This is a genomic window from Rathayibacter sp. AY1E8 (assembly GCF_002931415.1).
In the GTDB taxonomy this organism is placed as follows: Bacteria; Actinomycetota; Actinomycetes; order Actinomycetales; family Microbacteriaceae; genus Rathayibacter.
Map to the genome: position 1 here is coordinate 1 of NZ_PSVI01000030.1, position 45,802 is coordinate 45,802.

Genomic DNA, 45,802 nt, shown 5'->3' on the forward strand with positions numbered 1-45,802 from the left:
GACCGCGAGGTCGGGGCGCCCGCCCGTCACGGCCGTCACCGTCGCGGCGGACGCGCCCAGCAGGCGCACCCGTCCGGCGCCGTGCGCGCGCACCCGCGCAGCCGCCCGCTTCCGACCCGCCGCGTCAGCCGTCCCAGCCGCCGGGGAGGTCGCGGACCACCCGCCAGCGCGGGTCGAGCTGCGTCGCCGCCCCTCCGTTCCACGCACGGCTGTGGAACCACGGCGCGATCACGTCGGCTCCGCCGTGCACGTGGTCGCCGAGATGCGCGCCCCAGTACGAGAAGGTCGAGTTCGTCAGCACGAGGCGGCGGGACGCGGCCAGCAGGGCGAGCTGCTGCGGCACCGGCGTCCCCGCCCCCGGGAAGCGCACCTCGAGGCCCTCGAGGACGCGGGCCAGCTTCACCCTGCACCAGTCGAGGTCGTCCGACACGATCAGGACGCTGCGCACGGGCTCCCGCTCGCGGGCCAGGGCGAGCGCCGCGTCGACGTACTCGACCACGTCGAAGGAGTAGCGGCCGCGGAAGGCCGGGACGCTGTAGTAGTCGCCGCGCCGGATGTTCACGGTGAGGTCCGCCTCCGGTCGCGCCGCCGCCACCAGAGCACTGAAGGGGCCGCCTGGCGGGAGCAGCATCGTCGCGACGAAGTCCGCCAGCTCGTCCGTCGTGAACTCCACGCCGAGCTCCTGGTGGACGCTCCCGAGCTCGCGGGGGCTGAAGAACGACATCTCCACCGGGGGCACCACGAGCTCCTCGAGGACCCGCGGGAAGACCTCAGCCCACTCCGCGGTCCGCCGCGTCGCGCGCACCGCGGTCGGCACCCCGCGGCTCCGACGGGCGTGGGCCTGCAGCCAGAAGTAGGCGAGGTTCCCGATCCCGAACGACTCGCCGGGCAGCAGCACCGTCGTGCCCTTTCGGCGGAGGGGCGCCAGCAGTGCCGAGCGGACGTCGCCGAGCGTCACCACCGCGGGCCTCCCCCGCTCACGAGAGCTCTCCGAGCGCCACGAGCTGGGCGAAGCCGGGGTGCGCGGCCCGCACCTCCTCGAAGGTGCCGGCCCCCTCGATCCGGCCGCCGTCGAGGAAGAGCAGCCGGTCGGCGCCGCGCACGGTCGAGAGCCGGTGGGCGACCACGAGGACGGTCATGCTGCCGTGCAGCTCGGCGACGGCCCGCGAGATCTCGTGCTCCGTGCGGTTGTCGAGCGCCGAGGTCGCCTCGTCGAGGACGAGGACCGAGGGGCGCCGGTACAGCGCCCGGGCGAGGCCGAGCCGCTGGCGCTGGCCGCCGGAGAGGCGGACGCCGCGCTCGCCCACGCGGGTGTCCAGACCCTGCGGCAGCCCGCCGACGAACTCCTCGAGCTGCGCCGTCCGCAGCACCTCGCGCACGCGCTCGTGGTCGACCTCGGCCGCCGGCACCCCGAAGGCGACGTTCGCGGCGACGGTCGCGTCCAGGAGGAACACGTCCTGCGGCACCACGCCGAGCCCCGCGTACCAGGCCGCCGGGTCCTCGTCGATCGGCCGCCCGCCGCAGAGGATCCGACCGCTCGTGGGCGGGAGCAGGCCGAGGACCAGGTCGAGGAGGGTGCTCTTGCCGGCGCCGCTGGATCCGACGAAGGCGGTCGTGGCGTTCCGCTGGATCACCAGCGAGACGTCCCGCACCACGTCCACGTCGGAGTCGGCGTAGCGGTACGTGACGTGCTCGAGCGCGATGTCGCCGGAGTAGCGGCCGCCCGGCCCGGGCGTCTCGTCGTGCGCCCCCTCGGAGGCGAGCTCCTCGGCCGCCTCGGAGACGATCCGCAGCCCCGCCTGCCCGCTGCGCACGATCGCGAACGTGGCCGAGACGCGGTTGAGCGTCGGCAGGGCGCGGAGGGAGGCGGCCGCGAAGACGCCCAGGACGGAGAGCGCCTCGGCGCCGGAGCCGGTGGCGACGAGGATCCCCGAGACGCCCACGACGGCGACGACGAAGCCGATCTCGAGCAGGTACTTCGGCAGCTCCGAGACGAGCGAGAGGGAGCGCAGAGCCTGGGCGCTGCGGCGCTTGGCCCCGCTGAAGCCGGCGACCAGGCTCGCCGCGCTCGACGTGAGGCGCGCCTCGCGGAACCCGTCGAGCGAGGGGAGCAGGAACTGCCACGACTCCAGCGCCGCCTCCGCCATCTCCTCGCCGATCCGGCCCTGCCGCCGCCGCAGGAGGGCCTGGACGCCGCCGAGCAGCACCGCGAAGAAGACGGCCGCGAACAGGGTCGCGACCGGCGAGGCGACCAGCAGGATCGCCACGATCGCGACGAGCACCAGCAGGTCGGAGGCGATGCCGATCACGCCGAGCAGCACGCCGGCCGCCTGCGCGCTGGCGTCGTTGATGGTCCGGTACACCTCGGCGAGGCGCCGGGAGCGGTGGACGGCGTAGGGCGCGAGGACGTACCGCCGCAGCAGCTCCGTCGCAGCGTCGGCCGAGATCCGCGTGGTGCGGCCGAGCAGCCACCACCGGAAGACGATCGTCCCGGCGCTCTTGAGCACGAAGACGACCGCGACGAAGCCGGCGATGATCGGGAGGAGGGTCTGGACGTCCGTCGAGCCGAGGACGCCGGAGAGGACGCCGAGCGCGCCCGTGGTGGTGTCGGTCCCGGTGAGCAGCGCCATGAGCGGCACCATCGCGGCGACGCCCAGGGTGTCGAGGACCGCGAGCGCGAGGGAGCCCGCGACGGCGGCGGTGATCCACCCCGGAGAGGCGGCGCCGGCCAGCGAGAGGAGGGTGCGCAGCCCCGGTCGCAGGGACCCGCCGCTCACGCCGCCACCCCCTCGTACACGGCGGCGATCCCGCCGCACATGGCGGAGACGTCCCGCATGGCACGAGGAGCCGCGGCCCTCGACGCCTGCCGCTCCAGCGCCGCGGCCACCGCCTCCGGGTCGTCGGCGTCGACCAGCGAGTCCCGCTCGACGATCTCGGGGTTCCCGCCCACCGCGGAGGCGACCACGCCGATCCCGCGGGCGGCCGCATCGAGCAGCGTGTAGGAGCAGTTCTCCCAGACCGAGAGCTGGGCGACGACGTCCGCCGCGGCGAGCGCCGCCTCCGGATCGGCGAAGCCGGGGAAGGACACCGCGTCGCCGAGGCCGAGCCGCTCGGCCCGGGCGCGCAGGGCGCCGTCGAGCGGTCCCTCGCCGGCGACGGTCAGCGTGGCGCCGGGGACGCGCCGGCGCAGCACCGCGAAGGCTTCGAGCAGCGCGTCCAGGCGCTTCTCCGGCGCCAGGCGCGCGAGCGAGAGGACCCGGAGGGAGCCCGGCTCCCCCGGCTCGCGGTCGCGGGGCGCGGCGTCGACTCCGTTGAGCACGACCTGCACCGGCAGGCTCGGCCGCCACTTCTCGATCATGGTGCGGCGGGTGGCCTCCGAGACGGCGATCGCGCCGTCGAAGGACCGCAGCCGCGCGTGGTGCGCCGCCGCGGTCGTCCGCGCCCGCAGGGCGGTGCGGTGGTAGACGTCGGGCCCGGCGATGCCGTGCTCCGTCGTGACGCGGCGGACCCCGCGGGGCAGCGGGGTCGCCGCGGTCACGAGGTCGGCGTGGGCGAGGTGGGAGTGGACGATCGCCGGGCGGAGAGCCGCCGCGGTCGCGCGCAGGGTCGCCACGGAGGCGGCGGAACCGGCGGACACTCCGAAGCGCCCGGTCGTCACGGCCGAGCCCTGCTCCCGCAGCCGCTCGGCGAGCGCTCCCTCCGGGCAGAGCACGACGAGCCGATGGCCGGGGATCCCGTGCCGGGCGGCGTCGAGGACGTGGCGGGCCACCCCGCCGAACTCGCCGACCGGCACCGCCCAGAGCGCGAGCGGGGTCACAGCCACTCCTCCAGCCGCTCGAGCGCGGTCCAGAAGCCCTCGCCGCTGTTGACGTGCCCCTGCCAGATCTCGGGGATGAACGGCACCCCGGGCGCCAGCTCGTCGAGCGACGCCGCGAAGTCCGGCCAGTCGATCTCGCCCTCGCCGATCTGCACCCCCTCGCCGTCGACACCCGTCGCATCGACGAGGTGCAGGTGCGCGCTGAGCGGAGCGAGCAGCGCCACCGCCTCCGAGAAGGCGAGCCCGAGGTGGTTCGCCGCGAGCTTGGTGTGCGAGGCGTCGAGGCAGAGCGGCGTGCCGGTCGCGGCCGCGAACTCGGCGGTGTCGCGCGGGTCCACGAAGAGGTTGTGGAACTGCTGCCCGCCCATGAGCCACGGGTAGGGCGGGAGGGTCTGCGCCAGCACGCGGACGCCGCTCGCGTCGATCCGCTCGAGGGCGTCGGCGACGCGCTCGTAGAGGGGAGCGCGCTGATCCGGAGCCACGTGCGCGTGCCGGGTGAAGCCGCCCATCGTGACGACCATCATCGGGTCCTCCTCCTGGCGGAACCAGCGCGCGAGGCTCCGGGTGGTCTCGACGGTGCGCTGCACCTCCGCGATCGAGCGCTCCCACACGTCGTCGTCGAAGGAGGCGAGGTCGACGAGGAAGTCGCCCGCGAACAGGTCCGGCAGGTGGGTGGTGAAGCCGGAGTCGAGGCGGCGGGTGAACACGTCGTCCGGCTCGATCTCCAGGTCGCGGTACGAGAAGTGGAACTCGAGGAAGTCGGCGTTCGACTCCGCGGCGAGCGCCGCGTGGTCGTGGTACCGCACCGGCAGGCCCCAGGGGCGGCGGAACCGGAACGGCCGGCCGGACGGCGTGCTCTCGCGCAGGTCGCCGGCGAAGAAGAACCCGCCCTCCTCGACGTCGCGGTGGAGGGCGCGGCCGAGCAGCTGCGGCAGCTCGTTGGGCTGGAGGCCCCGGCCGGGGCTGCGGACGACGACGTCGGCGGCGCGCACCACGTCCCCGATCGAGAGGTCGCGGGAGGCGACCAGCGACTTCGCGAGCGAGACGCGGTTCATCGACTCCCCCGTCGAGACCGATCGGGCGTCGCGCGTGCCGAGCGAGTCCTCGATGTCGCGGATCTCGCCGACCATGCGGCGGAACTCGTCCGGGAGCAGGGACACCGTGTGGTCGTTGCCCTCCATCCCCCGGTCGACCGTGAAGTGCTTCTCGACGATGCGGGCCCCGCGGGCGACCGCGGCGACCGGGACGTGCCAGCCCCGCTCGTGGCCGGAGTAGCCGACGACGCCGCCGCCGATCTCGGCGAGCCGGTCGAGGTAGGCGAGGTTGAGGTCGCGGTAGGGCGCCGGGTACGTCGACTGGGTGTGCAGCAGGGCGAAGGAGGTGCCGAGCGAGCGCAGCAGCGCGACCGACTCGAGGATCTCGGACTCGCGGGACATCCCGGTGCTGAGCAGCAGGGGCAGTCCCCGGGTGCCGGCGTCCTCGATCAGGCCGTGGTTGGTCAGGTCCGCCGAGGCGATCTTGAGGGCCGGGATCCCGTAGTCGACGAGCGCCTGCACGCTCGGGGCGTCCCACGGGGTGCAGAGGACGTCGATCCCGGCCTCGGCCGCGTGGTCGAAGACCCGGAGGAGCGGCTCGGCGGGCAGCGAGAAGCGGCGCAGGAGGTCGATCGTGTACTGGGCGCCGAGGTCCTCCCCCGCGGTGGCCCCGCCGGCGCGCCGGTAGAGGGAGTCGAGGTCGCGGAGCTGGAACTTCACCGCGTCGGCGCCCGCCTCGACCGCGAGGTCGACCAGCCGCCGCGCCAGATCGACCGAGCCGTTGTGGTTGTTGCCGATCTCCGCGATCAGGAAGGCCGGGTGGCCGTCGCCCACCTCGTGGCGGCCGATCCGCAGCGCCCGGTCGCCCTCGACCGCGATCGCGACGAGGTGCCCGCGGTCGTCGACGAGCGGGAGGTGGCTGATCCCGTCGCGGCCGAGCCGGGCGGCGATCGCGGTGGCCGGCTCGTCCGCTCCCGCCGTGCGGACGGCGGTGTTCGCGACGGCGAGGGCCGGGACGTCGAGGGAGGCCGTCGGGTTCGCGATGATCCAGCGGCGGAAGTCGCCGTCGGACACCGACCCGCGGAGGATCCCGTGCCCGTCGACGCAGAAGACGATCCGCTGCTTGTTCGCGTTGATCTTGGCCAGCGCGGTGAGCACCGGGTCCTCGGCGAAGACGATGAACGGGGCGAGGTGCCGGTCGATGATCATGCGCCGCCTCCCGCCGCGAGGCCGAGGAGGGTCTGCTCGACCACCGCGAGGTCCGCCTCGGTGTCGATGTCCCCGCCCTCCGCCTCGTCCATGACGAACAGGCCGAACCGGCCGCCGATCCGGTTGCGCTCGCGCTCGTAGACCTCGGTGCGGGTGAGGTAGAGGGACCCGGTCTCCCGGTAGAAGAAGTCGGCCTCGGCGAGGTCCTGGCGCCGCGGGCGGGCCGTGACGTCGTACTGCGGCACGGAGGCGCCCTCCTGCAGGCGCCAGAGGAACGGCGTCTGCGGGACGACGCCCACCAGCGAGTCGACCCCCGACGAGGCGAACTGCTCGAGCGCGCGGGCGAGGGTGCCCGGGAGGCGGATCGGCGAGGTCGCCTGGAGCAGCATCACCGCGTCCGGGCGGCGGCCCAGCGCGGCCCGGTGCTCTATCGCGTGGAGCACGACGGGCTCGGTCGCCGTCTCGTCGCGCGCCAGTTCGGCGGGCCGGAGGAACGGCACGTCCGCTCCCGCCCCCTCCGCGATCGCGGCCAGCTCGGGGTCGTCGGTCGACACGAGCACGTCGAGTCCGGCGGCGAGCGCCTGCTCGATGCTCCAGACCACCAGCGGGCGGCCCGCGACGGGGCGGGCGTTCTTGCGCGGGACGCCCTTCGAGCCCCCGCGGACGGGGATGACGCAGAGAACGGTCACGGGGTGCCTCCTTCGGCGATGGCGAGTGCCCGGCGGGCGACGGCGACGGCCGGCTCGACGGCCGGGACGGGCGGAGCCGCGGTCGGCGTCTGCCCGCCCCAGCGCGCGAGCCGGTACCGGCTCCAGAACTCGAGCACCCAGGCGGGCGGGTCCTCGCAGACGACCCACGCGGGGATCCCGGCGGCCGCGGCCTCGAGGACCCCGGTCGAGAAGATCGAGGCGACCGGCCGGGCCTGCGCGGCGAGGTCGCCGCCGCGGAGCACCCGGATGCCGCGGCGCTCCCACCGCGCGTGCTGCCAGCGCGAGCGGCGGTCGACCTCGGCGGGGTGGGGGCGGTAGTCGGCGCCCGCCTCGCGGCAGAAGCGGGAGGCGGTGGCCGCCGCCGTCCGCCGGGGCAGCTCCGCGCCGTGCAGCTGGCCGAGGAACAGGGGCCGCTCCTCGAGCCGCTCGGGGCGCGGGCGGCGCGACGCGGTCCAGAGCAGCTGGCTGCCGACGACCTCGGTCTCCACGTCGCTGCGGCCGGAGGTCCAGAAGGCCGCGTCCTCCTCCGAGAACGCCAGCAGCGTCGCTCCGGGCGGGAGCGGCGGGGCGGAGGGGGTGAGCAGGCCGTGCTGCACGACCAGGAAGCGGGCGCCGAGGATCGCGGACCAGCGGTGGGCGGCCGCTCCCGCCGCGAGGAAGTGGCCGGTGGCGATCACGGCGCGGAGGCTCCGCAGCTCGGCGGGCGGGTCCGCCTCCGAGTCGACCGGGTGCGCCCTCCAGCGGCCCGGCAGCAGCCCGGACAGCGCGTCGCCGGCTCCGGAGGGAGCGAGGACCGCCGCGGGAGCCCCGCCGAGAGGAGCGAGCGAGGCCGCGGTCGAGGCGAGGGCGCTCGCCGTCGACGCCTCCACCGCGAGCAGGACGGCGGGCCGGTCGCCGCGCACGTGCAGCACCAGGCGGGTCGGCTCGGAGCGCCGCAGCGCCGCCCGGGCGGTGCGCAGCGGGTCGCGGCCGCGCTGCCAGCGGCGCCAGGCCTCCAGGTCGGTCGGGTGCGTCAGCGCCACAGTGCCCTCACCTCCCGCATCCGGTGCACGAAGGTGTGCTCGGCGCCGGTGCGTCGCGCGCCCGCCTCGCGGATGCGCCGCGCCCAGGAGGGGTCCGCGCCCGCCCGCCGCACGTGCTCGACGAGCTGGTCCCGCTCCTCGAAGACGAGCACCTCGCTGCCCACCTCGTAGAACTCCGCCACCTCGGGGCGGTCGATCAGGGTCAGCGCCCCGACGCCCGGCGCCTCGAAGGCGCGCATCGAGAGCCCGCCGTGGCCCGCGCCGTGCAGCGCCAGGGTCGCGGTCGAGCCGGCCATCACTCCGTAGTAGCCCGCCCGCGGGACGTCGCGGCGGGCGGGGACGCCGGCCGAGCGCCAGCGGCCGGTGCGCGCCACGTCCCAGGGGTGCCGCGACCACTGCCGCCCGTACGCCTCGACCGCGACCCCGCCGGCCGCGAGCTCCCGCAGCACGCGCTCGCGCTCGGGGTAGCGGGCGCCGACGAAGGTCACCGCGGCGGAGGGGCGGGGGCGGAAGGAGAGGAGGGAGTCGAAGGCGTCGGGCAGGTGCCCGGCCGGAACCCCCGCGCGGGCGAGCTCGGCGACGTCGGCGGCGGAGTAGCTGACGATCGACACCGCCTCCCCGGCGAGGGAGCGCAGGCGGTCCACGGGGTGCCCCATGTTGCGGAGCTCGTCGTAGAGCCAGAGCACCACGGGGACGCCGGCGCGGCCGACCTCCTCCCACCAGGCGTCGCCGAGGGAGTCGCCCTTCACCACGAGGACGGCCCGGGGCCGGACGGCGCGCAGCGCCGCGATCGCACGGTCGGTCTCGGCGCGCATCGACGAGCGCCGGAGCCGGCCCCCGGGGAGCCGGTGGCCGAGGGCGTCGCGCACGTGGCCCAGCCCGGTCGCGGCGTCGTAGCGGTGGACGACCACGTCGTCGCCCAGGTGGGCCAGCGCCGACTCGAGCGCCTCCCAGTAGCCGTGGAAGACCGGGCTCACCACGAGCACGGGCCCGCTCACCGGGACGCCGCCTCGGCGGCGGCGACGAGCCGGAGCTCGCGCCGGAGGACGGCCAGCGGGCGCACGTCGCTGCCGGCGGCGGCGCGCACCGCGTTGGCGGCGAGGTTCACGGCGGAGGCGGCGCGCAGGGCCGCGGCGAGGGCGGCGGGGCGTCCGCCCCACTTGCGGGCGTAGCGCAGGCGCGAGGCGACCAGCCAGACCAGCCGGCGCGCGGGGTCGGAGGAGCCGCCTCCCGTGTGCTCGGCGACGACGGAGCCGGCGAAGACCGAGGGCACGCCGCGCTCGCGCAGCCGGCGCTGGAGGTCGACCTCCTCGCAGTTCATGTGGAAGGACTCGTCGAACCCGCCGACCGAGCGGAACTCGGCCACCGGCAGCAGCATCACGGCGCCCACCACCCAGTCCACCGGCACCGTCGCGCCCGGGGCGCACCGGGTGTCGTGGCCGACGGCGGCGTGCAGCCGCGGGCGCCAGCGCGCGAGCGGAGTGAGCCACTCCACGACGTAGTGGCGCAGCCGCGGGAAGCGCCGGCCGACCCACTGCCGCTCCCCGCCCGCGTCGACGAGGTCCGGAGCGACGACCGCGGGCAGCCACGGCCGTCCCGCCTCGAGCAGGTCGCGGAGGAAGGAGGGTCCGACGACGAGGTCGCTGTTGAGCACCAGGAGCAGCGGGTGGCGCGCCCGGGCGGCGCCCGTGTTCACCGCGGCGCCGAAGCCGCCGTTCCGCTCGCGCCGCACGACCTCCACTCCGTCGATCCCGGCCGGGAACGGGACCGGGGAGGCGTCGTCGACGACGACGATCTCGAGGGCGGAGGGCGACTCCTGGCTGCGGAGCCGCTCGACGAGGGCGAGCGCGGGCGCGGGGTCGCCGTAGTGCGGGATCACGACGCTCACCCCCTCGGCGGTCACCTCGCGACCGTCTCGGCGGCGCGGTCCCGGCGGAGCGAGCGGCGGGTGCTCCGGACGGTGGCGGCCGGGGGCTCCGCGCCGACGGGCAGAGCGCCGAGAGCGGGGAGGATCACCCGGAGCAGGGCGTCGATGTCCTCGACGGCCGCCGCGGCGACGTCCGGTCCGCGCCCGAACGGGTCGGCGAAGTCGTCCTCGGCGCCGTAGGAGGCGGTGTCGTCGGCGAGCAGCCGCAGGAGCGGGACGCCGGGGGCGGCTCCCGCCAGCCGCGCCGCCCGGCGGACCGTGGTCGTGCGGCGCGCGGCGGCCGGGAAGTGGCGGGTGACCCACTCCCGCTGGCCCGCCTCGAACACGAGCACGGGGTCGGTGCCGGCGAGCATCCGGCCGTCGGCCTGGCGCGCGCGGTGCCCGGCCGTGGAGAGCCCGCGGGCCCGCAGCGCATCGCTGAGCTCGGGGTCGAGCCCGCGGCCGGCCTCCGCGTGCGTTCCCGCGCTCTCGACCCGCCAGTCGGAGCCGGCGCCGAGCAGGCGCGCCGCGATCAGCTCGGCCGAGGGCGACCGGGCCACGTTCGCATGGCAGAGCAGGAGCAGGCGCCCGCTCATCGAGCCGCCCGGCGGGACGTCTGCGGAGGCAGGGCCCGCGACTCCACCGGGGCGAGCTCGGACCGGCGCGGTGCCGCCGCCGCGCGCTTGCGCCCCGTCGCCGGCTGCGGCTCGGCGTAGTACGCGTTCTTGCGGTCGTAGTAGTAGTACCCGGTGTCGCCGTCACGGGCGGTGACCATGTTGAGCACGGTGCCGAGCACGCGGGCGCGGACCTGCTGGACGATCCGCCGGGCGGCGACGACCTCGGGCCGGCGCGTCTGGTTCGAGGCGACGACGAAGACGACGCCGTCGACGACGGTCGCGACGATGGAGGCGTCGGTGACGGGCAGCACGGGCGGCGCGTCGATGATGACGAAGTAGTCCTTCGAGAGGCGCGCGACCAGGGCGCGCATCGCCTCGGAGCCGAGCATCTCGGACGGGTTGGGCGGGATGTGCCCGGCCGGGAGGGCGTAGAGGCCCGCGGTACCGGTGGGGCGGATCGCGTCGTCCACAGGGATCTGGTGGCTGAGGACCTCGCTGAGGCCGATGGCGCCGTCGATGTCCAGCATCCGCGCCACGGAGGGCCGGCGGAGGTCCGCGTCGACCAGGAGGGTGCGCTGCCCGGACTCCGCGGTGACGCGGGCCAGTCCGGCGGCGATCGTGGACTTGCCCTCGGCCTGGTTGGCGCTGGTGATCACGACGCTGCGCGTCTCCTCGTCGACGCTGGAGAAGCGCAGGCCCGTCCGGAGCGAGCGGAACGCCTCCGCGGTGAGCGCGTCGGTGCCGCGGCGGCCGCCGGTCCGGCCCGGGCGTCCGGCCTTGGGGATGCGGCCGAGGACGCCGACGCCGAAGAGCTCGGTGAGGTCGTCGACGGTCCGCACGCGGATGTCGAGGGCCCGCCGGAGGAAGGCGAGACCGAAGCCGAGCACGAGCCCGCCCAGGGCGCCGAGCAGGATGTTCCGCACCCAGTCGGGGCTCGTCGGAGCGGCGGGCGGCTCCGCGTTCTCGAGCGGGACGACGGTGATCTGCGGTGTGCGGTCCGCGGTGGACTGCGTCTCGATGTCGGTGATGACGGCCGCCAGCGCCGCGAGCGCCCCGTTGGCCAGGGCTGCGGCGTTCTGCGCGGTCCCGGCCTCGGCGGTGACCTCGATCAGGGTGCTGCCCGGAGCGACCCTCGCGGTGAGGCGGCCGCTCAGGGCCTCTCCGCCGGGGTTCGCCTCCGGGTCGGCCTCGATCCGCTCGGAGACGGCGCTGCTCGAGATCAGCGGCAGGTAGGCGTTGGCCCGGGTCACTGCGGTCTGCGACCCGCTGATCGCATCGGCCGAGCTGCCGTCGCTCGCGGCGATCACGAATCCTGCCGAGCTCGACTCGTAGACCTTCGGAGTGAGGAACGAGAAGGCGGCCATCGCCAGGGCTCCGACGAGCACGGCGACCGCGAGGGTCCGCCAGTTCCGCCGGATGAATGCGATGAGATCGACGACAGTCACTGCGCACCTTTCTGCGTGCCGCGCATGCGCCGCACGACGATGCTGAGGTGTCGGTCACGCTAGCAATGGGGAGCGCCTTTCCCTAGGCGGTCCCCGACCCCTCGGGAGGCCCTTTCTGCGAGGATGACGACATGTCCGTGCCAGGGGGAGAGATCGTCGTCGAGAGGCGTTCCCCGCTCGTTCACGCGGCCTTTCCGATAGCACATTCCGCTCGGATACTCGATGCCGTCCTGATGGGCCTCCTGGTCTACCGGCTCCCCACTCCCTTCCTCCCGGGGAGCGTCCCGCTGGCCCAGACGGCGCTGGCCGCCCTGGTCCTCGTCAGCCTCTTCCGGCGGCCCACCCGCCGTCTCGGACGGGCCGCCTGGTACCCATGGCTGTGCCTCGCCCTGCTCGCCTTCGTCCTCGCCGGCTCGTCCTTCGACGGCCTCGACGCCCTGCGCCGGGCGGCGAACATCGCGCTCGTCATGCTCGCCGCGGGCTTCCTCGCGAGCGGGCGGATCGACGTGGTCTCGGGGCTCAAAGGACTCGCCGCGGCGCTGTCGCTGAACGCCGTGCTGTTCGTCGCGGGACTCGCCCCGGACAGCTACCAGGGCGCCCTGACCGGCTACCTGCAGGACAAGAACGTGGCCGGTCTCGTCTACGGAGCGGCGGCGCTGCTGGTCTCGGCGCTCAGCTCGCGGCTGTGGCTGCGGATCGGCGTGCTCGCGCTCGGAGCCGCTGCGGTCGTCGCCACCGACTCCCGCACGTCGATGGCGGCCTACGCCTGCGCGCTCGTGTGGCTCGTCGCGGCGCCGTACCTGCGCCTGCTCTTCCGCGCGCTCCTCGGCGGCGGCCTCGTCCTGCTGTTCCTCTGGGCCGAGCGGAACCTGGCGACGGCGGGCGACTACGGGGTGGAGCGGGCCGGCTCCGACGCCCTGCGCGCCCGCATCCTCGACGCCTCGGTCGACAAGGTGGCGCTCTCGCCGTGGACCGGCTCCGGACTCGGCGAGGCGACCGCGCGGGTCGACGGGATCGACTGGTTCTTCCACAACTCCTACCTGGCGCTGATGGCCGAGGGCGGCGTCGTGCTGCTCGTCGGCGTCGTCGGCACCGTGCTCGTGGCCGGCTTCGCGACGACGGCCGCCGGGGCCGGGAGCCGCCCGGGGCACGCGGTCGGCGCGGCGAGCATCCTGGTGCTGCTGTGCGCGACGCAGCTGGGCGAGGTGTTCTTCGCCCCGATCTCGTTCGTCGTGATCGGCGCGGGTCTCGCTCTGCTCGCGGAGCGGTCCGCTCGCGCCCGCGCTCTGCCGCCGGAGTAGCGCCTCCCACGTCCGCCCGATCCGGCGCGGATCCACGGGTCCGGGGCGCGGAGGTCCCGGTCGGCGGGCCCTTCCCGGCGCGACGGAGGTCGCCTGGTGGGGCCCCGGCCGACCGCCGCTCAGACGCGGCCGCGCTCGCGGACCGCGTCGCGGAGGACCGCGCGGACGCCCGCCCACATGTGCCGCGCGTTCAGCTCGGCCAGCACCCGCTCCCGGCCCGCGCGGGCGACCTCGGCCCGCTTCCCGTCGTCGCTCAGCACCGCCTCCAGCACCGCCGCGATCCCCGCCGGATCGTGCAGGGGCAGCGAGAAGGACGTCTCGCCGTCGCGGACGTAGCCGGTCATCGCGGCGCTCGCGGTGACCGCCGTGCAGGTCCCGCAGCCGGAGGCCTCCAGGAGGACGCTCTGGCCCGTCGGGTAGGCGAGGTCGTGGCTGGTGACGACGACGAGCTCGGCGTCGCGCAGGTTGTCGCGGTGCCGACCGACCGGGACGGGATCGTGCAGGACGACGTTGGCCGGCAGCGCCCGGGACGGCCGCCGTGCAGGAGTGGTCACGATGTCGAACCGCCGGTGCGGCAGGCGCTCGGCGGCGGCGACCAGCGAGTCGAAGTCGCGCCCGCGGTCGACCCCGACGGCGAGCACCTCGAACCGCTTCGGACGCGGAGGAACGGGCCGGTAGTAGTCGGAGTCGACCCCGAAGAGGACCGGTGCGATCCGCCGCTCGTCGACGCCGTGGCGGGCGAAGACCTCGCGCTGGTTCTCGCTGAGCACGACGAGCCGGTCCACGCCCTGGAGCGGCCGGACCACCTGTCGGCGCCGCTCCGGCGAGCCGGTGAGCAGCTCCTCCGCCCACCAGCAGGAGAGGACCACGAGCGGCGTGCGGCCGTACGGCCCGAGCCGCGCGCGCCGGAGCAGGGCGGGGAGGCCCGCCTCCGGCTCGAGCACGCAGAGCACCGCGTCGGCCGAGCGGACCGCCCGGAGTGCGCGCAGCTGCGTGTCCACGTTCAGCCCCGTGCGGTGCTCCACGACGTCGCGCAGCTTCACGTGCGCGGGCCGAGACGCGTGACCGGGGACGAGGAGCCGCGTCGAGTCGTCCCGGAGGAGGTCGGCCCGGTACGGCAGCCTCCCGCGGGCGAAGGGCTCGCCCGGAGCCAGGCGCAGGGTCGGGTGCTTGAGGAACAGTCCGAGCACTCTCAGGACTTCCGGTTCGGGGGTCATCGTCGTCCTTCTCTGAGTAGATGAGGAGATGCTCCCGGCGGCATACTCCGGAAAGCGGATCGATCCCGTGGCGGGAGGATCAGGAATCACCGGAGAGGGCCATTCGCGCCAGAAGTCCGTCGATAGCCGACTTCCCGGAGGACGGGGAGTAGGAATCGTTCCAGCGGGCACGATCACTCTCCCGCGACTCCGATAGTCCTCTCTTCTTCCGGGCTCTGATCAGCTCGGCCAGAGCCCGCGGATCCCCGGCTCGGAACGTGGCGTCGATCGACGGGCCGACGACCTCGGGGAGCGCACCGGCATCGCTCACCACCACGGGGACGCCGGCCGACATCGCCTCCGTCACGACCAGGCCGAACGACTCCGGCTGCACCGACGGCACCACCAGGAGGTCGATCCGCGAGAAGAGGTCGCCGGGCTCGATCCACCCCGGCCGGTCCACCAGAGCGGCGACCGGGGCGAGGGCCGCCTCCACCTCGCGACGCTCCCGCTCCGCCACGAACCGGGGCTCGCCCGCCAGCACCAGGCGATACGCGCCCGGTTCCCCGGCCTCCAGCAGCGCCAGCGCCTCGGTGAGGACCCGCACCCCCTTCGCGAGCGAGGGACGCCCGAGGAAGCCGAGGACGGTCGTCCCGTCCTCCCGCGGCCACGCCTCCGGCAGGTCGACGCGGCGGCTCCAGTTCGGCAGCACGGTCGACCCGGGGACGACCCCCGCCAGGTAGCGGGAGGGGACGAGGGTCGCCAGGGCGCCGCGGCGGGCGACGGGCGCGAGCAGCCGCTGCAGGCCGGACGGGCGCTGGTGCAGGTGCACGATCCGCCGCGGACGCCCTGCCGTCGCCACGGCCGGCACCAGACCGTTGCACCACAGCACGCCCTCGCGGGAGGAGGCGTCCCAGCGCCGCAGCGCGCGCATCCAGGCGGGTCTGCCCGTGGCCTCGAGCTCGACGACCCGGTGGCCGGCGGCGAGGGCGGCGGCGACGAGCGCACGCGGCTCCGAGGGGCCGACGACCACGACCGGGACCTCGAGCGCCTCGAGCGCCTCCGCGATGCTCAGCAGCATCACCTCGCCGCCGCCGATGTCGCCGTTGTTGGTCGCGAGCGCCACCGGAGGCCGCCCGGCGCCGCCCGCTCCCCCGTGGATCATCCGCCGCCCCGCCCGCCTCCGTGCGGCGCCCCCGCGGCCCGCGGGCCCATCCTCACCGAGACGAGCGCTCCGCTCCACCGCCCCCGGCCGGGCTCCGCGGGCCGCAGGAGCGCTGGAATACTGACCGGATGGAGGTCGTGGGCGTTCTCTGGGCCGACGAGGCCGTGCCGCTGGTGTCGGCGTTCGTCCACCGGCGGGCCGACGCGGCGGGCCTGCGCGCACTCGTGCTCAAGGGACCGACCGCCGCCGCCGACCGGCTCCGGCCGCCCCGCGCCTCCGGCGACGTCGACCTGCTGGTCGCCCCCGACGACCTGCCCCGGATCCTGGCCCTCCTGGCCGCCGACGGCTGGACCGAGCGGCCCTGGCCGGACGGACCGACGCTCGCGGCCAAGCACTCGCGCTCCTACCGGCACGCCGCGTGGCCGGTCGACATCGACGTGCACTGGCGCTGGCCGGGCTTCCTCGTGCCGCCGCGCGACGCCTTCGAGGCGCTGTGGAGCCGGCACCGGATCGTGGAGCTGGCCGGCCGTCCGGTCGCGACCGCCAGCGTCGCCGACTCGGCGCTCGTGCTGGCGCTGCACGCGCTCCGCGACGCCTGGCAGATCACCGACCCGCGCCTCACGCGGCCCTCCGACTACGACCTGCTCGTCGAGGCGGTGGGCGCCCGCGCGGAGCTGCACGCTCCGCTCCGGGCGGCGGCGGAGGAGCTCGGCGCCGTCCAGACCGCGCAGCCCTTCCTCGACGCGCTCGGCATCCGCGCGCGCGCCGGGGAGGTGCCCGTGGCCGAGCTGCGGGCGTGGCGGATCAACGCGAGCTCGCCCCACGCCTCCGCGGGGTGGGTGCAGGCCGTGCGCGCGGCCGGCTGGCGGCAGCGGCCGCTGCTCCTCGCCCGCGCCGTCTTCCCCGCTCCCCACGCCCTGCGTGCCGCCGACCCCGCCATCGGCCCGCGCCGGATCGACGTAGCGGCCGGCTGGTGGCGGCGGCTGCGCCGCGGCGCCCGCACGGCTCCGCTCGCGTGGGACCACCTCCGACGGACGGACAGGACCTGACATGACCCGCCGGCTGATCCGCGCCCCCTTCGGGCTCGGCGTGCGCTTCACCTTCGACGACACCGTCCCCGACCGCTTCGTGGCGGAGGTGGAGGAGTCGTGGAACGACGTGGACGACGACGCCGATCGCCCGGGCTCCGAGTACCGGGTGTCGCTGACCGAGCCGGTCGGGGAGCCCGGAGTGATCGCGCAGCCGACCGAGGACGCCCTCGCCGAGCACATCGGCGCCGCGCTCACCCTCGCGGCGGCCGACGCCTGCGAGGGCCGGCTGCTCAGCGTGCACGCCGCCGCGGTCGCCCTGCCCGACGGCCGCGTCGTCGCGTTCGTCGGGCGGCCCGGTGCCGGGAAGTCGACCCTCGTGAGCCTCGCCGCTCGGCGGTACGGGTACGTGACCGACGAGACGCTCGCCGTCCGCCGCGACGGGCGGGTGCTGCCGTTCCGGAAGCCCGTCGCCCTCCTCGACGGCGGCGACTGGAAGCGGCACCGCTCCCCCGCCGCGATGGGCCTGCAGCCGCTGCCGGACGCTCCGCTGCGCCTGGCCGCCCTGCTCCTGATCGCCCGCGACCCGTCCGGCCCGGCGGAGCCCCGGCTCGAGCCGATCGCCTTCGACGAGGCGCTCTCGGTGCTGCTGCCCGAGCTGAGCCACTTCGCACGGCTGCCCGCGGCGCTGCACCACCTCGCCGGGCTGCTCGATTCCGTCGGCGGGGCGCGGGTGCTCCGCTACCGCGAGGCGGAGACCGTGCTGCCGCTCCTGGAGCGGATCGGGGAGCCGTCGCCGGTCGTCGCCGACGCGCCGGAGGCCGATGCGGCGGCGCCCGGCCCGGGCCTGCTCGCGCGCGCCGCCGGCGTCGAGTGGGTCGAGCGCGACGGAGTGGTCAGCTGCCTCCTCGACGAGCGGGTCGAGACGCTGACCGGGATCGGCCCGGTGCTGTGGCGTGCTCTCGGGACGCCCGCGACGGTCGACGCGCTGACCGGGGCCGTCGTCGCCGAGCACGGCGCCCCGCCCGCGGGCGACCCCCGGGCGCACGTCGAGGCCGTGCTCGACGCGATGGTCGAGCACGGCCTCGTGGTCCGCGGCGCCTGACGGCGCCGAGCGCGCGGCTAGCCCGTGCGGACGTTCGGCCCGACGGAGCCGCGGGCGATGAACAGGTCGAGCAGGTTCACGAGCCCCACCGCGCGGATGTAGAGCGCCGCGACGTCGTAGCGGCCGACGGGGAGCGCCTCGAGGGCGGCGGGCCCGGTCGGGTTGGTGGAGCGGTTCTGCGCGTTGACGTCGATCTGGATGACATCCTGCAGCGCGGAGAAGACCGGAGTGATGACCTCGTTCTGCAGCGTCGCGAGCAGCGGCGTCAGGGCCGTGAGAGCGAGGTTCACCACGGTTTGAACAGCCCCCCCGAGACCACTTGAGACCAGCGGCGTACCGTTGATGAGGATGAGATTCTCGAGACGCGTCCTCAGCGAAGCGAGAAGAGCACTCGTGAAGGACGACGCCGCCGTCCCTGGAACCCGGAGGCTGTTGTCGACGAAGAGGGTCGAGTTCGGCGGAAGGCCGTTGACGTAGGGCGAGGTCGCGCCCTGGCCCGGTGCTCCGCCGAGCAGCGAGAAGAGATCGACCGTGATGGTCGCGGGGTTCGTCGACAGCTGCGCCTGGATCGGCTGCGTGCCGCCGGGGATGCTGCCGCCGAGGACCGACGTGGTGTCGACCGTGACCGTCAGCCCGAGGCCCGAGAGGTTCACCACGGCACCGAGCAGCGTGTTGATCGCCGTCGTGATCGCGGTCAGCGTCGGCGAGGTCAGCACCAGGTCCAGGCGGCCGACCTGGTAGTCGCGCTGCAGGTTGTCCGACCCGGGCACGCAGGCCGACTGGAGGGACGCGCGACCGGTCAGGGCGCCGATCCGCAGGGTCAGGTCCGTCACGTTGGTGAGCAGAGCGGCCACTCCCGCGCCGCCGGACGCCGCGAGGATCGCCCGGAGGTTCACCGTCCCGAAGTCGGGGAAGCTCCCCGCCGTCGAGTCGAGCGCCAGCTGGCCCGCGTCCGTGATCGCGCCGGAGGCGCCGCGGACGGTGCCGTTCGTGTTCGCCGACGCGTACTGGTTGAGGGTGCCGACGGTGGCGGGAGCCGCCAGCGTGAGGAGGGAGGAGAGCGTGCCGGTCAGCCCGGTCGCGTTCACGTTGATCGCGTTCAGCACCGTGGCGTTGACGCCGCCGGTCACGACGGCCGGATTGCCCTGGTCGGGAGCGATCGCCGTCACGCCCGCGACACCGGCGACGGTGTCGAGGTTCACGCCGCCGAGGAAGCCGCTGAGGAGGCGTCCGCGGGCGACCGCCTGGAAGACCGTCCCCACCGGGAAGCAGCTGATCGAGACAGCGGAGGCGGACTGCGCCAGCATCACCGCGGGCACCGACCAGACCGCTCCGGCCACGACCGTCCGCCGTGCGAAGACGCCCGCGGAATTCGCGCTCTTCTTCTCGCTCTTATCGCTGATATCGCTGGATGCGAGCGGATTAGACTCCGACATTGGCGGCCCTCCGGTGCTGTCGCTCGACGTACACCCCTTGGCGCGTCGGCGGCAAACATAGCGAGAGAGGCGTCGCGATAAGAGGCGCTGGCGGATTTCTACTCGCACTGGCGGTGATCAGCGGAGAGGACGCGGAGAAGATGGCAGAGGACCCCCGGCTCCTTCTCTGGCGGCGCCGCCCGGACACGGCCTCCGTCGATCTGAACGGGCGCGTCCTGGTGCTCCCGCTGGACGTCTCCCCGATGGGCAGCCCCTACGCGCTGCGCGAGAGCGTGGCCGCGACCTGGCGGGCGCTCGACGACGAGCCGCAGGACTTCTCCGGCCTGGCCGACCGGCTCGCCCGCCTCCACTCCACCGATCCCGGCGCCATCGCCGACGACCTGGCGCGCGTGCTGAGCGGGCTGGAGGAGCTGCTCCTGGTCGAGAGCAGCCCGCGCGGCGAGGAGTCCCGATGAGCGTCGCGAGCGTCGTCGTCCCCAGCTACGCGGGGGCGGCCCGCCTGCCCCGCCTCCTCGCCGCCCTCGCGGCTCAGACCCACCGCGATCTCGACGTGGTCGTGGTCCTCGACGGCGTCGTCGACGCCAGCGAGCGCGCCCTCGACGCCTCCCCCGTGCCCGTGCGCCGCGTCGTGCTCCCCGAGAACCGGGGGCGCTCCGCCGCGCTCACCGCCGGCTTCGACGCCGCGCGGGGCGACGTGCTGATCCGCTGCGACGACGACCTCGAGCCCGGCCCGGGCTGGGCCGCCGCGCACGTCGGGGCCCATCGGGACGCGGTCGTCGGCGTCGTCGGCCTCTGCCCCGACGTCGACCCGGGCACCGCCTACTCCCGCGCCTACGGCCGGCCGGCCGGCGAGCGCTTCCGCCGCGGCGCCTACGCGGCGGGTTCCGACGCAGCCTGGCGCTACTGGGGCGGCAACGTCTCGGTGACGCGGACGACCTACGACCGGGTCGGCGGCTACAGCACCGACTACCGCGAGTACGGCTGGGAGGACGTCGACTGGGGCTACCGGCTGCACCGCCTTGGAGTGCCGGTGCGGATCGAGCCCGGCGCCGAGGCCCTGCACCACGGCGCCTCCGTCTCGGCGGCGGTCCGCAGCCGCCGCGCGTTCCTCTCGGGGGCGGCCCGCCGCACCTTCGAGCGGCTGCACCCCGAGCAGGTGCGGGAGGCGGTGCCCGCAGCCGGCGCGTGGGACGCGGTAGTGCGCCTCCTGGCCCGCGGCGGGAGCGAGCGGCGGACAGCACTGGTCGCGGGATTCGCGGACGCCGCGCTCGGAGTGGTGCCCCGCCCGGTCGGCGAGAAGCTGGTCGCGCTCGCCGTCGAGTCCGCTGCGATCGCGGGCTACGACCGCGGCAGAGGGCGTCCCGCGCACGGGTGACGGCGGCGCGGATCGACGGATCCGCGGGCCCGGCAGCGGCGCCGACGCCGTGCGGGAGCCGATCTAGGCTCCCCCGCATGCGAGTCCTTCTGGTGGGCGGAGCGGGCTACATCGGGAGCCACACCGCCGTCGCGCTCCTCGAGAGCGGCCACGAGGTGCTGGTCGTGGACGACCTCTCGCACGCGAGCGAGCGGACCCTCGACGCGGTGGAGGAGCTGACCGGCTCGGTGGTCCCCCGCCTGATCGCCGACGCGCGCGACACGGCCGCGCTGACCCGCTTCCTCGCCGCCCACGGACCGGTCGACGCCCTGGTCCTGCTCGCCGGGCTCAAGTCGGTCGGCGACTCGGTGCGGCGGCCCCTCGAGTACTGGACGGTCAACGTCGGGCTCGCCACCGCGGCGTTCTCGGTCGCAGCGGAGGCGGGGATCCGCACCGTCGTGTTCTCGAGCTCGGCGGCCGTCTACAGCCCGGGCGGCGCGATGCCGGTCGGGGAGGACTCCCCCGCCGGGCTCAGCGCGGCGAGCCCCTACGGCGCGACCAAGCGCGTCATCGAGGAGATCCTCGGCGACGCTGCGCGCGCCGATCCCCTCCTGCGCGCGGTCAGCCTCCGCTACTTCAACCCCATCGGCGCGCACCCGTCGGGGCGGATCGGCGAGGATCCGGCCACGGCGCCGGGGAGCCTCCTGCCCGTGCTGACACGGGCCGCAGGCGACCCCTCCCGGTGCGTCGACGTCCTCGGCGACGACTACCCGACCCCCGACGGCACGGGGCTGCGCGACTACATCCACGTCTGCGACCTCGCGGCCGGGCACGTCGCGGCGCTCGAGCGCGCGCGGCCCGGGCACCGCGTCTACAACCTCGGCACGGGCTCACCGACGAGCGTCCTCGAGCTGATCGACGAGGTCGAGCGGGCGAGCGGGGAGACGGTCCGGTGGCGGGCCGTGGGGCGCCGGCCGGGCGACCTCGCCGCGAGCTGGGCCGACCCGGCGCGCGCCGAGCGGGAGCTGGGCTGGCGGGCGGTGCGCACCGTGCGCGAGGGCGTCCGCGACCAGTGGCGGTGGCAGACCCTGCAGCGCATCGGCGTCTCCTGATCCTTCCGGCACGGCGTCACTGAAAGAGTGACTTCTTCCTCTCCGCGACTCTCCTCCATCGTTGTGATCTCCGAGGGAATAGCGCCTCCGCGACGCACTCCAGACGATCCTCGCCATTCCGCTCGCGGCTTATCCGGATTATCGGACTCTCCTTTCCCCGTCGTTCTGCGACGACTCGTACTCGCCTTTCGATTCCTTCTCCACGAGCCGGTTAGCTTCTACTGCACTGCTGATCGGTCACCGACGACGGATAAGCATTCGGAGCCGCTCCCGTCTCCGGATGGCCGCCCGATCCTCACCGCACGCCCGGGGGAAGGGGCCCATCATCACTGCCGTCATCGACGCGACCACCCGTTCCCGATCCGTCCCCCCGGTCGGTCCCGGCCTGATCGTGCACGAGTGGGTCGAGCGCCGCGGAGGCGCCGAGCGCGTGCTCGAGGCGATGACCGAGGCCTTCGCCGACGCCGACGTCCGCGTCCTCTGGAGCGACTGCGCCGAGGTCGTCGGCAGGCCCGTCTCGGAGTCCTGGCTGGCGCGCACGCCGCTGCGCCGCCACAAGGTCCTCGCCCTGCCGGCGATGCTGCCCACGTGGCGGCTCCCGGTCGGCGCCTCCCGCGAGTGGGTGCTGGTCAGCTCGCACCTCTTCGCCCACCACGTCCGCACCAGCGGACCGACCCGCAAGCTCGTCTACGCGCACACCCCGGCCCGCTACATCTGGGAGCCCGACCGCGACGGCCGCGGCAGCAGCCTCGCCGCCCGCACCGCGAGCCTGCTCCTCAAGCCGATCGACCGCCTCCGCGCCGCCGAGGCCTCCTCCATCGCGGTGAACAGCCTCTTCACCGGGCAGCGGGTGCGCGACGCGTGGCACCAGCCGTCGAGGGTCATCTACCCGCCGGTGAACACCGAGCTGCTCTCGACGATCACCGACTGGCGCTCCCCGCTCGACGACGACGAGCTGCGCCTCCTCGACTCGCTCGCGCGGCCGTTCATCCTGGGCGCCTCGCGGTTCGTCCCCTACAAGCGCCTCGAGAAGGTCATGGACGCCGGAGCTCGCACCGGGCTGCCGGTCGTCATCGCCGGGCACGGCCCCTGGGAGGCGCGGCTCCGCGCCTACGCCGAGGAGATCCGGGCCGACGTGACCTTCGTCATCTCGCCCTCCGACCAGCTGATCCGCGCGCTCTACGCGCAGGCGCTCGTGTACGTCTTCCCCGCCGTCGAGGACTTCGGGATCATGCCCGTCGAGGCGATGGCCTGCGGGACGCCGGTCATCGGGACCGACATCGGCGGAGTGCGCGAGAGCGTGTCCCTCGCCGGCGGGGGCGTCATCGCCGACCTCGAGGGCGATCCGGACTGGAGCGACCTGCTGCGCCGTGCGCTCGCGCTCGACGTCGACGCCTTCCGGGCCCGGAGCCGGGTCTTCTCGCGCCGGCGCTTCATCGCCGAGATCCAGGACTGGGTCGCCGAGCAGACCGCCTGACGACGGCGCTCCCCGCCGCGGGAGGCCGTCCGTGCGCGCGTCACCGTGCGTGCGGACGACCCTCCCGCGGCGGGATCAGAACAGGCCGCGCGGGGGCTCGATCGAGGCGAGGACGCCGGGGGCGGCGATCACGCTGAGGCGGCCGACCTCCTCCGGGGTCAGCTCGGGCAGGCGCTGCGCGAGGTCGAGGAAGCGCTCGATCTCGGACTCCTCGAGCACGTCGGCGGCGAGCGTGCGGAACTTCGACACGTACTGCTCTCGGCTGAACGGGTGCGCGCCCAGCGGGTGCGCGTCCGCCACCGCGATCTCGTCGACGATCGTCGTGCCGTCCGTCATCAGGATCTCGACGCGGGCGCCGAACGCCTTCTCGCCCGGATCGGTGGAGTGGTAGCGGCGCGTCCACTCCGCGTCCTCCTGCGTCGTGACCCGGTGCCAGAGCGCGATGGTGTCGGCGCGGGCGGCCCGCTCGGGGGCGTAGCTGTGCACGTGGTGCCAGGCGCCGTCCTGCAGCGCCACCGTGAAGATGTACGGCACGGAGTGGTCCAGCGTCTCGCGGGACGCGGCCGGGTCGTACTTCTGCGGGTCGTTCGCGCCCGAGCCGATCACGAAGTGCGTGTGGTGCGAGGTGTGCAGGACGATCCGCTCGACGCGCTCGGGGTCGGCGGCCTCGGGGTGCGTCCGGTGCAGGCGGCGGGCGAGGTCGATCAGCGCCTGCGCCTGGTACTCGGCCGAGTGCTCCTTCGTGTACGTGTCGAGGATCGCGCGCTTGGCCTCGCCGCGGTCGGGCAGCGGGACGTCGTAGCTCGCGTCGGCGCCGTCGAGCATCCAGGCGATGACGCCGTCCTCGCCCTCGTAGATCGGCGACGGGCTGGTCTCGCCGCGCATCGCCCGGTCGACCGCCTCGATCGCCATCTTCCCCGCGAAGGCCGGCGCGTACGCCTTCCAGCTCGAGATCTCACCCTTGCGCGACTGCCGCGTGGCGGTCGTCGTGTGCAGGGCCTGCGCGACGGCCTGCTCGATCGTCGCGACGTCGAGGCCGAGCAGCGTGCCGATCCCGGCGGCGGCCGAGGGGCCGAGGTGCGCGACGTGGTCGATCTTGTGCCGGTGCAGACTGATCGCGCGCACCAGGTCGACCTGGACCTCGTATCCGGTGACGATGCCGCGGACGAGCTGCGCCCCGCCGATGCCCGCGTGCTGGGCGACGGCGATCAGCGGAGGGATGTTGTCGCCCGGGTGCGAGTACTCGGCCGCCAGGAACGTGTCGTGGTAGTCGAGCTCGCGCACGGCGACCCCGTTGGCCCAGGCCGCCCACTCGGGCGAGACCCGGCGGGCCGGGTCGACGCCGAGGACGACCGAGCCCTGGCCGCCGATGGAGGCGGGGTGCGCGAGAGCCTGCGCGCGGGCGGCGACGACCGGGCGGCGCAGGAGCGACGCGGTGGCGACGGCGGCGTTGTCGATGACCCGGTTGACCACCATCTCGGCGACCTCGTCGTCGATCTCGACCGGATCGGCGGCGACCTCGGCGATCGCGTGGGCGAGCTGCCCGTGTCGCGGGAGCTCCTCGTCGCTGCGGTGGACGCGGACGTGGTGTTCGTGCACGGGCGGCTCCTTCGTCTCTCCCCCAGGCTATCGCCCGCCTCCGGCCCCGGCCGCGCGGGCAGAATGGGCGGATGTCCTCCCCCACGCGCGTCGCGGCGCTCGACTGCGGCACCAACTCCCTCCGCCTGCTGATCGCCGACGTGGAGGGCGGCCGCCTCCGGGACGTCCAGCGTCGCACCGAGCTCGTGCGGCTGGGCCGCGGGGTCGACCGCACCGGCCGCTTCGACCCGGCCGCGCTCGAGCGGACCCTCGCCGTCACCCGCGAGTACGCGGCCGCCGCGCAGGAGGCCGGCGCCGAGCGCCTCCGCTTCGTCGCCACCTCGGCCACCCGCGACGCGGCCGACCGCGAGGACTTCCTCGCCGCCGTCGAGCGGATCCTCGGCGTCACCCCGGAGACGATCTCCGGCGAGGAGGAGGCGCGGCTCTCCTTCCGCGGCGCGGTCTCGGCCGTCGACTCCGCCCGGCCCGTGCTGGTCGTCGACCTCGGCGGCGGCTCGACCGAGCTCGTGCTCGGCGGAGCGGAGCCGGAGCAGGCGCACTCGATGGACGTCGGCAGCGTCCGCCTGACCGAGCGCCACCGCCGGGCCGCCGCACCGACGGAGGGCGAGCGCGCGGCGATGCGGGCGGACGTGGCCGCCGCGCTGGCCGCCTCCTCCGTCGACCTCTCGCAGGCCCGGAGCGTCGTCGGCGTCGCCGCGACCGTGCTCACGATCACCGCGCACGTCCTCCGCACCACCGACCGCGCCGCGCTCGAGACGTCCCTCCCCCTCTCCGACGTCCTCGCCGCCTGCGACGAGCTCGCCGCGCTGTCTCCGGAGGGGACGGCGGCCCTCCCCTGGGTCCGCCCGGGGCGCGAGGACGTGCTGGCGGCCGGCGCGCTGGTCTGGGGCGAGGTCCTCCGCGCGGTCCACGAGGCGTCGCCGGGCGTCGACCGGGTCCGCTCGACCGCGCACGACATCCTCGACGGCATCGCGCTCGGCCTCGCCTGACGCCCGCGCGGGTCAGGCGGTGAGGGCGCTCCCGGAGTCGCGCGGGAGCCGGGCGGCGGCGGCGAGCGGCACGAGGGTCAGCACCGCGAGGGCGAGGAAGGCGACGCGGTAGGGGACGAGGCCGGGCCCGATCGCGGTGCCGACGGCGAGCGCCACCGCGCCCACTGCGACTCCGAGGCCGGCCGCGATCTGCTGCGTGGTGGCGTTGAGGGTGTTCGCGCCCGACATCCCCTCCTGCGGGACCTCGGCGAACGTGACGGTGTTGTAGGCCGTGAAGCCCGCCGAGCGGGCCACTCCGCTCAGCACCAGCAGCGCCACCACGAGCGCCACCGGAGTCGCCGGCTCGAGGAACGCCATCGCCGCCATGCACGCCGCCCCGACCGCGCTCGCCGCCACCAGCACCCCGCGGAAGCCGAGGCGCCGCAGCAGCGGAGTCGTGGCCGGCTTGATCGCCAGGTTGCCGGCGAAGAGCGCCAGCACCACGGAGCCGGCCTGCACAGGGCTCCAGCCGAACGCGTCCTGGAACAGCAGCGGGAGCAGGAACGGCACCGCGTTCACGGTCGCCCGGTAGAGCGATCCGCTCGCGTTGGCGACCCGGAAGGTGCGGAAGCGGAAGGCGTCGAGCCGCACGAGCGGATGCTCGGCGCGGCGCAGGTGCCGCACGGCGAGCGCCGTCACGACCGCGCCGACGAGCAGCGGCGCCACCGCCCGCCCGTCGAGCTCGGAGCCGGTGAGGAGCCCCGCCGCTCCGACCAGCGCGCCGAGACCGACCGCGACGAGCGCCAGCCCCGTGACGTCGAGCGGGGGCGGCGCGCTCTCGGAGGTGGCGGGGACGATCCGGCGCGCGATCGCGAACGCGACGACCCCGAGGGGCAGGTTGATCAGGAAGATCCAGTGCCAGGAGGCGACGGTCGTGAGAAGGCCGCCGAGGAACGGCGCGATCACGGGGGCGACCAGTCCCGGCCAGACCAGGATCGCGATGGCGTGCATGATCCCCTCCCGCGGAGTCGCCCGCAGCACCGCGAGCCGGCCGACCGGCACCATCAGCGCACCGCCGACGCCCTGCAGGACCCGGGCGCCGACCAGAAGCGGCAGCGTGGGGCTGAGCGCGCAGAGCAGGGAGGCGAGGGTGAAGACGGCGATCGCGCTGGTGAAGACGCGGCGCACGCCGAAGCGCTCGCTGAGCCAGCCCGAGGCCGGGATGAGGACGGCGACGGTGAGGAGGAACGCGGTGACGGTGATCGAGACCGCGGCGGAGTCGACGCCCAGGTCGGCGGCGATCGCGGGCGCGGCGGTCGTCACGATCGTGGCGTCGAGGTTCTCCATGAAGAAGCAGCCGGCGACGAGCAGCGCGAGGGAGCGGTGGCGGGGGTCCGTGCTGTCCTCCTCGGCGTGGGGCTGTCGGCGGCGAGCGTAGCGCGGCGACGGCGCGGCCGCCGGGCGGGTACCGTCGCAGCATGAGCGCTGCAGCCGAGACCAGGACGATCCAACTCCGACGCTACGAGCTGATGGACGGGGTGATGGACGACTTCCTCGCCTGGTTCCCCGAGCGGATCGTGCCGGCGCGCGAGGCCCACGGCTTCCGGATCGAGTTCGCCTACGCCGACCGCGAGGTGAACGAGTTCGTCTGGGCGGTCAGCACGGCCGGCGACGCCGACGCGTTCGCCGAGGTCGAGCGGGCGTACCTGGCCTCGCCCGAGCGCGACGCCGCCTTCGCGGGCGAGCCGAAGCGCGTCGCGGTGCAGCACGTGCGGCTGGTCGAGCGGATCGTCTGACCCGGGCGGCGTCCTGCCGGGGCGCCGCCGACTCCGGGCGCCGTCGGGTCCGGGCCCGTCAGCTCCGGGCGCGCCGCACGGCCGCGAGGACGCCGCGGACCACGAGCGTCCCGACCGCGATCGACCCGATCGCTCCGGTCAGGCGCGCCCAGACGTGCTTCGGCCGGTCGATCCCGGCGCGGTCGGCGGGCGAGGGGAGCGAGGCGGGCGCGAGCGTGCGGCCCGCGGCTCCCGCCTCGGCCATGTGGGCGAGCCGTCGCACGGCCTCGCGGTTGCGGATCCAGAGGAACGAGTGCATCAGCGGCTTCGGGACGAGCGTGCCCGGGCCCTTCACGGGCGCCTCGTGCATCCGCACCTTCGCGCCGCGGGCGTGCGGCTCGACCTCGACGCGCACCCGGGCCTCGCCGAGCGGCCAGCCGGCGGCCTGGATGACCATCCGGCGCGGCGGGTCCCACTCGAGAACCGTGGTGCGGTCGTCGATCACGAGCGGCCACAGGCCGAAGGAGTGGTGCAGCTGCGAGCCCACGTGCGGGAAGTCGGCGTCGACCTTCCGCATCCGCGACGCGCCGACGACCCAGCTCGGGAACAGCCAGCCGGAGGCGAGCACCGCGAAGACGGACTCGGGCGGGCAGTGGACGACGCGGGTGGTGCGGGACATCGCGGACTCCTTCGAGTGGTGGTGGGGCGCGTGGCGGCGCCGTCCCTCAGCCTGGCAGGCCGGGGGCGGCGACGGGCGCAGCGCAACGGCGGCGGCTCAGGCGGGGCGCGCCTCCGGCGACAGGTCGGGCGACTCGCGCACCCCGAACTCGTGCCGCAGCGCGCTGCGGGCGGCGTGCCAGCCGGCCATACCGTGCACGCCCGGCCCGGGCGGGGTGGACGAGGAGCAGAGGTAGAGCCCCTTCGCGGGCGTCCGCCACGGGTCGGTCGTGGGGACCGGGCGCGAGAGCAGCTGCGCGACGCTCGCGGCTCCGGCAGCGATGTCCCCGCCCAGGTAGTTCGGGTTGTAGGCCTGCATGTCGCGGGCGGTCATCGAGGAGGCGCCGATCACGCGGTCGCGGAACCCGGGGGCGAAGCGCTCGATCTGGGCGGTGATCGCCTCCTGCTGGTCGGCGGGCGAGTACCGGGGGACGTGCGTGTACGCCCAGAGGACGTGCTTGCCCTCGGGCGCCCGGGTCGGATCGGCGATCGAGGGCTGCGCCACCAGCACGTAGGGGCTGCGACTGTGCCGGCCGCGCTTCACGTCGCGCTCGGCGGCCGCGATCTCGGCGCGGCTCCCGCCCACGTGCAGCGTGCCCGCGCCGGCGAGCTCCGGGTTCGTCCACGGCACCGGCCCGTCGAGGGCGAAGTCGACCTTGGCCACGCCGTTGCCGTAGCGGAAGCGCTGGAGGGCCGCGGCGTACGCCGGGGGCAGCCGGTCCCCCGCCATCGCGAGCAGCGCCGTCGGCGTGCCGTCGACGAGCACGGCGCGGGCCGGGGGCAGCTCCGAGAGCGAGGTCACCTCGACGCCGGTCTCGATGGTGCCGCCGTGCGCCCGGAGGTCGTCGGCGAGCGCGTCGACGATCGACTGGCTGCCTCCGATCGGCACCGGCCAGCCGCGCGCGTGGGCGTAGGCGCCGAGCGCCAGGGCGGCCGCGGCCGTCGACGGGCTCGGCATCGGGCGGATCGAGTGCGCGGCGACCCCGGAGAACATCGCCGGGGCGACGTCCTCGCGGAAGCGCAGATTCCACACCGGGGTGCCCTGCTCGAGCACCCGCAGTCCGAAGCGGATCAGCACGCTCGGGTCCGTCGGGATCCGCAGCAGCGCGTCGTTGGTGAAGCCCGCGACGCGGTCGGCCCGCTCGGAGAGAGGTCCCATCAGGGCGCGCCACGCCGCTCCGTCGCGCCCCAGCGCCTCGACCGTGCGGTCGAGGTCGCGGTAGGCGATGCCCGCGCGGCCGCCGTCGAGCGGATGCGCGTACGAGATCGCGGGGACGACCAGCTCGATGCGCCGGTCGAGCCCGAAGGCGCGGAAGAAGCCGGACGCGAGGGCCATCGGGTGCACCGCCGAGCAGACGTCGTGGTGGAAGCCGGGCAGCGTCAGCTCCGCCGTGCGCGCGCCGCCGCCGATCGTCTCGTTGCGCTCGAGCACGGTGACCGAGAGCCCGGCCCGCGCGAGCGTGACCGCGGCGGCGAGGCCGTTGGGCCCCGCCCCGATGACGACGGCGTCGACCACGGTCACTTCCTCCGCAGGGCCGAGACGACGCCTGCGGCGCCGGCGGCGAGGGCCGCGGCGGCCCCCGCGTAGCTCAGGGCGCGGTGGCGGATCATCCAGATCTGGGGCGTCATGGTGTGCGCGCGGTCGCTGAAGAGGCCGCGGGCGCCGTGATCGCCGGGGACCGGCTCGTAGACGTTGTTCGGCAGCATCGGCTCCGTCTTGTCGGGGGCCTGCTGACCGTCGAAGGCGCTGCGGGCGAGGTACCAGTCCATGAAGCGCCCGGCGAAGCGGTCGCCGAGGATGGTGCCCGCGGTCGGCTCGCCGACCCACGTGCGGCGGCGCGGCTTGTCGGCCACGTCGGCGATCGCGATCGCGCCCACCTCGGGCTCGTAGATCGGCGGCACGGGCTGCGGGTGGTGCGGCAGCTGCGACTTCACCCAGTTGAACTGGATGGTGTTGAGCGCCGGCATGTCGACCTCGGACAGGCGCACGCGGCTCTTCGCGTGCAGCAGCTCCGCGGTGACGGCCTCGGTGAAGCCTCGGGCGCCGAACTTGGAGGCGCAGTACGCGGCCTGCAGCGGGATGCCCCGGTGCGCGAGGGCGGAGCCGACCTGGATGACGTGCCCGCGGTCGCGCGGGGTCATCCGGGAGAGGGCTGCGCGGGTGCCGTTGACGAAGCCGAAGAAGTTGACGCCCACGGCGCGCTCGAAGTCGGCGGGCTCGGTCGAGAGGAACTCGCCGAAGACGCCGACCATCGCGTCGTTGACCCACAGCTCGATCGGGCCGAGCTCGGCCTCGACCCGGTCGGCCGCCGACTCGACGGCCTCGCGGTCGGCCACGTCGGTCGGGATGCCCAGCCCGCGCCGGCCCTTCTGCTCGATCTCGGCGACCGTGGCCGCCAGTCCGTCCTCGCCGCGTGCCAGCACGGCGACGTCCCAGCCGCGGGAGGCGAGCTCGCGGACCGTGGCGCGTCCGAGCCCGGCCGTGCCGCCCGTGACGACGGCGACTCCGCGGCTCATGCGCGGGCCTCGCGGGAGGAGGTCTCGAGGCGGGGGTGCTGCGTCATGGTGCGGGCTCCTTCGTGAGGGCGCGGTGTGCGTCGGGAGTCCCACGCTAGGCGGGAGCGGCGGCGCGGCGCGCGGGGTTGCGCCCGATCGGTGGAGAGCTCGGTGGATCCGCGCCCGGGGAGGAGAATCGCTCCCGACAGCTCCCGGCTCTCCTCCAGAGACCGCCGCCAGACTGACGCCCGCCCGAGCACCCTCCGACCGGATCGACGCATGACCTCTCTCCTCGACCTGAGCCTCGTCTCCGGCCCCCTCGTCGTCGCCGTCTACGTGCTCGCGATCGGAGCGCTCCTCCTCCTGCTCGCCGCCCACGTCCGCGCTCCCCGCCGCGGGCGCTCCCGGCGCGGCGGGATCGCCGTCGCGGTCCTCCTCCTGGGCCTGATCGGCGGCGCCGCCCTGGCCGCCCTCGTCGACGGGCCCGACGGCCCGTTCGGCGTCGACTTCACGCCGGTCACCCGGGTCGCGATCGGCCTGGGGATCGGCGGGCTGGGCGTCGCGCTGGTCGTCCTCGGCCATGCGATCGCCCGCCGGCGCGTGCGGGGGGTGCTCGCGTCGCTCGCCGCCGGAGTGCTCGTCGTCGCGGCGGCCGCGATGACCGTCAACATCGACTTCGGCCAGTACCCCACGGTGCGCAGCGCGCTCGGGATCAGCGCGTACTCCGACTCCTCCGTGCCGGTCGCCGCCGCGGACGGACCGCACTCGGACCTCGCGACCTGGACGGCCCCGGCCGGGATGCCCGCCGTCGGCTCGGTCTCGACGGTCGCCATCCCCGCCACCGCGTCGGGCTTCCCGGCCCGCGACGCCGTGGTCTACCTCCCGCCCGCGGCCCTCACCGCGACCCCGCCGCTGCTGCCGGTGATGATCATGCTCTCGGGGCAGCCGGGGTCGCCCTCCGATCCGCTCTCGACCGAGAAGTTCCAGCAGACCCTCGACGCCTACGCCGCCGCGCACGCCGGCCTCGCGCCGATCGTCGTGTCGCCCGACCAGCTGGGCGATCCGGACAGGAACCCTATGTGCGTCGACTCGCCGCTCGGGAAGTCGGCCACCTACCTCACCGTCGACGTCCCGAACTGGATCCGCGCCAACCTGCCGGTGCTCGGCGACGCGCAGCACTGGGCGATCGGCGGCCTCTCGCAGGGCGGGACCTGCTCGATCCAGCTCGGCGCCGGACACCCGTCGCTCTTCGGCAACATCGTCGACGCCTCGGGCGAGCTCGCGCCGACCCTCGGCAGCGAGGCGGCGACGGTCGCGCAGGGGTTCGGCGGCGACCAGGCCGCCTACGAGGCCGCGAAGCCGGTGAACGTCCTCGCGGCGAACGCCCCCTACACCGGCACCGTCGCGATCTTCGGAGTCGGCGCCGAGGACACCTCGTTCCTCCCCGGAGCGAAGACCGTCTACGCCGCGGCCGTAGCCGCCGGCATGAGCGCCACCTACCTCGAGGTGCCGGACAGCGCCCACGACGTCACGGCGTGGTCGGCGACCTTCGACAAGGGCCTCGAGATCCTCGCCGACCGCTGGATGCTCGTCCCCGCCTCCTGAGCGGCTCCGGGCCTCAGGCGCTCTCGACCAGCGGGACCGCCGCCTCGATCCCGGCGCTCCGTGGCCCGGCACCACCCAGCGCGCCCCGGTGGGCAGGAGCGCCCGGAGCGACGCGAGCGCCTGCTCCGGCTCGTCGGTGAAGGGCGCGGGCTGCGGACCCGTGCGGCCGGTGAGCACGTGGCGGGTGGTCAGCCCGTCGCCGACGAAGACCGCGTCGGCCAGCGGCACGTGCACGGCGATGCTCCCCGGGGAGTGACCCGGGAGCGCGATCACGTGGGGAGCGCCCGGCAGGTCGAGCGTCTGCCCGTCGTGCACTTCGACGACCTCGGTGAGCGGCGGGACCGTCGCGATGCCCTTCCGCAGCGCGTAGGCCGCGAAGCCGAGGAGCGGCAGGACGCGCAGCCGCGGTGTCGCGGTCCTCGGCTTCGCCCCGCCCTTCGCCCGCTCGGCGTCGGCGGTGTGCACGTGGACCGGCACGCCGTGGTCGCGGCGCAGGCGCTCGGCGAAGCCCACGTGGTCGGAGTCGCCGTGGGTCAGCACGACGCCGCGCACGTCGTCGAGGGTGCGGCCCATCGCGCGCAGCTCGGCCAGGAGCTCCGGCCAGAGACCGGCCGGCCGCGTTCCTCCTCGTGACGGCCCCCGCTCCCGGCACGCCCGTCGCCGCCCAGGAGTACCGCGACGCGGCGAGCGCCCGCCTGCTGGACCTCACCGCGCAGCTGGCGGGCGAGGAGGACGCCCTCGAGGCGGCGCGCACGCTGACCGCCTGGGCGACGGGGTTCATCGGGATGGAGATCACCGGCGCCTTCACCCTCGGCGGCGATGTGGAGAGCGCCTGGCGCTTCGGGCTGGGGCGGATCGTCTCCGCGCTCGCTCCGGCCGCGTCGCGCTGAGCGCCGCCGCTCAGGGCCGGCAGAGCGCCGCCTCGTCCTCGAGGAACCGCGGACGGCACGCGACGATCCCGCTGACCAGCAGCACCGCCACTCCGGCGAACAGCAGCGCGTACGCGCCGCCCCAGCCCCCCTGCGCCTCGTAGAGCACGCCGATCAGCAGCGGACCGAGGCAGGCGAGCCCGTAGCCGAGCCCCTGCGTGGCGCCGGAGAGGGTCGAGGAGCCGGTGGTCGTCCGCGTCCGCGCGTTCACGAGCGTCAGCGTCATCGGGAACGTGCTGACGCCGAGCCCGAGGCAGACCACCCACGCCACGGCACCCTCCAGCGGAGCGACGACGAGGCCGGCGTATCCGACGGCGAGCAGCGCGCAGCACACCACCACGACCACGACCGGGTTGCGCATCCCCAGCGTCAGCGGCGGCACCACGAAGGCGGCGGCGAGGCCGAACACCGAGAACAGCGCCAGCAGCGCACCGCCCTGCGCCGGATCCGCGCCCGCGTCGACGAGGATCGTCGGCAGCCAGGTGATGATCCCGTAGGTGTGCAGACCGGTCATCCCGAGCATCAGCACCATCGCCCAGAGCAGCGGCGTGCGCCAGGCCCCGTCCACGCGGCCGCCGGCGGCGGCCGGAGCCGCCCCGCCTCCTCCGCGGGCCGCGAGCGCCGCCCAGAGCAGGCAGGCCGCGGCCGTCATCACGGCCCAGATCCCGATCGCCCAGCGCCACCCCGCCGTCGAGGCCAGCGGCACCGCGACCAGCGGAGCGACGAACTGGCCCACCTGCAGCAGCGCCAGGTAGAGCGAGCTGACCGTCTTGATCCGCTCGGCGAAGTACCGCTTCACGATCGGCACGATGAGCACGTTCGTGGTGCCCACGCCCGCGAAGGCGACGACGGTCGAGAGCACCAGAGCGACCGGGCTCGGGCTGAGCGCGCGGAGGGCGATGCCCAGTGTGGTCACCAGCGTCGCGATCGCGAGCGTGCGCTCCAGGCCGATCCGGCGCGAGACGGCCGCGGCGACGAAGCCGAAGACGGCGAAGGAGGCGGTGACGATCGTCCCCAGCGCCCCGTAGAGCGAGGGCCCGAAGCCGAGATCGGCGCCGATCGTGTCGAGCAGCGGGCTGAAGCCGGTGACGGCGGTGCGGAGGTTCAGCGCGGTGATCGCGATGGCGGCGAGGGCCAGGAGGGCGGTGGCGCGGAGCGTCGGTGCTGCGGTCATGGAGTCCCCGAGAGATAGGATGATGGGATGAATCCTGGCGAGTCTAGCCCCGCGGCGCCGTTCCAGCGCGAGAGCGTGATCGACCACGTCACGGCGCTGTTCCACGAGGAGATCCGCTCGGGCCGCTGGGCCGTCGGCGAGCGGATCCCGGTGGAGGCCGAGCTCGCCCGCTGGACCGGCGCCGGACGCAACTCCGTCCGCGAGGCCGTCCAGGCCCTCGTGCAGGCGGGCCTCGTGCGGCGGGAGCAGGGGCGCGGCACGTTCGTCACCGCGCGCTCGCAGCTCGCCGAGTCGCTGCGCCGCCGCATCCCGAGCGCCGCCCGCCGGGAGGGCCTCGAGCTGCGGTTCGCGATCGACGGGGCGACGGCCGCGCTGGCGGCCGAGCGCCGCACCGGGGAGGACGTCGCCGCCCTCCGCGCCCTGCTGGCCCGCAGGGCCCGCTCGTGGGAGGCGCCGGAGCTCGCCGAGCGGATCGCCGCCGACACCGCGCTGCACCGGGCCGTCGTCGTCGCGACTCACAACGACCTGTTCGTCGAGCTCTACGACGGCCTCACCGGCATGTTCGAGTCGGTACTGGAGGAGGACGTCGTCGGCGAGGAGGACGTGCACGCCCGCCAGCACGCCGAGCTGGTCGAGGCGATCGCCGCGGGCGACGCCGAGGGGGCGCGGCGCCGGATCGAGGAGCTGCTCGCGCCGCTGCTGGCCGAGGCGCAGCAGGGCGGCGGCTGAGGCTGAGGGGATCCTCAGCGGCGGGCGGCGAACGGCACGCGCTCGCGGCCGGCGCCGTGCCGCCCACCGAGCGGCATCAGCCGAGTGGGATCAGCCCCGCGGACGCCGGGTCGACCAGAGCGCCCACGCCACCAGCAGCGGCTGGAACGCGAGGCGCACGGCGCGCTTGCGGTCGGTGTCGAGGCCGAAGGCGCTCGTCCGCGTCACCCACTGCGAGACGTTGCCCGGGAAGATCGCGGTGAAGAAGGCGGCGGCCGCGGCTCCGACCAGCGGCGCCCGTCGGCGCGCGAGCACCAGCGAGGCGCCCAGGCCGATCTCGACCACGCCCGAGGCGAGCACGACCGCGTCCTTGTCCAGCGGCACCCACTCGGGCACCTGCGCCTGGAACTCCTCCCGCTTGCGGGTGAGGTGGCTCACCCCCGCGAAGAGGAGGGCGGAGCCGAGGAGCACCTTGGCGCCGGTGCGGAGGAGGGAGGGGGAGGAGGATGTCATGCGCTCCATCGTTCCCGATGCGGGCCGCCGCCGCCGCCGTGGCGCGGCCACTGCGCACGAACGTGCCGGTGTCGGAGGCGGCGCCTAGTCTGATCGCGTGACTGACCGCATCCTCGTCCTCACCACCGGTGGCACCGTCGACAAGGAGTACTCGCTCGCGGGCGAGCTCGAGATCGGCGCCCCGATGGTGCCGCGCCTGCTCGCCCCGGTGCTCACCACGCTCGAGTTCCGCGTCGAGGAGGTCCTCGCCAAGGACAGCCTCGAGCTCGACGACGCCGATCGGGCCCTCATCCGCGAGCGGGTGCTCGCCGCCGAGGAGGACCGGATCGTCCTCACCCACGGCACCGACACGATGACCGCGACAGCCGAGGCCCTCGGCGTCGTCCGCGATCGGGTGGTCGTCCTCACCGGCGCGATGCAGCCCGCACGGATGCTCGACAGCGATGCCGCGTTCAACCTCGGCACCGCGGTGGCCGCCGTGCAGCTGCTGCCGCCGGGCGTCTACCTCGCGATGAGCGGGCGGGTGCTGCCCGCCGGCTCCGTGGTGAAGGACCGGTCGATCGGCGTGTTCCTCCCGGCCTGAGCCGGACGCCGGGCGAGGGTCGCCCGCGGACGGGCTCCGGGCCGGACCGGCCTCAGGCCTCGGCGAGCTCCGCGGTGCAGGCGGCGCAGAGCCCGAAGACGTCCACGACGTGGTGCGCGTCCGTGAAGCCGTTCTGCGACGCGACCGAGCGCGCCCACTCCTCGACCTCGTCGGCCGCGATCTCGACCGTCAGCCCGCAGCGGCGGCAGATCAGGTGGTGGTGGTGCGTCCCCGGCGTGCAGGCGCGGTAGAGGCTCTCGCCCTCGGGCGACTGCAGTGAGTCGGCCTCGCCCTCCACGGCCAGGTCCGAGAGCGCGCGGTAGACCGTCGCGAGCCCGATCGGCGAGCCGGAGGCGTGCAGCGCACTGTGCAGGCCCTGGGCGCTGACGAAGTCCTCGCGACGCCCGAGAGCCTCGCGCACCGCCTCGCGCTGCCACGTGTTGCGCTTGACCACTGGACCACCTCCACTCCGCACGACCCGGGCCACGCTACCGCCCCCCGCCGACGGCGAGCCGGGAGCGCCGGACGCCCTTCCGGCCGATGATCCGGCAGACCGCGTAGATCGCGAACGAGATCGTCGTCACGTAGGGGCTGATCGGGATCGACCCGCCCAGCGCGAGCAGGATGCCGCCCACCAGCGCGCCGACGGCGAAGAGCACGCTCAGCAGCGGCACGACCACCGGCGAGGCGGAGAGGCGCAGCGCCGCGGCCGCCGGCGTCACCAGGATCGCGAGCACGAGCAGCGAGCCGACGATCTGCACCGAGACGGCGACCGCGAGGCCGAGCAGGAGCATGAACGCGATCGAGAGCGCCCGGGTGGGGATGCCGCGCGCGGCCGCCACGTCGGCGTCGACGCTCGCGAAGGTGAGGGGGCGCCAGATCAGCGCGAGACCGACGAGGACGACCACCGAGATGCCGATCAGCCACCCGAGCTGCGGGTCGTCGACCGCGACGATCTGACCCGTGAGCAGGCCGAACTTGTTCGCGCTGCGGCCCGGGTAGAGGGCCAGGCAGAGGATGCCGATGCCGAGTCCGAACGGCATCAGCACCGCGATGATCGAGTTGCGGTCGCGGGCGCGCGAGCCGAGCACGCCGATCAGGACCGCCGCGATCAGCGAGCCGACGATCGATCCCTCGACGACGCCGACGCCCAGCAGCAGCCCCGCGGAGGCCCCCGCGAACGAGAGCTCGCTGATGCCGTGGACCGCGAACGCCATGTCGCGCGACATCACGAAGACGCCGATGAGCCCGCCGACCACTCCGAGGACCGCGCCGGCGATCACCGAGTTCATCAGGAGCGACAGCAGCGCTCCGTAGTCGGAGAAGTCGAAGATCTGCGACCAGACGTCCGTCACGACTGCCCCTCCTCGTGCTCGTGCACGTGCGAGTGGTCGGGGGCGCCGACCACGATGACCCGGCCCCGGGCGCGGATCACATCGACGGGTGCGTCGTAGAGCTCGCTGAGCACCTCCGAGCGCAGGACCTCGTCGGGGGTGCCGATCCGGAACCGGCCGCCGGCGAGGTAGAGCACGCGGTCCACCATGCCGAGCACCGGATTCACGTCGTGCGTGACGAAGAGGACGCCGAGGTTCCGCTCGCGGCGGTGCCGGTCGATCAGCTCGCTGACCGCCCGCTGGTGGGCGAGGTCGAGCGCGATCAGCGGCTCGTCGCAGAGCAGGAGCGCCGGGTCGCCCGCGAGCGCCTGGCCGACGCGGACGCGCTGCTGCTCGCCGCCGGACAGGCTGCCGATGGGGGCGTCGGCGAAGGCGGTGGCGCCGACGGCCTCGAGCAGCGCGTCGACGGCCGCGCGCCGGGAGCGGGAGGGCAGGGGCAGGCCGAACCGGTGGCCGTCGATCCCGAGCCCGAGCAGATCGCGGGCGCGCAGCGGAGTGCCCTCGTCGGCGAGCTTCTGCTGCGGGATGTAGCCGATGCGCCGGTTGCCGCGGTGCACGGGCTCGCCGAGCACCTGCAGCTCCCCCGCGCTCAGCTGCTGCTGGCCGAGCACCGCGCGCAGGAGGCTCGTCTTGCCGGAGCCGTTCGCGCCGAGCACCGCGACGAACTCGCCGGCGCGCACGTCGAGGTCGACGCCGCTCCACAGCTCGCGGTCGCCGAAGCGGAGGCCGGCGCCGCGCAGCCGCAGCACGGACGCCGAAGGGCCCGCCTCCGGGGAGACGGGCCTGGTCGGGGAGTCGTGGCTCACTGGGAGAGGGCTCCCTCGATCGCGTCGAGGTTGGCGGTCATCCAGCCGGTGTAGTCGTCGCCCTCGGGCAGCGTCTCGGTGACGGGGACGGCCGGGATCCCGGCGGCCTTCGCGGCGTCGAGCACCGCGTCCGTCTGCGCGCCCTCGGTCTGCTCGTTGTAGATCAGCGCGTCGACGGCCTCGCCGGAGAACAGCGCCAGCGTCTCCTGGAGCGTGGTCGCGGGGACGTCGGTGCCCTCCTCGACCGCCTCGCTGAAGGCCTCGGGAGTCGCGTCGGTCAGGCCGAGCGCGTCGGTCATGTACAGCGGGACGGGCTCGGTGATCGCGATGGAGCGGCCGGAGAGCGTGCCCTTCAGCTCGCCCTCGCGGGCGATCAGGGCGTCGAGCCCCTCGTCGAGAGTGGCGAGATTGGCGGAGTAGGCGGAGGCGTTGTCGGGGTCGAGCGCGGCGAGCTCGTCGCCGATCCGCCCCGCGACCTCCTTCATCACCGAGAGGTCGTACCAGACGTGCTCGTTGAACTCCGCGTGCTCGTGCGCGCCCTCCGACTCCTCCTCCTCCGCGTGGTCGTGGACGTCCTCCAGGCCGGCGATCACGGTGGCCGTGATGACGGGGGCCTCGGTGCCGGCCGCGCTGATCATGGTGTCGAGGAAGTGGTCGTAGCCGCCGCCGTTCTCGATCACGAGGGTCGCGCCGGACACGGCGAGCTGGTCGCGGGCGGTGGCCTCGTACTCGTGCGGGTCCTTGTCCGGGCTGTCGATGATGCTGGTCACCTCGACCAGGTCGCCGCCGATGTTCGAGACGAGGTCGCCGTAGACGTTCGTCGACGCGACGACCTTCACGGGCCCGCCCGCGGCGGCGGCGGAGGAGCTGTCGGAGGCGCTGCCCGCTCCGGAGCAGCCGCTCAGGGCGAGCGCGGTGCCGCCGAGGAGGGCGGTGAGGGCGAGGAGGCGGGTCTTCACGGTGAGCCGATCTGGGTCAGGGGCCGGGCGGGTGCCCCCACGCTAACGGCTATTGATAACGATTGTCAAAATCGTGCGGAGGCGCCCGCCGGTCATCCGCCGACACATGCGGACACGGGGCGACACGCGCCTCGCTCCGGCCCCCTCGCCCCTGGCACAGTCGCTGCACACCGCCCCCGACGAGACGAGGACACCGTGACCACCACCGCACCCACGACCACCGACGCCGCGACGACGATCGGCGCCGCCGCCGAGCACTGGTCGACCGCCCCCCGGCCCGACTCCCCCGACGCCTGGCTCGCCCGCGCCGAGGAGGTCGCCGCCGTGCTCGCGACCGACGCCCTCGAGCGCGACCGCGCCGGCGCCGCCCCCTTCGCCGAGGTCGCCCTGCTCAAGGCGTCCGGCCTCGTCACGCTGCTCGGGCCCGCCGAGCACGGCGGCGGTGCCCAGGAGTGGACCACCGCCCTCCGCGTCGTCCGCACCGTCGCGCGCGGCGACGGCTCGATCGGCCAGCTGCTCGGCTACCACTACCTCTGGGCCTGGGCGGCCCGCCTCGTGGGGACCCCTGAGCAGATCATCGCGGTGGAGCAGCTCGCGACCGAGGGGGACCTCCTCTACGGAGGCGCGGTGAACCCGCGCGACTCCGACCTCACCGTGCGGGAGGAGGGCGACGAGCTGGTCTTCACCGGCCGCAAGTCGTTCTCGACCGGCGGCGTGGTCAGCGACCTGACCGTGCTCGAGGGGGTGCTCGAGGGGACGGACACCCACCTCTTCGCGATCGTGCCCACCGATCAGGAGGGGATCGTCTTCGGCCGCGACTGGGACAGCCTCGGCCAGCGCCTCACCGAGTCCGGCTCCGTCGAGATCCGCGGCGTCCGCGTGCCGTGGGCGGCGGCGGCCGGCTTCGTCGACAAGGTCTACCGTCCGCTCGTCTACAACACCCTCAACGTGCCCGTCATCCAGCAGGTCTTCGCCGAGTTCTACCTCGGCATCGCGCAGGGAGCTCTCGAGCGCGCGGCGCAGTACACCCGCGAGCGCACCCGGGCCTGGCCGTACGGCGGCGACGACAAGGAGCGCGCCGGCGACGAGTGGTACGTGCTCGAGGGATACGGCGACCTGCAGTCCCGGCTCTGGGCCGACGAGGCGCTGATCGACGCGACGGGGGCCGCGCTCTCGGCCGCGCTGCACGCTCCGCGCGAGGAGCTGACGCCTCGGCGCCGCGGCGAGATCGCCGTGCGGATCGCCGCGGCCAAGGCGCGGATCGTGGAGGACGGCCTCGCGACAGCGACCCGCGTCTTCGAGCTGACCGGCGCCCGCGCCTCCGCGAGCTCGGTCGGACTCGACCTCTACTGGCGGAACCTCCGCACCCACTCCCTGCACGATCCGCTGCCCTACAAGCGCCGCGAGGTCGGCGTCTTCGCCCTGCTCGACACCGTCCCCGAGCCCAGCTGGTACACCTGATCGGCCGCGGGGCGCGTCCTGCTCCGGCGACGCGCCCCGCCCGCATGCCGCCCCGGCGTCGATCCGCGACAGGCCGGAGCGGAGCCCCGGGGTAGCGTGAGGGCCGAGCGGAGGGAGGACCGTGGCCGTCACGCTGCACGACGTCGCCCGCGCCGCCGACGTCTCGATCAAGACCGTCTCGAACGTGATCAACGACTATCCGCACGTGCGCCCGGCCACCCGCTCCCGGGTGCAGGCGGCCATCGCGCAGCTGGGCTACCGGCCCAACCTCTCCGCGCGGAGCCTGCGCCGCGGCCGCACCGGCGTGATCGGCCTCGCCCTGCCGGAGCTGAGCCTCCCCTACTTCGCCGAGCTCGCCGACAGCGTGATGCGCGCCGCCGACGAGCGCGGGCTGACGGTGCTGATCGAGCAGACCGGCGGCGACCCCGAGCGCGAGCGGAGCGTGCTGGCGAGCGAGCGCCGGCAGCTCACCGACGGGCTGCTCTTCAGCCCGCTGGGCCTCGCCGACGAGGACGCGCTCGCGGTCGGCTTCCCCCTGGTGCTGCTCGGCGAGCGGATCTTCACCGGGCTGGTCGACCACGTCACCATGCAGAACACCGCGGCGGCGCACGCGGCCACCGCGCACCTGCTCGCCTCCGGAAGGCGCCGGATCGTGGCGCTCGGGACGCACCCCGACGCCGCTGTCAGCTCGGCGTCGCTCCGCCTCGAGGGCTACCGCGCCGCGCTCGCCGAGGCCGGCATCGCCTACGACGAGCGGATGATCGGCGTCTCGGGCCCGTGGCGGCGCTCCGGCGGCGCCGAGGCGATGCGCCGCGTGCTCGCCTCCGGGCTCGACTTCGACGGCGTGTTCGCACTCAACGACACCCTCGCGCTCGGCGCGGTCCGCGCGCTCCAGGAGGCGGGGGTCCGCGTGCCCGAGGAGGTGGCGGTGATCGGCTTCGACGACATCGACGAGGCGGGCTACTCCTCCCCCAGCCTCTCCACCGTGGACTCGGGGCGCGACGAGATCGCGCGCACCGCGGTCGAGGTGCTGCAGGCCCGGATCGAGGGCACCCGCACCGGCCCCGGGACGCTCCACGAGGCGGCGTTCACCATGGTCGCCCGGGAGTCGACCGCGGGCCGGCCGATCGCGGAGGACCCGCCGGTCGGCCGGGCGTCGGCCGGAGCCTAGGCGCAGGTCCCGCTGCCGCAGATCTCGCGGCGGATCCACGCTCCCGCGTCCGCGACGGCCAGCTCGCCGCGGCGGAGGAGCCGACTCCACTCCACGGCCCGCCTCGTCAGCCGGTCGTCGGCCGAGCCGCGGACGTCGCCGCCGACGGTCCGGAGGAACAGGTGCGCGAGCGGGCCGCCGAGGTACAGCGTGGCGCCCGCGACGCCGGCGAAGTGGCGGGCCTGGCCGCGGGTGCCGTCGTCGTAGGGGCGGCGGAAGCCCTTCCCCCGGACCCGGTTGCGGCCGCCGTGCGCCAGGTCGAGAGCGCCGAGCGGGGCGCTGCGGATGCCGGCGACGTCCTTCGCGACGGCCGCGAGGAACGCGCGCGGGCGGGGATGCGACGCCGCGAGGGCGTCGGCGCGGTCGGCGAGCTCGGAGCAGGCGTCGGTGACGGCATCGGAGGAGGGCACCCGCCCAGTCGAGCACAGGTGCGCTGAGCGGCGGCGGGGAGGGCCGACGCGCGAGGAGGTCTGCCGACCTCGGCAGCGGCGCAGCGAGGCGGGTGGGGCCCGTGCCGCTCTTGACAGCAGCGGAGGCGGGGCGGACCATCGTGTACAACGTTAGAAAGACCGCTCGCCGCCGAGCCCGCTGCGGGAGCCCGAAGCCCGAAAGGCCCTCATGACCGACGCCCCCGCCGCCACCGCGCGCATCAGCCTCGACCCCGCCGCGGTCGTCGCCCCCGTCACTCCGCGCCTCTTCGGCTCATTCGTCGAGCACCTCGGCCGCTGCGTGTACGACGGCATCTACGAGCCCGGCCACCCCGCCTCGAACGAGGACGGCTTCCGCCTCGACGTGGTCGAGCTGGTCAAGGAGCTGGGCACCACGACGATCCGCTACCCCGGCGGCAACTTCGTCTCGGGCTACCGCTGGGAGGACGGCGTCGGCCCGCGCTCCGAGCGCCCCCGCCGCCGCGACCTGGCCTGGCACTCGCTCGAGACCAACGAGGTCGGGCTGGACGACTTCGCGAAGTGGGCGGAGCTGACCGGCAGCGAGATCATGTACGCCGTCAACCTCGGCACCCGCGGCGTCCTCGAGGCGCTCGACGTCCTCGAGTACGCCAACGGACCGGCCGGCACCGCTCTCGCCGACCAGCGCATCGCCAACGGCGGGACCGAGCCCTACGACATCCGCATGTGGTGCCTCGGGAACGAGATGGACGGCCCCTGGCAGGTCGGCCACATGAGCGCCGACGACTACGGCAAGCTCGCCTCCCGCACCGCCAAGGCCCTCAAGATCGCCGACCCCTCGCTCGAGCTGGTCGTCTGCGGCTCGTCGAGCTCGTCGATGCCGACCTTCGGCGAGTGGGAGCGCGTGGTCCTCGAGCACGCGTACGACGACGTCGAGTACGTCTCGTGCCACGCCTACTACCAGGAGTACGACGGAGACCTCGGCTCCTTCCTCGCCTCCTCCCTCGACATGGAGTACTTCATCGCCACCGTCGCGGCGACCGTGGACCACGTGAAGTTCAAGCTCAAGAAGACGAAGGACATCAAGCTCTCCTTCGACGAGTGGAACGTCTGGTACCTCGAGGAGTGGCAGGCCAAGGAGAAGGCCGACGCCGAGGGCGACCAGAGCACCCGCGAGTGGGCCTACGCCCCGCGCCTGCTCGAGGACGTCTACTCCGTCGCCGACGCCGTCGTCCTCGGCAACCTGATGATCACGCTGCTGAAGAACTCCGACCGGGTCACCTCCGCCTCCCTCGCGCAGCTCGTCAACGTGATCGCGCCGATCATGACCGAGCCGGGCGGAGCCGCGTGGCGCCAGACCACGTTCTTCCCGTTCTCGACCACCGCGCGCCTGGCCTCCGGCTCGGTGCTGCGCCCCCGGATCGACGCGGGGACCTACTCGACCGCCCGTCACGGCGACGCTCCGCTCATCGACTCCGTCGCCACCGTCGACGAGGGCCGCGCGGCCGTCTTCCTGGTGAACCGGTCGCAGACGGAGCCGATCGAGGTCACCGTCGACGTCAGCGGCCTCGGAGTCTCGAGCATCGCGGAGGCGCTGGCCCTGTTCGACGAGGACCCCTACGCGAAGAACACGCGTGACGACCAGAACCGCGTGCGCCTGCGCGAGGCCACGGCGACGCTCGAGGACGGCGTGCTGACGCTGACCCTCCCGCCCGTCTCGTGGACGGCGGTCGCGCTCACGGCGTAGCGGCGTCCGACCCGCGGGACCGCGTCCGGCTTCCCGGAGCCGCGCGGACCCGCGGGCCCCGTCGGGAACCGTCCCGGCTCAGGCCGCGGGCCGCAGCGGGGAGGAGGCGCTCGAGCTGGTCCGCGAGGTCGTCCGCCACCCCCACGAGTACGTGGCGGGGATCGGGCTCGACAACCTCGAGACGGCGGGTCCGCCCGAGCGCTTCGCCGACGCCTACCGCCTCGCCGCGGAGGCCGGCCTGGGCCGGACCGCCCACTCCTCCGAGCACGCCCCGACCGCGGCCGACACGACGACCTGCCTCGATCTGCTGGGCTGCGACCGGATCGACCACGGCTACTTCGTCCTCGAGGACCCCGCCGTCGTCGAGCGCGTCCGCGAGCGGGGCGTCGTGTTCACCGTCGCCTCGGCGACCTCGCGCCGCTCCTGGCGGCCCTGGCGGCGCGCGTCCATCCGGGCGATGCTCGACGCGGGACTGCGGGTCGTGCCCTGCTCCGACGATCCCGGGGTGTTCCCGACCACGCTCGCCGACGAGTACCGCCTCGCCGCCGGCCCGATCGGTGCGACCGCCGCGCAGCTGCGCGCGATGGCGCTCACCGGAGCGGAGGCCTCCTGGCTGCCCGCCGACGAGAAGGAGAGTCTGCGCGCGTCGTTCGCCGCGGAGCTGGACGCGCTGGACACGGAGTTCGGGCTCGTCTGAGGCCCGGGACGCGACGGGCTCCCCGCCCTGACAGAGTGGACGGATGAGCCCCCTCCCCGATCCCCTGGCCTTCGACCTCGAGGCGCTGCGCCGGGAGGTGCTGCCGGACGACGGGGGCGAGGTCGACGACAGCATCCCCGCGCTCGCGGACGCCGACCCGGGACTCTGCGCGATCGCGCTCGTCCTGCCCGACGGGTCCGTCCGCGCGAGCGCCGACGCGGAGTCGCGGTTCAGCATCCAGTCGGCCGTGAAGCCGTTCCTGTTCGCGCTCGCGCTCCTCGACACCGGCGGCGACGCGCTCGACCGCGTCGGCATCGAGCCCACCGGCGAGGCCTTCGACGCCCTCACGCTCGAGAGCGGCACCGGGCGCCCGCCGAACCCGATGGTCAACGCGGGAGCGCTGCTGACCGCCGCCCTGGTCGACGGCGGCGACGCCGACGGCCGGAGCGAGCGGATCCTCCGCGGCCTCTCCGCCTTCGCCGGCCGCCCGCTCTCCGTCGACGAGAGCGTCGCCGCCGACGAGCACCTCCTCGGCGACCGGAATCACGCCCTCGCGCACCTGATGCGGGCGGAGGGCACCCTGCACCGCAGCGCCGACGACGCCGTCTCCGCGTACGCCCGGGCGTGCGCCGTGCTGGTCGACGTCCGCGACCTGGCCGCGATGGGCGCGACGCTCGCGTTCGGCGGCGTGCACCCGGGGACCGGCGAGCGGGTCGTGCCGGCGTCGGTCGCGCGCGACGTGGTCGCGGTCATGGCGACGTGCGGCGTCTACGACGGCTCGGGCCGCTGGATGCGCGCGGTCGGCGTCCCCGCCAAGTCGAGCGTCTCGGGCGCCCTCGTCCTCTCCGCTCCCGGCCGCCTCGGCGCCGCCGTCGTCAGCCCGCCGCTGGACCCCCAGGGCACCAGCGTCCGCGGCGCCCGCGTCGCCGCCCGCCTGAGCGACGCCCTCGCCCTGCACTCCTTCGCGGTCTCCCCCCGCTGACCGCTGCCCCGTTCCCCCGCTCTCCCCGCTCCCGCCGGCGCAGCCGCGGCCCGTGCCCCGCGCCGTCGCAGGCGCCGGCGCCGACCGCACCCTCAGCGGAGACCACCCGCCCTCCCGCGACAGCGAAGGGCCGAGCCG

The 45,802-nt window shown here is 74.9% G+C and carries 43 protein-coding genes and 1 pseudogene; 18 read left to right on the top strand and 26 right to left on the bottom strand.

The window, feature by feature from the left end:
- Window positions 1-124 precede the first annotated feature (124 nt).
- The 10 genes from C5C74_RS10290 to C5C74_RS10335 are packed head-to-tail and all read right to left on the bottom strand — an operon-like array spanning window position 125 to window position 11,760.
- Window positions 125-961, bottom strand: coding sequence for an alpha-1,2-fucosyltransferase (locus C5C74_RS10290; protein ID WP_104351474.1), 837 nt, complete (start codon window positions 959-961; stop codon window positions 125-127).
- A 16-nt stretch (window positions 962-977) separates the two neighbouring features.
- Window positions 978-2,777 carry an ABC transporter ATP-binding protein gene (locus tag C5C74_RS10295; RefSeq protein ID WP_104224510.1) on the bottom strand — a complete coding sequence of 600 codons (1,800 nt, stop codon included), beginning with the start codon at window positions 2,775-2,777 and terminating at the stop codon, window positions 978-980.
- Complete coding sequence (locus tag C5C74_RS10300; protein ID WP_104351475.1) at window positions 2,774-3,817, bottom strand: glycosyltransferase family 4 protein; 1,044 nt, start codon at window positions 3,815-3,817, stop codon at window positions 2,774-2,776. Before C5C74_RS10300 ends, C5C74_RS10295 begins: the two co-directional genes overlap by 4 nt.
- Window positions 3,814-6,060 (bottom strand): N-acetylneuraminate synthase family protein, encoded by a 2,247-nt coding sequence (locus tag C5C74_RS10305; RefSeq protein WP_104351476.1) that lies wholly within the window; start codon window positions 6,058-6,060, stop codon window positions 3,814-3,816. Before C5C74_RS10305 ends, C5C74_RS10300 begins: the two co-directional genes overlap by 4 nt.
- Window positions 6,057-6,749, bottom strand: a complete 693-nt coding sequence (locus C5C74_RS10310; protein WP_104351477.1) for a cytidylyltransferase domain-containing protein — start codon at window positions 6,747-6,749, stop codon at window positions 6,057-6,059. Before C5C74_RS10310 ends, C5C74_RS10305 begins: the two co-directional genes overlap by 4 nt.
- Window positions 6,746-7,792: a hypothetical protein gene (locus C5C74_RS10315; protein WP_104351478.1), complete on the bottom strand. Its 1,047-nt coding sequence runs from the start codon at window positions 7,790-7,792 to the stop codon at window positions 6,746-6,748. The genes C5C74_RS10310 and C5C74_RS10315 overlap by 4 nt, the downstream gene beginning before the upstream one ends.
- The gene (locus C5C74_RS10320) at window positions 7,783-8,790 is read right to left on the bottom strand and encodes a glycosyltransferase (RefSeq protein ID WP_104351479.1); all 1,008 of its coding nucleotides are present in this window, start codon (window positions 8,788-8,790) and stop codon (window positions 7,783-7,785) included. Before C5C74_RS10320 ends, C5C74_RS10315 begins: the two co-directional genes overlap by 10 nt.
- Window positions 8,787-9,695, bottom strand: coding sequence for a glycosyltransferase family 2 protein (locus C5C74_RS10325; RefSeq protein ID WP_104351480.1), 909 nt, complete (start codon window positions 9,693-9,695; stop codon window positions 8,787-8,789). Before C5C74_RS10325 ends, C5C74_RS10320 begins: the two co-directional genes overlap by 4 nt.
- The gene (locus C5C74_RS10330; RefSeq protein WP_104351481.1) at window positions 9,692-10,294 is read right to left on the bottom strand and encodes a hypothetical protein; all 603 of its coding nucleotides are present in this window, start codon (window positions 10,292-10,294) and stop codon (window positions 9,692-9,694) included. The genes C5C74_RS10325 and C5C74_RS10330 overlap by 4 nt, the downstream gene beginning before the upstream one ends.
- On the bottom strand, window positions 10,291-11,760 hold the full coding sequence (locus tag C5C74_RS10335) for a polysaccharide biosynthesis tyrosine autokinase (protein WP_104351482.1): 1,470 nt from the start codon (window positions 11,758-11,760) through the stop codon (window positions 10,291-10,293). The genes C5C74_RS10330 and C5C74_RS10335 overlap by 4 nt, the downstream gene beginning before the upstream one ends.
- Window positions 11,761-11,993: 233 nt before the next feature.
- Between C5C74_RS10335 and C5C74_RS10340 the strand changes: the two genes are divergently transcribed.
- Window positions 11,994-13,061 (top strand): O-antigen ligase family protein, encoded by a 1,068-nt coding sequence (locus tag C5C74_RS10340; RefSeq protein ID WP_104273576.1) that lies wholly within the window; start codon window positions 11,994-11,996, stop codon window positions 13,059-13,061.
- A 119-nt stretch (window positions 13,062-13,180) separates the two neighbouring features.
- On the opposite strand, the gene C5C74_RS10345 is transcribed toward C5C74_RS10340, so the two are convergent.
- Window positions 13,181-14,278 carry a glycosyltransferase family 4 protein gene (locus C5C74_RS10345; RefSeq protein WP_104351483.1) on the bottom strand — a complete coding sequence of 366 codons (1,098 nt, stop codon included), beginning with the start codon at window positions 14,276-14,278 and terminating at the stop codon, window positions 13,181-13,183.
- A gap of 79 nt (window positions 14,279-14,357) precedes the next feature.
- Window positions 14,358-15,422: a glycosyltransferase family 4 protein gene (locus C5C74_RS10350; RefSeq protein ID WP_104351484.1), complete on the bottom strand. Its 1,065-nt coding sequence runs from the start codon at window positions 15,420-15,422 to the stop codon at window positions 14,358-14,360.
- Window positions 15,423-15,550: 128 nt separating this feature from the next.
- Here C5C74_RS10350 and C5C74_RS10355 point away from each other — a divergent pair, with 128 nt between their 5' ends.
- Window positions 15,551-16,471, top strand: coding sequence for a nucleotidyltransferase family protein (locus tag C5C74_RS10355; protein ID WP_104227207.1), 921 nt, complete (start codon window positions 15,551-15,553; stop codon window positions 16,469-16,471).
- 1 nt (window position 16,472) lies between these two features.
- A complete protein-coding gene (locus tag C5C74_RS10360; RefSeq protein ID WP_104227208.1) occupies window positions 16,473-17,555 on the top strand; it encodes a PqqD family protein in 1,083 nt (360 codons plus the stop codon).
- Between the two features lie 17 nt (window positions 17,556-17,572).
- On the opposite strand, the gene C5C74_RS10365 is transcribed toward C5C74_RS10360, so the two are convergent.
- The gene (locus C5C74_RS10365) at window positions 17,573-18,991 is read right to left on the bottom strand and encodes a choice-of-anchor G family protein (protein WP_146079005.1); all 1,419 of its coding nucleotides are present in this window, start codon (window positions 18,989-18,991) and stop codon (window positions 17,573-17,575) included.
- Between the two features lie 140 nt (window positions 18,992-19,131).
- Here C5C74_RS10365 and C5C74_RS10370 point away from each other — a divergent pair, with 140 nt between their 5' ends.
- The 4 genes from C5C74_RS10370 to C5C74_RS10385 all read left to right on the top strand — a co-directional run bounded on the left by C5C74_RS10370 (window position 19,132) and on the right by C5C74_RS10385 (window position 22,934).
- A complete protein-coding gene (locus tag C5C74_RS10370) occupies window positions 19,132-19,446 on the top strand; it encodes a hypothetical protein (RefSeq protein WP_146079006.1) in 315 nt (104 codons plus the stop codon).
- Window positions 19,443-20,366: a glycosyltransferase family 2 protein gene (locus tag C5C74_RS10375; RefSeq protein ID WP_104227211.1), complete on the top strand. Its 924-nt coding sequence runs from the start codon at window positions 19,443-19,445 to the stop codon at window positions 20,364-20,366. Before C5C74_RS10370 ends, C5C74_RS10375 begins: the two co-directional genes overlap by 4 nt.
- A 77-nt stretch (window positions 20,367-20,443) precedes the next feature.
- On the top strand, window positions 20,444-21,457 hold the full coding sequence (gene galE, locus C5C74_RS10380; RefSeq protein ID WP_104349058.1) for a UDP-glucose 4-epimerase GalE: 1,014 nt from the start codon (window positions 20,444-20,446) through the stop codon (window positions 21,455-21,457).
- Between the two features lie 280 nt (window positions 21,458-21,737).
- Window positions 21,738-22,934 carry a glycosyltransferase gene (locus C5C74_RS10385; protein WP_104227213.1) on the top strand — a complete coding sequence of 399 codons (1,197 nt, stop codon included), beginning with the start codon at window positions 21,738-21,740 and terminating at the stop codon, window positions 22,932-22,934.
- Window positions 22,935-23,009: 75 nt separating this feature from the next.
- Here C5C74_RS10385 and C5C74_RS10390 read toward each other — a convergent pair whose 3' ends face one another.
- Window positions 23,010-24,533, bottom strand: coding sequence for an MmgE/PrpD family protein (locus C5C74_RS10390; protein ID WP_104227214.1), 1,524 nt, complete (start codon window positions 24,531-24,533; stop codon window positions 23,010-23,012).
- Between the two features lie 71 nt (window positions 24,534-24,604).
- Here C5C74_RS10390 and C5C74_RS10395 point away from each other — a divergent pair, with 71 nt between their 5' ends.
- Entirely contained in the window at window positions 24,605-25,522 is a 918-nt protein-coding gene (locus C5C74_RS10395) for an exopolyphosphatase (protein ID WP_104351485.1), read from the top strand.
- Window positions 25,523-25,534: 12 nt separating this feature from the next.
- Here C5C74_RS10395 and C5C74_RS10400 read toward each other — a convergent pair whose 3' ends face one another.
- Window positions 25,535-26,848 carry an MFS transporter gene (locus C5C74_RS10400; protein WP_104351486.1) on the bottom strand — a complete coding sequence of 438 codons (1,314 nt, stop codon included), beginning with the start codon at window positions 26,846-26,848 and terminating at the stop codon, window positions 25,535-25,537.
- Window positions 26,849-26,979: 131 nt separating this feature from the next.
- On the opposite strand from C5C74_RS10400, the gene C5C74_RS10405 reads away from it, so the two are divergent.
- Complete coding sequence (locus tag C5C74_RS10405) at window positions 26,980-27,297, top strand: NIPSNAP family protein (protein ID WP_104224531.1); 318 nt, start codon at window positions 26,980-26,982, stop codon at window positions 27,295-27,297.
- 58 nt (window positions 27,298-27,355) lie between these two features.
- Here the strand turns inward: C5C74_RS10405 and C5C74_RS10410 are convergent, their stop codons facing one another.
- The 3 genes from C5C74_RS10410 to C5C74_RS10420 form a co-directional block, all read right to left on the bottom strand.
- The gene (locus tag C5C74_RS10410; protein WP_104233566.1) at window positions 27,356-27,955 is read right to left on the bottom strand and encodes an SRPBCC domain-containing protein; all 600 of its coding nucleotides are present in this window, start codon (window positions 27,953-27,955) and stop codon (window positions 27,356-27,358) included.
- A gap of 96 nt (window positions 27,956-28,051) precedes the next feature.
- Window positions 28,052-29,509 (bottom strand): phytoene desaturase family protein, encoded by a 1,458-nt coding sequence (locus tag C5C74_RS10415; RefSeq protein ID WP_374953519.1) that lies wholly within the window; start codon window positions 29,507-29,509, stop codon window positions 28,052-28,054.
- A 2-nt stretch (window positions 29,510-29,511) separates the two neighbouring features.
- Complete coding sequence (locus C5C74_RS10420; protein ID WP_104233564.1) at window positions 29,512-30,510, bottom strand: SDR family oxidoreductase; 999 nt, start codon at window positions 30,508-30,510, stop codon at window positions 29,512-29,514.
- 258 nt (window positions 30,511-30,768) lie between these two features.
- Here C5C74_RS10420 and C5C74_RS10425 point away from each other — a divergent pair, with 258 nt between their 5' ends.
- Window positions 30,769-32,094 (top strand): esterase family protein, encoded by a 1,326-nt coding sequence (locus C5C74_RS10425; protein ID WP_104351488.1) that lies wholly within the window; start codon window positions 30,769-30,771, stop codon window positions 32,092-32,094.
- Between the two features lie 120 nt (window positions 32,095-32,214).
- Here C5C74_RS10425 and C5C74_RS10430 read toward each other — a convergent pair.
- Window positions 32,215-32,667, bottom strand: a pseudogene (locus C5C74_RS10430) (MBL fold metallo-hydrolase); the annotation flags it as partial.
- A gap of 56 nt (window positions 32,668-32,723) precedes the next feature.
- Here C5C74_RS10430 and C5C74_RS10435 point away from each other — a divergent pair.
- Window positions 32,724-32,984 (top strand): TetR-like C-terminal domain-containing protein, encoded by a 261-nt coding sequence (locus C5C74_RS10435; protein ID WP_104256449.1) that lies wholly within the window; start codon window positions 32,724-32,726, stop codon window positions 32,982-32,984.
- 10 nt (window positions 32,985-32,994) lie between these two features.
- Here the strand turns inward: C5C74_RS10435 and C5C74_RS10440 are convergent, their stop codons facing one another.
- A complete protein-coding gene (locus C5C74_RS10440) occupies window positions 32,995-34,197 on the bottom strand; it encodes an MFS transporter (RefSeq protein ID WP_104351489.1) in 1,203 nt (400 codons plus the stop codon).
- 27 nt (window positions 34,198-34,224) lie between these two features.
- On the opposite strand from C5C74_RS10440, the gene C5C74_RS10445 reads away from it, so the two are divergent.
- Complete coding sequence (locus tag C5C74_RS10445) at window positions 34,225-34,926, top strand: FadR/GntR family transcriptional regulator (RefSeq protein WP_104292768.1); 702 nt, start codon at window positions 34,225-34,227, stop codon at window positions 34,924-34,926.
- 90 nt (window positions 34,927-35,016) lie between these two features.
- Here C5C74_RS10445 and C5C74_RS10450 read toward each other — a convergent pair whose 3' ends face one another.
- Complete coding sequence (locus tag C5C74_RS10450) at window positions 35,017-35,427, bottom strand: hypothetical protein (protein ID WP_181027249.1); 411 nt, start codon at window positions 35,425-35,427, stop codon at window positions 35,017-35,019.
- Window positions 35,428-35,515: 88 nt separating this feature from the next.
- Here C5C74_RS10450 and C5C74_RS10455 point away from each other — a divergent pair, with 88 nt between their 5' ends.
- On the top strand, window positions 35,516-36,001 hold the full coding sequence (locus C5C74_RS10455) for an asparaginase domain-containing protein (RefSeq protein ID WP_104224541.1): 486 nt from the start codon (window positions 35,516-35,518) through the stop codon (window positions 35,999-36,001).
- Window positions 36,002-36,053: 52 nt separating this feature from the next.
- Here C5C74_RS10455 and C5C74_RS10460 read toward each other — a convergent pair whose 3' ends face one another.
- The 4 genes from C5C74_RS10460 to C5C74_RS10475 are packed head-to-tail and all read right to left on the bottom strand — an operon-like array spanning window position 36,054 to window position 39,160.
- Window positions 36,054-36,455: a Fur family transcriptional regulator gene (locus tag C5C74_RS10460; RefSeq protein WP_104238381.1), complete on the bottom strand. Its 402-nt coding sequence runs from the start codon at window positions 36,453-36,455 to the stop codon at window positions 36,054-36,056.
- Between the two features lie 34 nt (window positions 36,456-36,489).
- The gene (locus C5C74_RS10465) at window positions 36,490-37,293 is read right to left on the bottom strand and encodes a metal ABC transporter permease (RefSeq protein WP_104224551.1); all 804 of its coding nucleotides are present in this window, start codon (window positions 37,291-37,293) and stop codon (window positions 36,490-36,492) included.
- A gap of 59 nt (window positions 37,294-37,352) precedes the next feature.
- The gene (locus C5C74_RS10470) at window positions 37,353-38,201 is read right to left on the bottom strand and encodes a metal ABC transporter ATP-binding protein (protein ID WP_104227225.1); all 849 of its coding nucleotides are present in this window, start codon (window positions 38,199-38,201) and stop codon (window positions 37,353-37,355) included.
- Window positions 38,198-39,160, bottom strand: a complete 963-nt coding sequence (locus C5C74_RS10475) for a metal ABC transporter solute-binding protein, Zn/Mn family (RefSeq protein WP_104351490.1) — start codon at window positions 39,158-39,160, stop codon at window positions 38,198-38,200. The genes C5C74_RS10470 and C5C74_RS10475 overlap by 4 nt, the downstream gene beginning before the upstream one ends.
- A gap of 195 nt (window positions 39,161-39,355) precedes the next feature.
- On the opposite strand from C5C74_RS10475, the gene C5C74_RS10480 reads away from it, so the two are divergent.
- Entirely contained in the window at window positions 39,356-40,621 is a 1,266-nt protein-coding gene (locus C5C74_RS10480) for an acyl-CoA dehydrogenase family protein (RefSeq protein ID WP_258064145.1), read from the top strand.
- 121 nt (window positions 40,622-40,742) lie between these two features.
- Window positions 40,743-41,792 (top strand): LacI family DNA-binding transcriptional regulator, encoded by a 1,050-nt coding sequence (locus C5C74_RS10485; RefSeq protein WP_104351491.1) that lies wholly within the window; start codon window positions 40,743-40,745, stop codon window positions 41,790-41,792.
- On the opposite strand, the gene C5C74_RS10490 is transcribed toward C5C74_RS10485, so the two are convergent.
- Window positions 41,789-42,241, bottom strand: coding sequence for a hypothetical protein (locus C5C74_RS10490; protein WP_104351492.1), 453 nt, complete (start codon window positions 42,239-42,241; stop codon window positions 41,789-41,791). The genes C5C74_RS10485 and C5C74_RS10490 overlap by 4 nt on opposite strands.
- Window positions 42,242-42,449: 208 nt before the next feature.
- On the opposite strand from C5C74_RS10490, the gene C5C74_RS10495 reads away from it, so the two are divergent.
- The 3 genes from C5C74_RS10495 to glsA all read left to right on the top strand — a co-directional run bounded on the left by C5C74_RS10495 (window position 42,450) and on the right by glsA (window position 45,664).
- Window positions 42,450-43,985 carry an alpha-N-arabinofuranosidase gene (locus tag C5C74_RS10495; protein WP_104227228.1) on the top strand — a complete coding sequence of 512 codons (1,536 nt, stop codon included), beginning with the start codon at window positions 42,450-42,452 and terminating at the stop codon, window positions 43,983-43,985.
- 115 nt (window positions 43,986-44,100) lie between these two features.
- A complete protein-coding gene (locus tag C5C74_RS10500) occupies window positions 44,101-44,682 on the top strand; it encodes a hypothetical protein (protein WP_104351493.1) in 582 nt (193 codons plus the stop codon).
- A gap of 43 nt (window positions 44,683-44,725) precedes the next feature.
- On the top strand, window positions 44,726-45,664 hold the full coding sequence (glsA, locus tag C5C74_RS10505) for a glutaminase A (RefSeq protein WP_104351494.1): 939 nt from the start codon (window positions 44,726-44,728) through the stop codon (window positions 45,662-45,664).
- Window positions 45,665-45,802: the final 138 nt, after the last annotated feature.

Coding starts and splice junctions, on each gene's coding strand:
- C5C74_RS10385 (WP_104227213.1), top strand. CDS start 21,738: ATGGCCGCCCGATCCTCACCGCACGCCCGGGGGAAGGGGCCCATCATC.
- C5C74_RS10445 (WP_104292768.1), top strand. CDS start 34,225: ATGAATCCTGGCGAGTCTAGCCCCGCGGCGCCGTTCCAGCGCGAGAGC.
- C5C74_RS10395 (WP_104351485.1), top strand. CDS start 24,605: ATGTCCTCCCCCACGCGCGTCGCGGCGCTCGACTGCGGCACCAACTCC.
- glsA (WP_104351494.1), top strand. CDS start 44,726: ATGAGCCCCCTCCCCGATCCCCTGGCCTTCGACCTCGAGGCGCTGCGC.
- C5C74_RS10355 (WP_104227207.1), top strand. CDS start 15,551: ATGGAGGTCGTGGGCGTTCTCTGGGCCGACGAGGCCGTGCCGCTGGTG.
- C5C74_RS10345 (WP_104351483.1), bottom strand. CDS start 14,278: ATGACCCCCGAACCGGAAGTCCTGAGAGTGCTCGGACTGTTCCTCAAG.
- C5C74_RS10450 (WP_181027249.1), bottom strand. CDS start 35,427: ATGGAGCGCATGACATCCTCCTCCCCCTCCCTCCTCCGCACCGGCGCC.
- C5C74_RS10305 (WP_104351476.1), bottom strand. CDS start 6,060: ATGATCATCGACCGGCACCTCGCCCCGTTCATCGTCTTCGCCGAGGAC.
- C5C74_RS10365 (WP_146079005.1), bottom strand. CDS start 18,991: ATGTCGGAGTCTAATCCGCTCGCATCCAGCGATATCAGCGATAAGAGC.
- C5C74_RS10405 (WP_104224531.1), top strand. CDS start 26,980: ATGAGCGCTGCAGCCGAGACCAGGACGATCCAACTCCGACGCTACGAG.
- C5C74_RS10420 (WP_104233564.1), bottom strand. CDS start 30,510: ATGAGCCGCGGAGTCGCCGTCGTCACGGGCGGCACGGCCGGGCTCGGA.
- C5C74_RS10370 (WP_146079006.1), top strand. CDS start 19,132: ATGGCAGAGGACCCCCGGCTCCTTCTCTGGCGGCGCCGCCCGGACACG.
- galE (WP_104349058.1), top strand. CDS start 20,444: ATGCGAGTCCTTCTGGTGGGCGGAGCGGGCTACATCGGGAGCCACACC.
- C5C74_RS10465 (WP_104224551.1), bottom strand. CDS start 37,293: ATGAACTCGGTGATCGCCGGCGCGGTCCTCGGAGTGGTCGGCGGGCTC.
- C5C74_RS10410 (WP_104233566.1), bottom strand. CDS start 27,955: ATGTCCCGCACCACCCGCGTCGTCCACTGCCCGCCCGAGTCCGTCTTC.
- C5C74_RS10360 (WP_104227208.1), top strand. CDS start 16,473: ATGACCCGCCGGCTGATCCGCGCCCCCTTCGGGCTCGGCGTGCGCTTC.
- C5C74_RS10440 (WP_104351489.1), bottom strand. CDS start 34,197: ATGACCGCAGCACCGACGCTCCGCGCCACCGCCCTCCTGGCCCTCGCC.
- C5C74_RS10350 (WP_104351484.1), bottom strand. CDS start 15,422: ATGATCCACGGGGGAGCGGGCGGCGCCGGGCGGCCTCCGGTGGCGCTC.
- C5C74_RS10400 (WP_104351486.1), bottom strand. CDS start 26,848: ATGGAGAACCTCGACGCCACGATCGTGACGACCGCCGCGCCCGCGATC.
- C5C74_RS10425 (WP_104351488.1), top strand. CDS start 30,769: ATGACCTCTCTCCTCGACCTGAGCCTCGTCTCCGGCCCCCTCGTCGTC.
- C5C74_RS10340 (WP_104273576.1), top strand. CDS start 11,994: ATGGGCCTCCTGGTCTACCGGCTCCCCACTCCCTTCCTCCCGGGGAGC.
- C5C74_RS10375 (WP_104227211.1), top strand. CDS start 19,443: ATGAGCGTCGCGAGCGTCGTCGTCCCCAGCTACGCGGGGGCGGCCCGC.
- C5C74_RS10330 (WP_104351481.1), bottom strand. CDS start 10,294: ATGAGCGGGCGCCTGCTCCTGCTCTGCCATGCGAACGTGGCCCGGTCG.
- C5C74_RS10495 (WP_104227228.1), top strand. CDS start 42,450: ATGACCGACGCCCCCGCCGCCACCGCGCGCATCAGCCTCGACCCCGCC.